The organism is Bacillaceae bacterium S4-13-56 (genome assembly GCA_040191315.1).
Lineage (GTDB): Bacteria > Bacillota > Bacilli > Bacillales > JAWJLM01 > JAWJLM01.
Genome location: JAWJLM010000020.1, coordinates 1 through 57,671, shown reverse-complemented (window position 1 = coordinate 57,671; position 57,671 = coordinate 1). Strand labels below are relative to the sequence as shown.

Annotated in this window: 58 protein-coding genes and 1 pseudogene (1 of these 59 running past the window's edge); 13 read left to right on the top strand and 46 right to left on the bottom strand. The window is 38.1% G+C overall.

Annotated elements, in window-relative coordinates:
- From RZN25_07725 to acpS, 15 genes are all read right to left on the bottom strand, one after another.
- Positions 1 to 1,449 carry the 5' portion of a Tex family protein gene (locus tag RZN25_07725; GenBank protein MEQ6376716.1) on the bottom strand. 717 nt of this gene lie to the left of the window's left edge, so 1,449 of the gene's 2,166 nt are visible here — the first part of the coding sequence; it begins with the start codon at positions 1,447 to 1,449; its stop codon lies off the left edge, out of view.
- Between the two features lie 542 nt (positions 1,450 to 1,991).
- Positions 1,992 to 2,597, bottom strand: a complete 606-nt coding sequence (locus RZN25_07720) for a PP2C family serine/threonine-protein phosphatase (GenBank protein ID MEQ6376715.1) — start codon at positions 2,595 to 2,597, stop codon at positions 1,992 to 1,994.
- Positions 2,594 to 3,385, bottom strand: a complete 792-nt coding sequence (gene sigB / locus RZN25_07715) for an RNA polymerase sigma factor SigB (protein ID MEQ6376714.1) — start codon at positions 3,383 to 3,385, stop codon at positions 2,594 to 2,596. Before sigB ends, RZN25_07720 begins: the two co-directional genes overlap by 4 nt.
- On the bottom strand, positions 3,357 to 3,836 hold the full coding sequence (gene rsbW, locus RZN25_07710) for an anti-sigma B factor RsbW (GenBank protein MEQ6376713.1): 480 nt from the start codon (positions 3,834 to 3,836) through the stop codon (positions 3,357 to 3,359). Before rsbW ends, sigB begins: the two co-directional genes overlap by 29 nt.
- Positions 3,836 to 4,165 (bottom strand): STAS domain-containing protein, encoded by a 330-nt coding sequence (locus RZN25_07705; GenBank protein ID MEQ6376712.1) that lies wholly within the window; start codon positions 4,163 to 4,165, stop codon positions 3,836 to 3,838. The genes rsbW and RZN25_07705 overlap by 1 nt, the downstream gene beginning before the upstream one ends.
- A gap of 70 nt (positions 4,166 to 4,235) precedes the next feature.
- Entirely contained in the window at positions 4,236 to 5,246 is a 1,011-nt protein-coding gene (locus RZN25_07700) for a PP2C family protein-serine/threonine phosphatase (GenBank protein MEQ6376711.1), read from the bottom strand.
- 13 nt (positions 5,247 to 5,259) lie between these two features.
- On the bottom strand, positions 5,260 to 5,661 hold the full coding sequence (locus RZN25_07695) for an anti-sigma regulatory factor (GenBank protein ID MEQ6376710.1): 402 nt from the start codon (positions 5,659 to 5,661) through the stop codon (positions 5,260 to 5,262).
- 4 nt (positions 5,662 to 5,665) lie between these two features.
- On the bottom strand, positions 5,666 to 6,022 hold the full coding sequence (locus tag RZN25_07690) for an STAS domain-containing protein (protein MEQ6376709.1): 357 nt from the start codon (positions 6,020 to 6,022) through the stop codon (positions 5,666 to 5,668).
- A 4-nt stretch (positions 6,023 to 6,026) separates the two neighbouring features.
- The gene (locus RZN25_07685) at positions 6,027 to 6,893 is read right to left on the bottom strand and encodes an RsbT co-antagonist protein RsbRA (GenBank protein ID MEQ6376708.1); all 867 of its coding nucleotides are present in this window, start codon (positions 6,891 to 6,893) and stop codon (positions 6,027 to 6,029) included.
- A 567-nt stretch (positions 6,894 to 7,460) separates the two neighbouring features.
- Positions 7,461 to 7,811, bottom strand: a complete 351-nt coding sequence (locus RZN25_07680) for a type II toxin-antitoxin system PemK/MazF family toxin (GenBank protein MEQ6376707.1) — start codon at positions 7,809 to 7,811, stop codon at positions 7,461 to 7,463.
- A 4-nt stretch (positions 7,812 to 7,815) separates the two neighbouring features.
- Positions 7,816 to 8,097: an antitoxin endoai gene (locus RZN25_07675; protein ID MEQ6376706.1), complete on the bottom strand. Its 282-nt coding sequence runs from the start codon at positions 8,095 to 8,097 to the stop codon at positions 7,816 to 7,818.
- A gap of 159 nt (positions 8,098 to 8,256) precedes the next feature.
- The gene (alr, locus tag RZN25_07670) at positions 8,257 to 9,420 is read right to left on the bottom strand and encodes an alanine racemase (protein ID MEQ6376705.1); all 1,164 of its coding nucleotides are present in this window, start codon (positions 9,418 to 9,420) and stop codon (positions 8,257 to 8,259) included.
- Positions 9,421 to 9,543: 123 nt separating this feature from the next.
- On the bottom strand, positions 9,544 to 10,572 hold the full coding sequence (locus tag RZN25_07665) for an outer membrane lipoprotein carrier protein LolA (GenBank protein MEQ6376704.1): 1,029 nt from the start codon (positions 10,570 to 10,572) through the stop codon (positions 9,544 to 9,546).
- A 50-nt stretch (positions 10,573 to 10,622) separates the two neighbouring features.
- The gene (locus tag RZN25_07660) at positions 10,623 to 12,131 is read right to left on the bottom strand and encodes an NAD(P)H-hydrate dehydratase (protein ID MEQ6376703.1); all 1,509 of its coding nucleotides are present in this window, start codon (positions 12,129 to 12,131) and stop codon (positions 10,623 to 10,625) included.
- 71 nt (positions 12,132 to 12,202) lie between these two features.
- On the bottom strand, positions 12,203 to 12,556 hold the full coding sequence (acpS, locus tag RZN25_07655; GenBank protein ID MEQ6376702.1) for a holo-ACP synthase: 354 nt from the start codon (positions 12,554 to 12,556) through the stop codon (positions 12,203 to 12,205).
- Between the two features lie 95 nt (positions 12,557 to 12,651).
- On the opposite strand from acpS, the gene RZN25_07650 reads away from it, so the two are divergent.
- The gene (locus tag RZN25_07650) at positions 12,652 to 13,404 is read left to right on the top strand and encodes a rhomboid family intramembrane serine protease (GenBank protein ID MEQ6376701.1); all 753 of its coding nucleotides are present in this window, start codon (positions 12,652 to 12,654) and stop codon (positions 13,402 to 13,404) included.
- A gap of 43 nt (positions 13,405 to 13,447) precedes the next feature.
- Here the strand turns inward: RZN25_07650 and RZN25_07645 are convergent, their stop codons facing one another.
- The 3 genes from RZN25_07645 to RZN25_07635 all read right to left on the bottom strand — a co-directional run bounded on the left by RZN25_07645 (position 13,448) and on the right by RZN25_07635 (position 17,405).
- The gene (locus RZN25_07645; protein MEQ6376700.1) at positions 13,448 to 14,896 is read right to left on the bottom strand and encodes a PH domain-containing protein; all 1,449 of its coding nucleotides are present in this window, start codon (positions 14,894 to 14,896) and stop codon (positions 13,448 to 13,450) included.
- A complete protein-coding gene (locus tag RZN25_07640) occupies positions 14,886 to 15,368 on the bottom strand; it encodes a PH domain-containing protein (GenBank protein ID MEQ6376699.1) in 483 nt (160 codons plus the stop codon). The genes RZN25_07645 and RZN25_07640 overlap by 11 nt, the downstream gene beginning before the upstream one ends.
- Positions 15,369 to 15,920: 552 nt before the next feature.
- The gene (locus RZN25_07635) at positions 15,921 to 17,405 is read right to left on the bottom strand and encodes a DEAD/DEAH box helicase (protein ID MEQ6376698.1); all 1,485 of its coding nucleotides are present in this window, start codon (positions 17,403 to 17,405) and stop codon (positions 15,921 to 15,923) included.
- Positions 17,406 to 17,753: 348 nt separating this feature from the next.
- On the opposite strand from RZN25_07635, the gene RZN25_07630 reads away from it, so the two are divergent.
- Positions 17,754 to 18,665 (top strand): DMT family transporter, encoded by a 912-nt coding sequence (locus RZN25_07630; protein MEQ6376697.1) that lies wholly within the window; start codon positions 17,754 to 17,756, stop codon positions 18,663 to 18,665.
- Positions 18,666 to 18,725: 60 nt separating this feature from the next.
- Positions 18,726 to 19,592, top strand: a complete 867-nt coding sequence (locus RZN25_07625) for a DegV family protein (GenBank protein ID MEQ6376696.1) — start codon at positions 18,726 to 18,728, stop codon at positions 19,590 to 19,592.
- A 48-nt stretch (positions 19,593 to 19,640) separates the two neighbouring features.
- Here the strand turns inward: RZN25_07625 and RZN25_07620 are convergent, their stop codons facing one another.
- From RZN25_07620 to RZN25_07600, 5 genes are all read right to left on the bottom strand, one after another.
- Positions 19,641 to 20,054, bottom strand: a complete 414-nt coding sequence (locus RZN25_07620; GenBank protein ID MEQ6376695.1) for a YppG family protein — start codon at positions 20,052 to 20,054, stop codon at positions 19,641 to 19,643.
- Positions 20,055 to 20,204: 150 nt separating this feature from the next.
- Positions 20,205 to 20,447, bottom strand: coding sequence for a glutaredoxin family protein (locus RZN25_07615; GenBank protein MEQ6376694.1), 243 nt, complete (start codon positions 20,445 to 20,447; stop codon positions 20,205 to 20,207).
- A 131-nt stretch (positions 20,448 to 20,578) separates the two neighbouring features.
- Complete coding sequence (locus RZN25_07610; GenBank protein MEQ6376693.1) at positions 20,579 to 21,046, bottom strand: respiratory nitrate reductase subunit gamma; 468 nt, start codon at positions 21,044 to 21,046, stop codon at positions 20,579 to 20,581.
- Positions 21,047 to 21,168: 122 nt separating this feature from the next.
- Positions 21,169 to 23,037 carry an ABC-F family ATP-binding cassette domain-containing protein gene (locus RZN25_07605; protein ID MEQ6376692.1) on the bottom strand — a complete coding sequence of 623 codons (1,869 nt, stop codon included), beginning with the start codon at positions 23,035 to 23,037 and terminating at the stop codon, positions 21,169 to 21,171.
- A gap of 176 nt (positions 23,038 to 23,213) precedes the next feature.
- Entirely contained in the window at positions 23,214 to 23,363 is a 150-nt protein-coding gene (locus RZN25_07600; GenBank protein ID MEQ6376691.1) for an RAxF-45 family protein, read from the bottom strand.
- A 161-nt stretch (positions 23,364 to 23,524) separates the two neighbouring features.
- Between RZN25_07600 and RZN25_07595 the strand changes: the two genes are divergently transcribed.
- Positions 23,525 to 24,133, top strand: coding sequence for a class I SAM-dependent methyltransferase (locus tag RZN25_07595; GenBank protein MEQ6376690.1), 609 nt, complete (start codon positions 23,525 to 23,527; stop codon positions 24,131 to 24,133).
- A gap of 190 nt (positions 24,134 to 24,323) precedes the next feature.
- On the opposite strand, the gene RZN25_07590 is transcribed toward RZN25_07595, so the two are convergent.
- From RZN25_07590 to RZN25_07560, 7 genes and pseudogenes are all read right to left on the bottom strand, one after another.
- Entirely contained in the window at positions 24,324 to 24,704 is a 381-nt protein-coding gene (locus RZN25_07590; GenBank protein MEQ6376689.1) for a VOC family protein, read from the bottom strand.
- A 237-nt stretch (positions 24,705 to 24,941) separates the two neighbouring features.
- The gene (gene ptsG / locus RZN25_07585; protein MEQ6376688.1) at positions 24,942 to 26,897 is read right to left on the bottom strand and encodes a glucose-specific PTS transporter subunit IIBC; all 1,956 of its coding nucleotides are present in this window, start codon (positions 26,895 to 26,897) and stop codon (positions 24,942 to 24,944) included.
- A 236-nt stretch (positions 26,898 to 27,133) separates the two neighbouring features.
- Entirely contained in the window at positions 27,134 to 27,628 is a 495-nt protein-coding gene (locus RZN25_07580; GenBank protein ID MEQ6376687.1) for a GNAT family N-acetyltransferase, read from the bottom strand.
- 95 nt (positions 27,629 to 27,723) lie between these two features.
- Positions 27,724 to 27,864, bottom strand: coding sequence for an aspartyl-phosphate phosphatase Spo0E family protein (locus RZN25_07575; GenBank protein MEQ6376686.1), 141 nt, complete (start codon positions 27,862 to 27,864; stop codon positions 27,724 to 27,726).
- Between the two features lie 78 nt (positions 27,865 to 27,942).
- Positions 27,943 to 29,325 carry an MEDS domain-containing protein gene (locus RZN25_07570; protein MEQ6376685.1) on the bottom strand — a complete coding sequence of 461 codons (1,383 nt, stop codon included), beginning with the start codon at positions 29,323 to 29,325 and terminating at the stop codon, positions 27,943 to 27,945.
- A 491-nt stretch (positions 29,326 to 29,816) separates the two neighbouring features.
- Positions 29,817 to 30,374, bottom strand: coding sequence for a short-chain dehydrogenase (locus RZN25_07565; protein MEQ6376684.1), 558 nt, complete (start codon positions 30,372 to 30,374; stop codon positions 29,817 to 29,819).
- A gap of 257 nt (positions 30,375 to 30,631) precedes the next feature.
- Positions 30,632 to 30,865 (bottom strand): annotated as a pseudogene (locus RZN25_07560) (aldo/keto reductase).
- A 97-nt stretch (positions 30,866 to 30,962) separates the two neighbouring features.
- Between RZN25_07560 and RZN25_07555 the strand changes: the two are divergent.
- Complete coding sequence (locus RZN25_07555) at positions 30,963 to 31,733, top strand: hypothetical protein (GenBank protein MEQ6376683.1); 771 nt, start codon at positions 30,963 to 30,965, stop codon at positions 31,731 to 31,733.
- A 68-nt stretch (positions 31,734 to 31,801) separates the two neighbouring features.
- On the top strand, positions 31,802 to 32,104 hold the full coding sequence (locus RZN25_07550) for a hypothetical protein (protein ID MEQ6376682.1): 303 nt from the start codon (positions 31,802 to 31,804) through the stop codon (positions 32,102 to 32,104).
- A gap of 45 nt (positions 32,105 to 32,149) precedes the next feature.
- On the opposite strand, the gene RZN25_07545 is transcribed toward RZN25_07550, so the two are convergent.
- Positions 32,150 to 32,578 (bottom strand): BrxA/BrxB family bacilliredoxin, encoded by a 429-nt coding sequence (locus tag RZN25_07545; GenBank protein MEQ6376681.1) that lies wholly within the window; start codon positions 32,576 to 32,578, stop codon positions 32,150 to 32,152.
- Between the two features lie 19 nt (positions 32,579 to 32,597).
- On the bottom strand, positions 32,598 to 33,737 hold the full coding sequence (locus RZN25_07540; protein ID MEQ6376680.1) for a conserved virulence factor C family protein: 1,140 nt from the start codon (positions 33,735 to 33,737) through the stop codon (positions 32,598 to 32,600).
- Positions 33,738 to 33,879: 142 nt separating this feature from the next.
- Between RZN25_07540 and RZN25_07535 the strand changes: the two genes are divergently transcribed.
- Positions 33,880 to 34,443, top strand: a complete 564-nt coding sequence (locus RZN25_07535; protein ID MEQ6376679.1) for a GNAT family protein — start codon at positions 33,880 to 33,882, stop codon at positions 34,441 to 34,443.
- Between the two features lie 836 nt (positions 34,444 to 35,279).
- Here the strand turns inward: RZN25_07535 and leuD are convergent.
- The 9 genes from leuD to ilvE form a co-directional block, all read right to left on the bottom strand.
- Entirely contained in the window at positions 35,280 to 35,864 is a 585-nt protein-coding gene (gene leuD, locus RZN25_07530; GenBank protein ID MEQ6376678.1) for a 3-isopropylmalate dehydratase small subunit, read from the bottom strand.
- A 15-nt stretch (positions 35,865 to 35,879) separates the two neighbouring features.
- Entirely contained in the window at positions 35,880 to 37,298 is a 1,419-nt protein-coding gene (gene leuC, locus RZN25_07525) for a 3-isopropylmalate dehydratase large subunit (protein MEQ6376677.1), read from the bottom strand.
- Between the two features lie 25 nt (positions 37,299 to 37,323).
- Entirely contained in the window at positions 37,324 to 38,430 is a 1,107-nt protein-coding gene (gene leuB / locus RZN25_07520; GenBank protein MEQ6376676.1) for a 3-isopropylmalate dehydrogenase, read from the bottom strand.
- A gap of 23 nt (positions 38,431 to 38,453) precedes the next feature.
- Positions 38,454 to 39,998 (bottom strand): 2-isopropylmalate synthase, encoded by a 1,545-nt coding sequence (locus RZN25_07515; GenBank protein MEQ6376675.1) that lies wholly within the window; start codon positions 39,996 to 39,998, stop codon positions 38,454 to 38,456.
- The gene (gene ilvC, locus RZN25_07510; protein ID MEQ6376674.1) at positions 39,985 to 41,016 is read right to left on the bottom strand and encodes a ketol-acid reductoisomerase; all 1,032 of its coding nucleotides are present in this window, start codon (positions 41,014 to 41,016) and stop codon (positions 39,985 to 39,987) included. Before ilvC ends, RZN25_07515 begins: the two co-directional genes overlap by 14 nt.
- A 26-nt stretch (positions 41,017 to 41,042) precedes the next feature.
- Positions 41,043 to 41,564 carry an acetolactate synthase small subunit gene (ilvN, locus tag RZN25_07505; protein MEQ6376673.1) on the bottom strand — a complete coding sequence of 174 codons (522 nt, stop codon included), beginning with the start codon at positions 41,562 to 41,564 and terminating at the stop codon, positions 41,043 to 41,045.
- Positions 41,561 to 43,282, bottom strand: a complete 1,722-nt coding sequence (gene ilvB / locus RZN25_07500; protein MEQ6376672.1) for an acetolactate synthase large subunit — start codon at positions 43,280 to 43,282, stop codon at positions 41,561 to 41,563. Before ilvB ends, ilvN begins: the two co-directional genes overlap by 4 nt.
- A 538-nt stretch (positions 43,283 to 43,820) precedes the next feature.
- Entirely contained in the window at positions 43,821 to 45,488 is a 1,668-nt protein-coding gene (gene ilvD / locus RZN25_07495) for a dihydroxy-acid dehydratase (protein MEQ6376671.1), read from the bottom strand.
- An 11-nt stretch (positions 45,489 to 45,499) separates the two neighbouring features.
- Positions 45,500 to 46,408, bottom strand: coding sequence for a branched-chain-amino-acid transaminase (ilvE, locus tag RZN25_07490; GenBank protein ID MEQ6376670.1), 909 nt, complete (start codon positions 46,406 to 46,408; stop codon positions 45,500 to 45,502).
- Between the two features lie 501 nt (positions 46,409 to 46,909).
- Here ilvE and RZN25_07485 point away from each other — a divergent pair.
- On the top strand, positions 46,910 to 47,293 hold the full coding sequence (locus RZN25_07485) for a metalloregulator ArsR/SmtB family transcription factor (GenBank protein MEQ6376669.1): 384 nt from the start codon (positions 46,910 to 46,912) through the stop codon (positions 47,291 to 47,293).
- Positions 47,277 to 49,397 carry a heavy metal translocating P-type ATPase gene (locus RZN25_07480; GenBank protein MEQ6376668.1) on the top strand — a complete coding sequence of 707 codons (2,121 nt, stop codon included), beginning with the start codon at positions 47,277 to 47,279 and terminating at the stop codon, positions 49,395 to 49,397. The genes RZN25_07485 and RZN25_07480 overlap by 17 nt, the downstream gene beginning before the upstream one ends.
- 941 nt (positions 49,398 to 50,338) lie before the next feature.
- On the opposite strand, the gene RZN25_07475 is transcribed toward RZN25_07480, so the two are convergent.
- Positions 50,339 to 50,593, bottom strand: coding sequence for a DUF2164 domain-containing protein (locus RZN25_07475; protein ID MEQ6376667.1), 255 nt, complete (start codon positions 50,591 to 50,593; stop codon positions 50,339 to 50,341).
- 174 nt (positions 50,594 to 50,767) lie between these two features.
- Here RZN25_07475 and RZN25_07470 point away from each other — a divergent pair, with 174 nt between their 5' ends.
- The 3 genes from RZN25_07470 to RZN25_07460 all read left to right on the top strand — a co-directional run bounded on the left by RZN25_07470 (position 50,768) and on the right by RZN25_07460 (position 52,800).
- Positions 50,768 to 51,346 (top strand): DUF2935 domain-containing protein, encoded by a 579-nt coding sequence (locus tag RZN25_07470; protein ID MEQ6376666.1) that lies wholly within the window; start codon positions 50,768 to 50,770, stop codon positions 51,344 to 51,346.
- A gap of 203 nt (positions 51,347 to 51,549) precedes the next feature.
- A complete protein-coding gene (locus RZN25_07465) occupies positions 51,550 to 52,359 on the top strand; it encodes a hypothetical protein (GenBank protein MEQ6376665.1) in 810 nt (269 codons plus the stop codon).
- An 84-nt stretch (positions 52,360 to 52,443) separates the two neighbouring features.
- Positions 52,444 to 52,800 carry a YolD-like family protein gene (locus RZN25_07460; GenBank protein ID MEQ6376664.1) on the top strand — a complete coding sequence of 119 codons (357 nt, stop codon included), beginning with the start codon at positions 52,444 to 52,446 and terminating at the stop codon, positions 52,798 to 52,800.
- Between the two features lie 110 nt (positions 52,801 to 52,910).
- On the opposite strand, the gene RZN25_07455 is transcribed toward RZN25_07460, so the two are convergent.
- From RZN25_07455 to istA, 3 genes are read right to left on the bottom strand one after another with little or no spacing between them, the layout of a single operon-like run.
- Positions 52,911 to 53,234: a hypothetical protein gene (locus RZN25_07455; protein MEQ6376663.1), complete on the bottom strand. Its 324-nt coding sequence runs from the start codon at positions 53,232 to 53,234 to the stop codon at positions 52,911 to 52,913.
- Complete coding sequence (gene istB, locus RZN25_07450; GenBank protein ID MEQ6376662.1) at positions 53,231 to 54,001, bottom strand: IS21-like element helper ATPase IstB; 771 nt, start codon at positions 53,999 to 54,001, stop codon at positions 53,231 to 53,233. Before istB ends, RZN25_07455 begins: the two co-directional genes overlap by 4 nt.
- Positions 53,998 to 55,554, bottom strand: coding sequence for an IS21 family transposase (istA, locus tag RZN25_07445; GenBank protein MEQ6376661.1), 1,557 nt, complete (start codon positions 55,552 to 55,554; stop codon positions 53,998 to 54,000). The genes istB and istA overlap by 4 nt, the downstream gene beginning before the upstream one ends.
- Positions 55,555 to 55,675: 121 nt before the next feature.
- Between istA and RZN25_07440 the strand changes: the two genes are divergently transcribed.
- The gene (locus RZN25_07440) at positions 55,676 to 55,870 is read left to right on the top strand and encodes a hypothetical protein (GenBank protein MEQ6376660.1); all 195 of its coding nucleotides are present in this window, start codon (positions 55,676 to 55,678) and stop codon (positions 55,868 to 55,870) included.
- Positions 55,871 to 56,630: 760 nt separating this feature from the next.
- Here RZN25_07440 and RZN25_07435 read toward each other — a convergent pair.
- Positions 56,631 to 57,116: a hypothetical protein gene (locus RZN25_07435; GenBank protein MEQ6376659.1), complete on the bottom strand. Its 486-nt coding sequence runs from the start codon at positions 57,114 to 57,116 to the stop codon at positions 56,631 to 56,633.
- Positions 57,117 to 57,671: the final 555 nt, after the last annotated feature.

Here is a 57,671-nt window from a genome sequence, read left to right as displayed (position 1 = left end):
AACAAACTGCAAGGATTCAGAAAGCTGCTTTTGACTAACATCATGCTGGTATTGCCCGACACCAATAGACTTTGGATCAATTTTCACCAATTCAGCTAAAGGATCTTGAACACGTCGTGCAATGGACACCGCACTTCTTTCTTCCACATGAAGGTCTGGAAATTCTTCGCGAGCAAGAGCAGAGGCAGAATAGACACTTGCTCCTGCTTCGTTCACGATCATATACGGTATATCTAGTTTATGTTTTTTAATAACATCCGAAATAAACTGTTCCGTCTCACGAGAAGCTGTCCCATTTCCGATTGCAATCAACTCAATTTGATGTGTTTTAAAAATTTCTAATAAAAGCTTTTCAGAAGCTTCTTTCTCATTTTTTGGAGGAGTTGGATACATTACTTTTATTAGATTTACTTTCCCTGTTTCATCTATAACTGAAAGTTTACAACCTGTTCGATAGGCTGGGTCAACACCCAGAACCACTTTTCCTTTCAATGGTGGTTGCAATAGCAGGTTCCGTAGGTTCTTTGAGAAAACATCAATGGCTTGTATTTCCGCTTTTTCCGACAATGTATTTCTGATTTCCCTTTCGATAGAGGGCTGGATCAAGCGTTTGTATGCATCCTCCACAGTCACCTTTAAAAGCTTGCTGATGGAAGCGTCCGAAGTTTTAATAATTTGTCGATCTAAGTATTCAAGAATGTGATCAATAGGTGGGACTATAGAGACTTTAAGTATGTCTTCTTTTTCTCCTCGATTTAAGGCTAGAATCCGGTGTGAGGCCGCCTTACTAATCCCCTCTTCATATTCATAGTACATCTCAAATACGCCTTTTTCGTCTTTTTCTTGTTTTTTAACTTGGGAGGATATAGTTCCTTTTCGGAAAGTATCTTCTCTTATATAATCGCGAAATTTAGGATCATCTGAAATCCACTCTGCCATGATGTCCTGTACTCCTGCTAAAACATCCTCGATTGTATGTAACTCATGTTCTTCTGAAAGGTACTTTTCAGCTTCCTTCTCTAACTCAAAAGTTTCTTGTTTCCATACCATTTCAGCAAAAGGTTCTAACCCCTTTTCTTTAGCGATGGTAGCTCTTGTTCTGCGTTTTTGTTTATATGGACGATATAAATCCTCTACTTTTTGAAGTTGTTTGGATTCTAGAATTTCTTTTTGAAGCTCCGGTGTGAGTTTGCCCTGTTCATCAATCAAACGAATAACTTCTTCTTTCCTCTTTTCAAGATTTTGTCCATATTCCCACTTGTCCTGAATCGTTTTGATTTGAACTTCATCTAATGCACCTGTCAATTCTTTGCGGTAGCGCGCAATAAATGGAACCGTATTTCCTTCTGATAACAATCCAATAACTTTCTCAATGCTCACCTTTTTTATTTTTGTATCTTCTGCAATCCATTGAATAATTAATTGTTCTTGGTTACGTGTTTCACTCATATATGTATCCTCCTTTATCACAGCTTCTATTGTACCAAACTCTACTTAAAGCGCATAATGGCGTTTCTCTAAAAAGTCAAAAAGGGACAGCGACAAACCTAAGACAAGCAGCTCTGGAAACCGATCCTTTCCGTCAATGCCCTCATGTTTAGTCACATTCGCAATCTTTGAATCATTTAGGTGCTACTAAAAATCATTGGGTGCTGATTTTATACGTTAAGTGATGGTTTGAAAATTTTGAGTGCTAAAGAGTCTGTTTTAAGTGACGGTATTTTAAATCGCAGTGACGGTCTTGTGATTTGCGAGCTGGACACTTCACTTGAGTGCTAATAACTTTGTTTGAGAGCCGTCCACTCCATTTCTATATGCCATTTTCGAAAATTTATGTGACGATTTTCTTCAGTTCAATAAGGTTAGGTGGTTAAGTGCCGGGGTGTTGATTTAGGTGCAAGGAAATTACATAAATAATTTTGCAAATGAAAAAGATGATTCCTCTAATGATTATATGAGGAATCATCTTTATAAACAAAAAAACTTCTGTCTCATCCATCTCCATGATATTGAAAGGCAATTAAGGTTGTATCATCATCTATTTGATCTCCGTAAACCCCCTTAAAATAATCGATAATTTCTTTGCAACTTCTAGAATTTATGGAACGGTCATGGAAAAAGCGTTCATTTACCCCATCAGAATACATTAAAAATAAAGCATCTTTTGGTAAAGTTTCATGTTTAATCTTATATGGACGTGCGTACCCTGATAGATATCCAGCATTGGGTATGTTTCTAACTTTTTTTCCGGAATGATCAACAACAATGATACCGATATTGCCAACGGTAGTGTATGAAAAACGTTGTTTATCAAAATCAATTTTGATAATCCCTAGGACAACCCCACGTTTGGAGAGGAGTACCTCATTACATTTAATAATGAGCTCTTCTATGGAATGATGCGCGTTTGATCTAATTACATCAACCACAATTTCTGAAGATTCCTTAGCAAACCTTCCACTCCCTAAGCCGTCAGCTAATGCGCAAATGAATTGGTTATCCGATTCATAATATACATAACTATCTCCGCATTCGTGGTTTCCTGACTTTGGCCTTTGATACACATCAACTTGTACTTTTGCTTCTTCAAAACTCAATAATAGACCTCCGATGTTTCCGTTTGAAGAGCTGCTCGAAGTTTACGAAGGGCTCTTCGTTGTAATCGGGATACATGCATTTGAGAAATTCCTAATAATTCTCCGGTTTCTTTTTGACTTAAATTTTCAAAATAGGTATATCGTAATATTTCCTGTTCTCTTTCCGATAAAATAGGAAGGATTTTTTCTAGAAGTAGCTGTTGATTAACATGTTCAAACCCGTTCTCCTGCTTCCCAATTAGATCAAGGATGGTCACGGTACTTCCATCGAAATCCGCTTCAATTTTTCGATCAACAGAAAGGGCTTTGTAACTTTTTCCCATTTCCATTGTCTCTAGTATTTCTTCTTCAGAAGCTCCGATATGCTTTGCAATTTCTGGCACTGTAGGTGAACGTTGAAGATCAGTGGTCAGCTCCTCCACAGCATTCCGAATTTTCGGACCTAATTCCTTTATTCTTCTTGGAACATGGACACTCCATGTCTTATCGCGAATAAATCTTTTGATTTCACCAATAATGGTAGGGATGGCAAATGATTCAAATGATTTACCTAAAGATGGGTCATACCTACGGATGGCTGCTAGTAACCCTAACATTCCTACTTGAACTAAGTCTTCATGAATGGGACTACTTTTTGAATATTTCCTTGCGATTGATTCCACAAGATGCTTATAGGACACTACGATTTTCTCTTGAGTTTCCTCATCCTGTGGATTTTTTTGTAGCACAGAAATCCATTGGTAAACCTCATCCTCACGGTTATTGTGTGGTTGAGATTTGGTCGCCATTAAACCCCACCTCATTCTCTGTAAGGTATTTGGTCATAAGGACGATCACTCCTGAATTATTATTAATTTCAACCTTATCCATCAATGTATGAATCAAGTAAAGACCAAAGCCCCCCTCACGTAATCCTCTTACATCCTCCGTTTCTTTATAGGGGCCTATTTCTTTTTTAACCTCTTCTAATTTAAAACTTTCCCCTCGGTCAGAGACCATGATCTCTAAACGATTCATGTATATTCCAAAGCCAATGGTGACTTCTCCCTCACCAGTTTCATTATAAGCGTGCTTTACTGCATTTGTGATCGCTTCTGAAATAGCGACCTTCATATCTTCAATATCATCATAGGAAAAACCTAGGCGGTTCGCAATCCCAGAAACACTTAATCTTACCACTCCCACATACTCTGGTTTAGCAGGAACCTTCAGTTCAATGAAATCAAATTGTTCCTCCATTAATCGACACCCCGCAGCGTGGAATCAATATCCATAATCTCAATAAGTCCCGTGATTTTAAATAATCGATATACCCTTTCTTGTAAATTCACAAGTTTCATGGAACTATTATGTTCTTTGGTTGACTTTAATGCGCTGATAAATACACCTAAGCCCGTACTATCCATATATTGAATATCTGTTAAGTCAATTTTCACAACCGCGCCCTCTTCTTGAGTAAGAGGCAAAAGCTTTTCTTTTAATTGCGGCGCAGTGTATGCATCTATTTCTCCAGCTAAAACTAACACCATCTCTTGGTCTTTATTTTCTACCGTGACGCTTAAATCCATGACTCACCCTCCTGCAATTTCCTTATTATAGACATGACAAGAATGTACCCGTTTTTTGACGAAGCTAAACTTAGTTGGTTCCTCTTCTCAAGACAATCATAGTGAAATCATCACGCAATTCGAAATCCTGGATTCGCTCAAAATGTCGAAAAACTTCCTCCACCATCTCCTGAGCAGGTAAGGATTTATATTGTTCAAGAACCTGTATAATTTCATCTCGTTCGATAAATTGATCACCCTTTCGACATTCTGTTACACCGTCTGTCAAAAGAATGAGCATATCCCCTTTTTCGACTTTTTGAGTAAAAGATGCATAGCTCACCTTTGAATCCACGCCTAAAACTAATCCATTACCATCCATCGTATGAAAGGTTTGTGTATTTGATTCATAATAAAATCCAGGCTCATGTCCTGCTGAGGCATACGTAAATACGTGTTCATTGAGATTGTATAGACCAAACAACATAGTAATAAACATGCTGGGATCCACATCTTTTTCAACAACCCGATTTAAATTTTTTAATATTAGAGTTGGTTCTATGCGGTCGTGCGGAAAACTATCTAAAGAATATTTGATCATGGACATACATAACGCTGCTGGGACTCCTTTTCCCACCACATCAGCAATGGCCACACCCAAATGATCTTGTTGGTCATCAATGAAATGATAATAGTCCCCATTCATTTGCTTAGCAGGTACACTAATTACTCCAATATCCACACCTTTGATAGTGGGTTTTTTCGTAGACAATAAAGTCTGTTGCATATTTGCTGCTACTTCAATTTCAGATTTAATTTCCACCTGCTTTTCGCGTAAGACTTGATACTCTTGATATGCGAGCCCATAAGATATCATAGCCTCAAGGAGAAAATTAAATGAGTTTTTTATTTCATTTGTTAAATTTGGATATAACTGTTCCATAGCTTGTATATGAATATTAATAATTTCCTCAGGCGAGGTATTATGTTGGATTAGTTGTTTAATGATTTGCTCAGCCTGATATAACGCTTGTTCATCTTGACTATGAATATATTGACGAAGAAATTCTTTATAAGTCTTTAACTCTTGTTCAAGAGTCATCCAAAAATCCTCCCTATCGCAACCACTTCATAACTTTTACTTGCACACCCTCACCAGGTCTTGAGATAATATCGAACTCATCCATTAATCTTTTCACTCCAGGTAAACCAGCACCAAGACCACCAGAAGTGGTATACCCATCCTCCATGGCCTGACTGATCTCTTGGATTCCCGGCCCTTTATCTGATGCGATAATACATAATCCTTTGTGGGTCATATCTTCAATCACTTCAAAATTGATTTGGCCTGTACCAGCATATAAATAGATATTTCTTGCTAGTTCAGAAATTGCGGTAGCAATTCTAGCTTGGTCAACCGTACCAAACCCAAGTGTCTTTGCAATGTCTCGGCCAAGCTGTCGAGCCCCTACAATATCCCATTCTTGTTTTATTGGTACACAGGATTGGAAGTCCATCTGATCATTCCTCCAATTCCTGGCGAAGTTTAATCAACCCTTGTTCTAGATCTAGCGCAGTTGGAACATCTTGCAAATGGATTCCAAGATCAATTAACGTCATAGCTACAGCAGGTTGAATGCCAGTTAAAACCACTTTCGCCCCCATTAGATCTGACATGCTAACTACATCACCTAAAACCTTTGCAATAAATGAATCAATAATATCAACTGAAGTTAAATCTATGACCACACCCGTTGCACCTGAGCTATGAATTTTGTTCAGCAAATCCTCTTGAAACTGGATAGCCGTTTGATCATCTAAATCTATTTGGATAGATATCAATAAGAAATTGTGGAGCTTTAATATGGGTATTCTCATAGGATCACTCCTTATTTAGTGAATACAATATTGACTCAATATCTTTTTCATCGTTTCCTACATCCACTATTTTGCGGTCAGTAAGTTCTAAAGCAGAAGCAAATCCTTTCTTCAATGTGCTCTTTGTCGGGAATCGTGAAAGGTCAATTCCTAAATTTACAATAGTTTGAGCAATTTCCGGACGAATTCCCACTAAGATACAAGTGGATCCAATAAGCCGAACCGCCTCGGCAGCCTGTATAATATGATGAGCTACCATAGTATCGACTACAGGTACACCGGTAATATCTATTAAAACAACCTCAGAATGATGTTTAATTACACCTTCTAAAAGGTTCTCCATAATTTGTTTGGCACGTTCAGTATCAATAGTTCCAATAAGCGGCATAATCGTAATATTGTCCATAACAGGAATTAATGGAGCAGATAACTCCTGTAAAGCCATCTTTTGAATAGAAACAATGTTTTCCCAGCTTCCAGAATACTCATTCACAAGCTTAGTGATGATAGGGTCCACCCATGCATCGACACTATCCATCACTTTGCCAATATAATCTGTATGTATTTCGTTAGATTGAGATAAAATAAAATTAATGGTTACACGACGAAAGGTATGCATCCCTTCTGTTAAATAGCTTAATGGCCAGCCAAGATTAATTAAGCGTTCTGAAAATTTATCAATTTCTTGAGTTAAACCTTGTTTCTCTATACTTGAGAATATAACATTTACAAATTCTCGATTGGTAGACTCCATCATTTCCACAGAAATGGACTCTGTATGTTCGTTTTTCTGATTCTTAATTTCCTCAAGCCACATTCTTATAATCTCATCACTATGCTCCATCACTATTGCCTTCAAGGTTTGGTCCATATCCTTCCCTCCATCTATTCCATCATCATACAATATTATTATTGTGCCATTTCTCTAAAGGTTCTGCAAATAATCAGGACAGCCATTTGACCTTTTAAGCTAAACGTTAGAAAAACTTAAGTATAAAACGTATATAATTTCCGTTTATACATAATAAGAAAAGTGCAAGAGCGCCTCGAAACAAGAAAAACACTTGTTTCTGCGAAGAAGCTTTAAGTAGCTTTCCTTCCTGCGATTACTCGGGGCAAAAACTTCGAAGATTACTCGATGATGCTTTTTCGCTGGAGATAGACAAATTTTATACTTTTGTATGAAAACAGACCCTGTAAAACTTTTGTTTACGTGATCTAGTCACAATAGATGGTACTTCTATACCGTCACAACCCGTTTCTTATGCAGGGTATCCTTTTTCAGGATCCACCAATGTATATTTCGACCTGGTCATATTGTTATTAAAGGTATTCCCAAAGGTTAGGAATCCATTTTCATGGTAGATGGTGGCTCCGCGAAGCGAGCCATAATGATTTCTTATCTTGTAAAAAAGCTGCCCTCATTGGGCAGCTTTGTTTAAAAATCAATAAGACCTAAGCTAATTTGTAAAGATTCATCTACACGACTCATCATCGTTTCATCTAATTGAGTAATTTTGTCTGTTAGTCTTTGCTTATCTATAGTACGTATTTGTTCCAGCAATATTACCGAGTCACGTTCAAAACGATATTTTTTGGCATCAATTTCTACATGTGTAGGAAGCTTTGCTTTTTGTATTTGCGCAGTAATGGCCGCTACGATCACCGTTGGACTAAAGCGATTCCCAATGTCATTCTGGAGAATTAGGACTGGGCGCACGCCACCTTGCTCCGAACCAACTACTGGTGAAAGATCAGCAAAATAAACGTCGCCACGTTTAACGATCAAATCATTACACCCCACTCACTAGGCGCTCTGAGGTGTTTTCAGCCTCCTCTTCAGCTAGAAAGGATTCTGAAGCGATGTTTAAATTGATTTTTGCCATTTCCATGTAGCCCCGTCGCATTTTTTCACGAATTTGCGTTTTCTTTCGCTCACGCAAATACATTTTTGTAGCATTGTAAATGAATTCATCACGATCTCCATTTTCCATTTGAAGCACCACGTCCAACTCAGTTAAAAGATTTTCAGGTAATTTGATCACAATTTCTTGGGATCCTTTGGACACTACCATGCACCTCCACCATCAACTCTATTCGAACGATTTACATCCTCTTTTATGATACCACCGACTAATAGTCAATGCAAAGTCATTTTCAAGTATTTCAGTAAAAAACGGTATTTAAAACTGCATTATCACTCCATAATTCCATAATAACCCAATGGATGCAAATTATACTTTTTCGGGCAAAATCCCATTAACCACCTCGAGCACATTTCCTTTACGGAAGTAAACTCTCGGAACACGATTACTAATCATACACGAAATTTCATAATTAATTGTATCCAAATACTGGGCAATCTCATCCATGGATATGCTTTGATTTTGTTGTTGACCAATCATCGTTACTTGGGTGCCGACTGGAATCGGCCCCTGAAGACGAATCATCATTTGGTCCATGCAAATCCTTCCAACCACTTGCGCTCTTTCCCCAGCAACCAACACCTCAGAGCCCTGTAACTTTCGAATCCATCCATCCGCATATCCAATAGGAACTGTACCAATCCACTCTTCCGTTTCTGTAGTGTAGGTTGCCCCATAGCTAATAGATTCACCTGGTGGAAGTTTTTTTACATGAATAAGCTTACTCTGTAAAGAAAGTGCTGGGGTCAGCTGGAAGGGAGGATGTTGTTTCACCCAATCACTAGGATAAAGTCCATACATACTAATTCCATAACGCACCGAGTCATACATTTCCTCTGGAAATCTTAGCGCAGCTGCGCTGTTTCCTGTATGAACCTCAAATGGTTTTGGATATAGAAATTTAAGTCTTTCTAGAAGAATTGAGAATCGTCGATTTTGTTCATTATAATAATCTAAATCAGGCTCATCCGCCGTCGCAAAATGGGTGAAAACACCAGTCAGCCGCACATTCTTTGTTTTGACTAAAGAAATAATCTCGTCCATTTCCTCTTCAGTCCGTAAGCCCACCCTACCCATTCCTGTATCTATTTTCAAATGAATGTTTAGAGGATTTTCTAGATGAGGCATTTCCTCCATCCATTCCTTTTGAAATACGGCAAGTGTAATATCATACTTGGCGGCTAAGACAGCATCTTCTGGTCTAACTCTCCCCATAACTAAAATGGGGGCTTGGATTTCAGCCAAGCGAAGGCTTATTGCTTCATCTAAAAGGGAAACGGCAAGTCCATAGGCACCAGCCTCTAACGCTACTTTAGCAACTTGCACATCTCCATGGCCATACCCATTCGCTTTTACAACCGCATAAATCTTTTTTCCTTTTGGCAAACGTGTCTTTAGTTCCATGATATTATTTTCAATTGCATCTAAATTAATCTCAACCCAAGTATCTCGAAAATAAGAGTGGCTTGACAAGGTGAAGACTCCTTTCAAGTGCGCCTTTTTCTCTCATTATTTATCGTCTGATACCTAAGTGTCAAACCTAATTTTCTAAAAAATAAAGCAGACCGGGGAAATCCCTGAGCCTGCTGTGAATTATTATTTTACTCCTTGTCCTGTCACAGATTGGGCAATCTCAATCATTTCCTCTTGAGTTAGGTCTTCACTTGCCAGCACGAAATCCATTCCTTTATAGCTCCACTCTAGAGATTTTTCCTTCAAAGCTCCCATCGTGAATCCTAAATTTACAGGATCACCTTCGACATTTACTGTCTGAGAGGCACTCGTCGGCTGAACCTCTTTATATTCCTCTATAAGAGTAAAGTTTTTATCACCTTTAAAGGTCAAAATCACACGCTCTCCATTTTCTAACTGAACTTGCTTTTCTTCTTCTAGTTCAGTGCCCTCAGGAGTAACTAATGGATAAAGTACAGTTAATTCCTGAGCCAATTGCTCTCCATCCCCATTAGCCATTACAGGAACACCATCAACACCACTAGTCATGTTCGTTTCCATATCAAAGGCATTGTCCTCAAATGACTTATCGAACTCAAAACCTGCATAAGTCACCTCAACCAAGGTATTATTGTCTTTATCTAACACTCTCACCTTCGCCGGTGCATAGGACTTTTTGTCAAAGTAAATCTCTTGTTTCGGAAGACTCTTATTATCTTGATAGTTCGTTTTAGTAGTAAAGACGTAGTGGTCTTCGGTAGCTTCAAATGTTGCTTCAGGATCTTTTAAAATATCATCCACTAAAGAGGCATAGAGATAAGGTTGGCTGCTATTAAATGGCCAGTCACTTTGGAATTTAAAACTCTTATTTAACGCAGGAGTTAATACGAATACCCCATCATCATTTCGAAGAATGATTTGGCTTCCTTTCTCATCTCTATTGTTTTTAAGCATTACTCTGTAATACTCTGGCTTTTTATGCCATACTTCAATATTATATTGTTGCTCTTCTTCTCCTGTTTTCAGTGTCATTTTCGCCTCGGTTTTATAACTATTAAGGTTTTCTAGTTTGTTTTCCAAACCTTCTATGACATCTTCCTTAGATTGATCCCCACATGCACTTAGAATCAACATAAGAGAGGCAAAAATTAAAAAGAGGAATCTCTTTTTCACACCCTCATCTCCTTTGTCTCAAACATTACGCCAGGACAAAGGGAACCAAACTACCGCTTTTCCACGTACGAAATTGTGTGACCAAGTCTTTGAATCAGATCCGTTGCCGTAAATGCAAAGGAGGTATGTCCATCTTCAAGCCACAGATCGGCTGTTTTGCCATGGATCCAACAGCTATTTACAATAGCATCTATCAAAGTAGATGATTGTAAAATCATAGATAAGATAATGCCTGAGAGCACATCTCCGCTTCCACCCTTTGCTAAACCCGGATTTCCTGTAGAGCTTACCCATTGACTCCCAGACAGATCAGTGATAATTGTAAAAGGGCCTTTTAATACTAAATACACTTTATACTTTTCAGCAAACTCCTTACTTAACTCAAAAGGCCGCTCTTCAATTTCACTCACAGTCTTTCCTGTCAGTCTAGCAAACTCCCCAAAATGTGGAGTTAATATGGTAGGTGAAGATCGTTTCGTTAATAGATCGAGATGGTTTGCGATGGCAAACAAGGCGTCTGCATCTACGACAAGAGGTTGCTGAAAGTTCTTTAAAAAATTAATAATAAACTTTTGAACTTCTTCCTCTCTGCCCATTCCCATCCCAATAGCAGCTGCTCCGTATCTCTCAAAATCCGCCCACGAAGGTTCCTGAAAAGGATCCACTTGTTGGTAAGTAGCTTCTGGAATCGATACGCGTATTTGTTGATAAGTTTCCCATGTACAACCTATGGTCACCAACCCTATTCCACTTTTTAAGGCTGATGCTACACTAAAAGCAGGTGCGTTCGGCATCTCCCGACTTCCTCCAATAACGATTCCTTTTCCATGAGAACCCTTATGAGAAAATTGATGCCTAATTGGTAATGAAGATTGGACATCTTTCTTCGTTCGTATCCTTCTACCGGATAGTTGGTCCTCTAGAAGGAGTATAGGAAGACCAATGTCTACTAATCTCCACTTTCCATAAAATTCAGCCGTTGACTGCAGAAACAGGGAAACCTTTGGACACTGAATAACGATCGTATGATCAGCCTGGACCGCAACATCCACCTTGTATCCCTCATCAGCTGGGACTCCTGTCGGAAGATCAATTGAGATCTTTTGAATAGAGGTTTTGTTTATTACCTCCACCCACTCCCGAATCATTCCTCGAAGTGGACCCTTTACGCCAATTCCCAGCATAGCATCGATGATGGTCTCAAAGGGAGATAAGTCTAACCCATTAGGGGAATTGACCACTTTTACGAATCCACCACACCGTTCAAACAAAGACTTATGGTACTTTGCTTCTGCTGTTAGCTTATCATTAGAAACAACCTGCCAGACTTCTACATGATAACTCTTTAACAACAAAGTTCTTGCGACAACGAATCCATCGCCTCCATTGTTACCTCCGCCACACAGGATCAAAACTTTTTCATCTTCTTTCACCAACGTGCGAATTTCCTCTGCCACTGCTCTTCCCGCATTCTCCATTAACAAACGACTATCTACCCCAACCTTTTGCATCGCGTATTGGTCAATTTCGTACATTTCTTTTGCGGTAACAATATACACTTTGTTCCCTCCTACCCGCATTAAACTATATGAGATAAACTATACAAATATGCAGACGAGCCTCATGAATCCTATTTTTCTAAAATCACTTGCGCCACGGCATACCTTTCACTATGAGAGATCGAAACAAAAATTTTTGCATCAAGACCTTCAACCCTCACAAAAGGTCGTCCGTTTACTTCATTTAGTACTTCAATATCGGTAAATTGATAGGGAGCACCTATTCCGGTTCCAAAAGCCTTACTAAATGCTTCCTTAGCTGCGAATCTTCCAGCTAAATACTCCATTTTTCTCTTTTCCAAGAGTTCAGAAAACTGTTCTGATTCATTTTTTGATAAAATACGTTGATAGAAGGATGGTTTTCTTTCCATTATGTCTTTGATTCTTGATAACTCTACAATATCTATTCCAATACCAATAATCATAAAATCAATCCTTGTTTTAATTTTTTATGTCAGAGGTTTATAAATGAGCTGTAAGGTCTATACCTTATTAGAGACAATATGAAAGGGGAAAAGTCATGTTCATTCGGACGGAAAGCTTTTATCAATTCCGAAAATCCTATCCAATAGTCACCTGGTTAGTTGGGATAAATCTTGGAATCTGGCTATTGACAGAATTTGTTCCTGATTTATTTTACTTGGGAGCTGGTTCTAATCACTTGATTGCATTGGGTGAATACTGGCGTATCTTGACACCTATATTTCTTCATGCCGGATTAACTCACGTAGTATTTAATATGTTTTCGCTTGTGTTATTCGGTCCTGGTCTTGAGATTATGCTGGGTAAGGCAAAATTTATTCTTATGTACCTCTTTGCGGGTATCGTCGGAAACATTGGGACTCTCTTCATTGGCCCAAGTTATTACAACCACGTTGGAGCTTCTGGCGCCATCTTTGGAATATTCGGCGTCTATATTTTTATTGTTCTTTTCCGTAAAAATTTAATGGACCAGACGAATTCCCAAATCGTAACTACTATTTTTGTAATCAGTTTAGTTATGACGTTTTTCGGTGGCAATATTAATATCTTGGGTCATCTGTTTGGATTTATTGGTGGATTTATCATTGCTCCTTTTGTTCTAACTGGCGCTAAGCCCTTTTATCTCCATTCTGTTTACCGTGGTGGAAGTGGGTCTCATGACACACAGATTCGCTTTGATCCAAATCGTTGGAACAAAAGACGTTTTTGGAAAAGACAATGGACCAAAAATATCATCTGGGGAATTTTAATTTTATTGGTTTTGTTTGGATTAGCTGGCACATTGTTATAAATAGATAGAAAGGGCTCATGTCTATCTGACAAAAGCCCTTTTTTTACTCTGTCAGTTTCTCGTCTCTATTCCTTGAATACCAACTCCATATCCTATCTCCCTGTTCTTTGGATAAATCCTTCAGCAAAAAATCCTTCCCTGATTGCTTAGAAATCACAGAAAACTCAAAGGAAAATAAATGAGCTCGCTTTTGAAAAGGTTGTTGTTTTAGCGAAATGGACTGTACTCTTTTTAATGGTGTAATAACTACTTCTCGACTAATCATTCTAAACCGAGTCGAGAAAAAGTCATTCATGATGAAATATCCTCCATCTTTAAACCGAAGATAGCCAAAAAACACGGAAATTCCAGCTGCAAGCAGAACAATCCATAAATAAGCAGGAATCAACCAAGCTACTGCAACTATTATGGGTACAAAAAGAATTAAAGCTCTAAATAAATATCGTTTCCTAGACCTTACAGGTAAGGGCTCCCATGAAGTATTCAACTCCCATTCCGGCAAAAGATTTTCTAAAAAAGTCAGTAACTCTACCTCCTTCATAATAGGAAAAAGGATGGTTGAAAAGTCTGTTTCTTTATTGCTTCCTCCTCCCGCGACTTCCGCTAAAATGGAGACATATCCAAGTGGTTGTCTACCAATATTTTGATGATAACGAAGCGCTTGAATCTTTTTAACAGGAACTGTTAAATGAACTTTTTCTAAAAGCCCTCTTGTTATAACCAAGTCATCTCCTTTTCTTGTGATGGTAAATTCAAATTGCTTTTGTATTCCCCACAGGGAAGCAAGTGCCCATAAAAATACAAATAAAATCAAGCTTGCTATACTTAGAAACAATATGCTTTGAGAAATTACTTGTTCATAGATGCTTTCATACATCTGATCTGGAATAAATTCCTCTAACTGAAACACAAAGGCAAATAAGGCCGATAGGATAACTCCTACTCCTCCTGAGGTAGCAGCCGCTATTACTAATTCAAGAAAAGTAACTTTTCTTGAGAAAATCTTTTGATCAGTCTCCCATCCTTCATATAAATTGGGCTCTTGGACTTCTTTTCTCTCCATTAATAAAGACCGTAATAATTCCGCTTCTTCTTTAGTCACTGTAGATAGGGAAGCCTCTGCATCTCCCCCACCACCTGCGGTTTCAATATCCAGTTTGACAACTTTAAATAGTTGATGAAAGATTCCAGCCTTATTATCAATCGACTGAATTCTTTCGATAGGGATAAATCTCTTATTTTTCACAAACAAACCAAACTCAATTCTTAACTCACGATCCTCCACCCAATAGGTAAATCTCCACCATTTCAAGAAACCAATGATACCATTCACAACAATAAACAGCAGAACAACTCCGACTATAATCCAAACTGAATCCATTCCTGGACCTAATATAAGGAAAAAGATTAGTGGTAAAAACAAACTCTTGGCTGCTTCTATAAAATTAAATAGAATTCCAATGGGATGAAGTCTTCTTTTATCAAACATCATCATCATCCACCCTAGCTAGTCGTGAAATTTGGTCTCGGAGCTGATCAGCCTCTTTCTCGTCCAAAGCAGGGATGGAATGTTTGGTTGCAGCCGTTGAAATCACTACTGTTGCTAACTTTTTCATACGAAGAAGAGGACCCTGAATCGTATCTACATGTTGGACACGGACCATTGGTATTAAGGTTCGTGATACCACCCAGACTCCACGTTGCAAGTCGATTTCCTGATCAAGCACCTCATACCTCCACCTTTTCCAACGGATGTATGGAATAAGCATTGATACTACAACGGTGAGAAGAAGTAGTGAAATCCAAATGAGTAACAAATATCGAAAAGAGATCAAATCAAATCTTCGAGAGAAATATGTAAAAATAATAAGTCCAACCCATAAGAAACTCACAGAAAGTAAGGAGGAGACTCTCCATACAAACACGGCATCTTTAGATATGTAATGTTGCGGTGGTTTCCTCATCAAAATTCCCCTTTTTAGCTTTTTCTTTATTATGTACTGAGTAGTTAAAACAATCAATGCTGACAAGATGCCGTTAATTTTCAAAAAAGACTTGGAGCTTGCAAGGCAGGTCAGGGATGGTTCTGTGCTAGAGCTAAGGTTTGTGGTACTTGGACTACGTTATTAAGTTCATAGTGCTTAATATGGAATTTAAGTGCAACTTTTAATGGTTCTGTGCTAATAAATTAGTTTAAGTGATGATTTTCAAATTCTAAGTGCCAAAACAGCTGTTTTACGTGACGGTTTCCTTTGGTATAGTGCCAATCTCCTCCATTGGGTGATATGATTTTTATTTAAGTGAAAATATGAATGTTTAAGTGCTGGCTCACTCTTTTTTATGTGCCAGTTTTCCCGTTTTAAGTGCTACTTTTTTAGACCTTTTAGGTAATAGAGATGTTTTCTTTATTTCAGTGCTATTAACAACGTTTGCGTGCCAGCAGCTCAAACAAAAGAACGGCAATAAAACAAAAAGCATCTATCCTTTCTCCAGGACAAATGCTTTTAAATGTTATGTTATCCCCTTTTTTGACCTCTTTGGTCACTACCTCGTTTGTTAAATCGTCGGTTTCCTCCACCTTTTCCAGCTTGCTTACCTTTATATCCGCCTCCGCGACCACCAGCACGGTATTCTTTATTTGATCTTTTGGATTTATCCTTATCACGGACTGCGTTTTTCACACTTATTGGCTGAACAGAAGATAGTTGAACAGGTGCTTCATTACGATCATTTGTTAAAACCTTGATCGCAGCTGAAATAACCGTTAATGAATCATGTTCATTTAACATATCATTAGCTGCATCTCGATAAGCCTCTAGTTCCCCATCTTTTATTGTTTCTAACAATTTATCAATGGATGCCTGTTGCTGTCCACGTTTTGCCTCACTTTGAGAAGGAACAGGCAGACGTTCTACTTTGCGTTTTGTCATCTTTTCAATTAAGTGAAGCTGTGCAATCTCCCGAGGCGTGACAAAAGAGATAGCTTTTCCTTTATTCCCAGCTCGACCCGTACGTCCAATTCTGTGTACATAGCTTTCTGGATCCTGTGGTATATCAAAGTTATATACATGAGTAACTCCAGAAATATCTAATCCACGGGCAGCAACATCAGTTGCCACTAACACTTCTAAGCGTCCGCTCTTAAACTTATTTAAAACAGAAAGACGTTTAGACTGACTCAAATCACCGTGTATTCCTTCAGCATTATACCCTCTTGTATTTAAAGCATTAGCTAGCTCATCTACACGACGCTTCGTCCGTCCGAAAATGATGGATAGCTCCGGAGCATCAATATCAAGTAAGCGTGTTAGTGAATCAAATTTCTGCTTTTCATTCACTTCTACGTAGTATTGATCAATATTTTCAACAGTTAGTTGCTTTGCCTGGATACGAACAGTTTCTGGGTCACGCATCATTTTAGTTGCAATTTCTTTAATTTCATTAGGCATGGTGGCTGAGAATAACAATGTTTGTCTCTCTGGTGGGATTGCCTCAAGAATCGCGTGAATATCTTCAATGAATCCCATATTTAGCATTTCATCTGCTTCATCTAAAATGACGGTATGAACAGTTTCTAATCGAATGGTTTTTCTTCGAATATGATCCAAAAGACGACCAGGAGTTGCGACTACAATTGGCGGTTTTCCCTTTAAGGCACGAATTTGACGTCCCATTTCTTGTCCACCATAAATCGGCAAAGCCTTGGCTCCTATATATTTACCAATTCGATTTAACTCTTCTCCAACTTGAATGGCTAACTCACGTGTAGGGGCGACTATTATTCCCTGAAGAGTTTTCTGATTCTTATCGATTTTTTCTAACAACGGGATCCCAAAGGCAGCTGTTTTTCCTGTTCCTGTTTGCGCTTGACCAATTACATCTATGCCTTTTAATCCTCTAGGAATCGTTTGTTCTTGAATAGGTGTTGCTTCCTCAAAACCCATTTCTTCCACGGCTTTTAATATTTGTTTGTTAATTCCTAATTCTTTAAATGTTGTCACTTTCTAATTCTCCTTTATATACACCTTTTATTGCTTCATTTTTACGTTTAGAAAAGTTCGCCGAATGGCGAGCCTTTCGGCAAAGCCAGAGTCGTTAGCTTTTCTTATACTTCATCCTTTAAAATTTCCCTACGTCGATGAAGCTTCTTCACTAGAATTTAATTTCTTAATCTTAAGTGCAAAAAAGCCTCCCTCCGCATCTGGAAGAGGCGTAAAAACTCACGTTGGTTATATTATCAGTAGTTTATCATAATTTTTCCTACTATAGCAAATTATTCGGTTGACAAGTGCTAAAGTAGAACAACCATGATAGAATGAAGAAAATACCGATAATATGAGGTGAGCTCTTTGAATAAACCTCCACTAAAAGCGTATCTTGCCATCTTAATTGGGGTTGTTTCTGTATCTACAGCAGCTGTTTTAGTAAAGCTTACGGAACAGGCTCCTGCCTCCATTATTGCCAATTATCGCTTGCTTTTTGCAGTACTCATCATGGCACCTTATGTAATTTTAAAGAGCCGCCATGAATTTAAGCTTATTTCTAAAAGAGATTGGAAACTATCCATTTTTGCTGGAATATTTCTAGCTTTTCATTTTATTTTGTGGTTTGAATCCTTAAATTATACATCTGTTGCAAGTTCAGTAGTACTCGTAACTCTTCAACCAATATTTGCATTTCTAGGGACTTTTCTCTTTTTTCAAGAAAAATTTACACCTGCCGCCATCATCAGTATGATCATCGCCATTATAGGTAGTATCCTTATAAGCTGGGGAGACTTTCAACTAAATGGTATGGCATTGTTTGGCGACATTCTAGCCCTATTAGGAGCCGTAATGGTCACAGGATATTTTTTACTTGGGCAAACTGTTCGTAAAAGACTCTCACTCATGACTTATACCTTTGTAGTCTATGGAATTAGTTCTCTAACACTCATCCTATATAATCTTTTGCTCCAAAAATCATTTGTAGGATATCCGATGAATGATTGGTTGATCTTTCTAGCCCTTGCGATTATCCCAACCTTCTTTGGACATACCCTTTTTAATTGGGCCATTAAGTGGGTGAGCACCTCCACTATTTCTATGAGTATTTTGTTTGAACCTGTAGGGGCTTCTATCCTAGCATTTTTTATACTTGGCGAACGCATTAGTTGGTCTCAATGGCTTGGAGGAACCATCATCATATTTGGCTTGAGTTTGTTTATTGTAGGAACAACAAGGAAAAGAAAAACTACTCTTTCAAAACTTTCATCTAAATAGTTCTTTTATTAGTAACTAGTTTTTCATATAATAAAACTATTCTATGTTAGGAGTGATTCGATGGATATTCAACTAATAACAGATGGATCAGCAGATTTTATTTCTTCCATCCGAGAAAAACACCAGATTAAAGTAGTTCCCCTTCACATCATTTTTGGGGATGAAAGCTTTAAAACAGAGGAAGAAATCAGTTTGTCCATGTTCTACGATAAAATGAAGCAATCGACCAAACTCCCACGATCAGCTGCTTCCAACCCTAAAGAGTTTTATGATGTATTTAAAGAGGTGGACCCGTCTAAGCCTATATTGGTTTTCCCTGTTTCTAAAATGATCAGTAGTACATATGACAACGCCATATTAGCCAAGGAAATGCTCAAGCAAGAGGAACCGGAACGTAAAATTGAAGTTTTTCATACAAGGACAGCTTCCGCTGGACTATCCATTTTACTGGAAGAAGCCGGGAGAAAAATCAAAGCTGGAATGGATTTTGAGACGCTTGTTCCTCATATAAAGGACCGAATTGAGCACACGACCACTCTGATAATGTTAAAGACACTAGACAACTTGATCAAAGGAGGTCGGCTAGATCCAATAAAGGGAACTTTCGCAAAATCTCTAAACATCAAACTACTCATGCGCGCCAGTCAAGAAGGAACTATTGAAGTAGCAGAAAAAGTTCGTGGAAGCAAAAAAACGATTCGACGTTTTATAGAGCAAATTGGAGAATACTCGAAAAACTTTGAAGGTAAAATCCTGGCCATGTCCCACTTCAGTGCAGAAGAAAAAGCAAAAGAAATTTTAGCTGAGATGAAAGAAAAATACCCATTTAAGGAAGTTCATTTAACGGAAATGGGACCATTGATTTCCACCTATGCGGGTGAAGGTGGTATTGTCATTTCCTTTTTCAGTGATAAAAAAATTGAGTAAAGAAAGGAGCCAGGAGGTGGTTGCCAGTTGAGAGCCACCTCCTTTCCTTTATTTTAGGCCCTTAAACATAGATCCAAGCCCTTTAACGAGCGGGGAAATTTGCTGTGCCGTACTGGCCATTTGACCGACTGTTGAAAACATTTTATCAAAATCTATTTGACCATTTTCATCTTGAAAGTAAGTCATTATGGACTTCTTATTCATACCATTCATTCCATTCATTGGTCCAGGTCCAAAGTTACCGTTCCACATTTGTGGGTGTGGAGGCTTGGCGAATTGCTGATACGGATTTTGGAACTGTTGTTGCGGCCCTTGATTTCCTTGATGAGTTTGTTGATAATTTTGTATTGGCGGCTGCTGAAATTGTTGACCACCATAAAAATTAGGATGCTGGTATGGAGAGAAACCATCTGTAAAATACGGATTTTGATCATATGGAAATTGAGGCATTCTCCTGTTCATCAACTTCCCCTCCTATCGATGTAATCTGCTTTAGTATATGAGCAAGCAACCCAATATGTTATTTTGTTTGAAATGAACTAAGGCTACCGATAAGGTGTTGCTAAAAAGAAAAAAAGCAAGTAACACATAACGGTCACTTGCCTGGAAGACTCAATTATATAGTTGAAGAACTCTTCGGATTTTATTCGGTTGAAACCCAAGAATGATTTCACTTCCAACAAAAATAGCTGGAGTTCCATATATATGTTCTTCCCTAAGTTCCTTCTTATAAGAAGGCTCGATTGTTATATTTTTTTCTTTAAATTCAATACCAATGTTTTCCAAAAACGTAATTACCCTTTTACAATCCTGGCATCCATCACTTATATAGACGGTTACCTGGTGCTGAGTCATTGATGAACCCCCTACTATTCCAAAATACTTCTAGATTTTTTATTCCCTACTTTTTATAAATTAAACTAACTTTTTTGTAATAAAGAAAAGATATCCCCTATTCAAACAAGAGATACTTTCCCTGTTATGCATTATGAATGAAAAAAAACTTCTTTGACTAGTACTTTTACATGATCAGCCTTCTGCCTTTTAGATTGTTGAACTAGAAGGTGAAAGAGCTGTTGAACTTCCCTTTTTGGTACACGAACAAAAACTATAAATCTCGTGAATGGTAATATGAATAAGATTAGAAATGAAATCACTACCTGAACTTGAAGCATATATGACGCCTGTACAAGTAATTCCGTCTCTGGCTGGAACAAACCAAAGGATACGTACCATTTCAGCCAAGAGAACCCTTCACTTACAATAAGGCTGGCCGTAAGTATTGATTGTATAATCAAGGAAGAATATACGGCTACAGAACATAGGGGATGCAATGCTTTCTTTGTATCTTCAGTTCCTCGATCATACTTCCAAATTAAACCCATTAAAAAAACCATCAATGCCGAATAAGGAAAAACCACCCAAATTATTAACTGCCCCATGCTCAAATTCATCATTGCGTCCCCCTTTTTACTATTTCCACTATACATATAGTAAAAAATCAAAGGGAATCTGACTATGACAAAAATCACATTTGTGAACTTTTTTTGACATTTGGGTGATTTTTCTTTCAAACTTACCGTTCCATCTTGAAAAGATGCTGATATTTCTGATCCCGCTCCTTTTCTAATGCTGTCATTTTTAATTGAATATCCATTCGTTCATTGGGATCCTGGGAATTATTCATTTTCCACTCCCATTTCTCCATTTTCATTTCAATTCTTTCAATCTCCTCTTCCACCTCTTCGATGGAAAATTGTTTTCGTTCGCTTTGCATCTTTACTGGCTTTTCTTTTTCTTTCTTAGGTATAGCTTGTTTATCTTCCATCTGAAGGTGTAGGGCCTTTGCCTTCGTCTCTTCATAGTTCCCCGGAAACCTTATTAATTTCCCGCGAACCATGTAAGCTGTGTCTTGGAAACATTTATTTAAAAAGTAGCGATCATGGGAGATACAAAGTACAGTTCCCTTAAACTGTTTTACGGCCTCTTCTAAAACTTCCTGAGAATCTACATCTAAATGGTTTGTGGGTTCATCTAAAATAAGGACATTTACACCTTGATACATAAAAATCGCGAGCTGAACTCTCATTTGCTCTCCACCGCTAAGTTGCCCAATTTTTTGGAAGACTGCATGCCCATAGAAAAGAAAGCGAGATAATATTTGCCTTGCCTCTCCTTCATGAACCCGAATATATTCTCTAAAAAAATCAATCATACGGATCGATGGGTCAACATGCTGTAATGGGTGTTGAGACAAGTAGCCTATTTTCAACTGAGTACCTCTCTTAACAGAACCGGAGTCTGGCTCCAACTCACCCATAATCATCTTAATTAGAGTTGTTTTTCCACTTCCATTTGGTCCAACAACGGCTAATTTATCTTTAAATTGTAGATGAAGATTCACCCCGTCTAATATCACCTTATTATCAAAAGATTTGACAAGGTCCTCTCCAATAAATACATCCTTTCCTGTTCGTTGATCCATTTCAAATGCTAGTCCCATGGTCTTAGGATCAAGTAAAGGACGATCAATTTTCTCCAATCGATCCAAGGCACGCTCCATATTTCTTGCTCTTCTATGCAAACCCGCATTGGGTGGATTCGCCTGATTCGCCCAGAGTTTTAAACGTTTAATAGCTTCTTTCATTTTTTTGATTTTTCTTTGTTGTTCTTGATACTGCTGAAATTCCTCCAGCAGCTTTGCTTCCTTTTCTTGGACAAAAGAAGAATAGTTTCCTGTATAAATAGTTAATTCCCCATTATCTAAGTCAGCAATTTTGGTTACTGTTTGATCTAGAAATGTTCGATCATGAGAAATGATACAAACTGTTCCCTTATATTCCGTTATATATTTTTCTAACCATTCAATAGCCTGCAAATCGAGATGGTTTGTAGGCTCATCAAGCAGTAATACATCAGGTTCTTCTAAAAGGATTTTAGCAAGCCCCGCTTTCGTTCGCTCTCCCCCACTTAAACTAGAATACTTTTCATCCAGTAGATGGATCAGCCCTAAACCACTTGAAACCCGCTCGAGGTTGGCCTCCATTTCGTAGCCACCCTTTTGACTAAATTGTTCTTGTACCTCTCCATAGATTAAAAGAGTCTTTTCAAGCTTATTCGGATCCTTCATTTCTTCCTCTAATTCACTCATTTTCTTGCGAAGTTCAAGTAAATCTTGAAACGCTTCCCTCAAGAATTCTCTCACGGTACCTGTAAAAACTTCAGGGATTTGATCCAAATAACCAACCTTTGTTCCCTTTTTTAAAAAGAGTTGCCCCTCGTCAAGAGGCTCCTTCTGCATGAATAGCTTAAAAATGGTTGTCTTCCCCGTTCCATTTCGTCCTACAAGGCCTACGCGATCTCCATCATTCATTTCAAAAGTTATATTTTCAAAAATAACGTTCCCGCCAAAAATTTTCTTTGCTTCTTTTAACATAATTTCCATAAATAATTCCTCCAAATTGATCGTTTTTAGATTGACTGTTTCGATCCATTTGGAAAAGTCTGAGTGTTCTATAGCCAAATTAAAAACGCCTAGTCTCCACCATTGGAGCCTAGACGTTCGAACTTTTACATTGGGAATTCTATACCCTTGATATCATTCGATTCCGTTCTTAAAGGTTACAATGAGGATGTCATAATTGACACAGACTTATTCACAAATGGGCTAAAAAAGGACACACGTATCCCGTTGGCTCCATTTTCATGAGTAATCGCACGGAAAATATACAAATTATGGTATTCATTCCCTTGCCTTACTGTGTCGATCATTCTATCCCCACCTCCATTTCCTTCGTTATTGTCCATATTTTAGCATAGAATTAAAAGCATTGCATCTTTTGATTGAAGCCAATGAATTCAAAACTCCCTTTTCCCGCCTGTTTGTGGCATAATGATGTGGTATTGAACTTGATGAAAGCGGTGAAGGTTGTTTGATAAGAGATACAGGAGAACGGGTTATTCCTGAATTGATGAAACCGATGAATAAACTTCTTTTGGAGCATATTGCTCGTTATCAATTTGCCCTTCCTTATACAGCAGGTCGGGTGCTAGATTTATCCTGTGGTTCCGGTTATGGAACTCATATGGTGGCAAAAGAAAGAAAGAATGAGATTGATGAGATCATTGGTGTTGATATTGACGAAGAAATCATAGAATATGCTAGAGGGGCCTATTATCATCCTAAATCTAGTTTCCGCGTAGCAGATGCTACAGATTTGACCTTAATTGATCAGCTTGGAACTTTTGATGTTATTTTAAGTTTTGAAACCCTTGAACATATAGAAGATGAAAGTGCTATTCTAGAAAATTACTATCGATTATTAAAACCGGGAGGGATGCTTATTGTCTCCACTCCTTTTGGCGAAGGTAGGGGAATTTCTTGTGGGTCCCCTTTCCATGTTCACCAACTAAAACCCGAGGAGTTTAGAAAACTTTTCCAAAACTATGACGCCACTTTTTATTATCAAAAAGGTGTTCTAGTGGAACCTGCAAGAGAAAATCTTGAATATCCTCTAGGAATAGCTGTTTGTAGGAAATAAAGGCAAAGGTCAATAGGGCCTTTGCCTTTTAATCAAAATCTCGAAGAATGGGAATTTTGGTTAAGATTACAACTACGAACATAAGGATGGTTCCGATGATTACTGGGATTATTACACCTTTGGAGAAAGAACTCAAACCCCCATCCATTAGGAACCAAAAAAACGAGCAACTAAATGCTCGTTTATCCATCTACATTAATTTTCCACAAATCATGATGACATTTCGATCTGGGTCAGTTATATTAAACCAGCCAAAATCACCTTCTACCTCAATATCACTAACAATCTCATACCCTTCTGAACGGATCCAATTATATGTTTTCTTTAAATCCTCTGAACAAATACTGAAGGCAGGATTTTTATAGGGTTGCGGTTCATAGAAAGGGTCATATTTGTGATCGTCTAATGTTAAAAATGTTTCACCTTCTATAGAAAGATTATAAACTGGAGATTGAACTTCTGATTTATTAACAGGTACACCCAGTAGTTGGCTATACCAAATCGCAGAACGGCGTAAGTGACTTACATGTATAAAAACGGCATGTACCTTAGGTAATAATGGCCTTTCCAAAAAAACTCCTCCTCCCATTGATGTTACCCCACTATATTCTATATGTTTATTCTGTTTCCTTCTTTTCGAAATTAATTTTTATTCTTTTTCAGTAATTAGAGATTTCTGACTGCTCCCACAGCTAAAACAGTAGGTTCTAGGATACTAACAAGCTTTCTCTGTAAAAAAGATTTAATCATAATTATCATACTAGGAGAGATTTGAAAAGGCGCTCCAATCAGAGCACCTTTCAAAAATCTATGCGCGTTTTATTGAAACGATATTTCCCTCTCCTTGGGAAACGGCACCTCTTTTTAGGATCTCTACAGAATCCCCTTCTTGAAGGTTTGTGAATATAATTGGTGTAACAATAGATGGCGCATTCGCCTGGACATAATCTAAATCCACCTGAAGTAACTTTTGTCCTGCCTTCACCTCATCTCCTTCTTTTACAAAAGAATCAAAACCTTCTCCTTGAAGCTTCACTGTATCAATTCCCACATGGATAAGAATCTCACGTCCAGAAGCAGACTTTAATCCGATTGCATGCTTAGTTGGGAATACAGTAACCACTATCCCATCTATCGGAGAAACCACGGTTCCATCAGTTGGTTGAATAGCAAATCCATCCCCCATCATTTTTCCTGAGAAAACCTGATCAGGAACTTCACTTAATGGGAGAATGTCTCCTTTCATTGGACTAGTTAAATTAAACTCTGCATTTTTATCAATTGTAGTAGGGGTTGCTTCCACTTTTTCTACCCGTTGTCTTGGTTTCTTGCCCTTAATAATGTCCTGAATTTGCCCTTTGATAGAATCCGATGCAGGACCAAAAATAGCTTGAATATTGTTTCCTACTTCCATAACACCAGCAGCACCCAGCTTTTTTAACCGGTTTTTATCTACTTGATTTCTATCCCTTACAGAAACACGTAAACGAGTGATACAAGCGTCCAAATGAGTAATGTTACCTTCTCCCCCAAGACTCTCAAGAATATTATAAGGAAGATCATCAGAAGTTTCTGTATCTATTCCTTCATTAGTTTCTTCTATTCCGTCAACATCTTGTTCACGACCCGGTGTAGCTAAATTCCATTTACGTATTGCAAAACGAAATCCAATGTAATATAACACTGCAAAAACTATACCAACTGGTATGATCATCCATGCATTTGTAGACAATGGCCAGTATAATACGTAATCAATAAAACCACCTGAGAAGGTAAAGCCGGCCTTTACATTCAATAAATCCATAGTAACAAATGAAAGTCCAGCAAATACACAGTGGATTAGGAATAAAACTGGAGCAACAAATAAGAAGGCAAATTCAATTGGCTCTGTAATCCCTGTTAAGAAAGAAGTTAAAGCTGCAGATGCCATGATTCCTCCAACTTGTGCCTTCTTTTCAGGACGAGCTTCGTGATAAATTGCTAACGCTGCAGCTGGTAGTCCAAATAGCATAAATGGGAATAGACCAGCCATGAATGTTCCTGCTGTTGGATCCCCTGCAAAATAACGAGTCATATCACCACGAACAATTTCACCTGATTCAGTGGTAAATCGACCAAACTCGTACCAGAATGGTTGATAAAAGATATGATGTAGTCCAAACGGAATCAACGCACGCTGACCAAATCCAAAAATAAAGGTGGCAACCGTTGAACCAGTTTCAGTTGCCAACACTGAGAACCAATCAATCACGTTTTGAATTGGTGGCCAAACAAAGAAGAAGACAAGTCCTAATACCAGTCCACTCGCAGCTGTAATAATCGGAACAAAACGTTTACCGGCAAAAAAACCCAGAAATTGAGGGAGCTGAATATTAAAGAACCGATTATACATATAAGCTGCTACAACACCCATGATTATACCGCCGAAAACCCCCATTTGAAGGGTAGTAATTCCTAACATTTGAATGGTTTCTACACCATTTGCTTCAGCGATAATACCAAGAGTTACGTTCATTACCAAAAAACCAATGACTGCAGCTAATCCCGCCACACCATCGCCATCAGCAAGGCCAATGGCTACACCAATAGCAAATAAAATAGGTAGGTTATCAAAAATTACACCACCTGCTTGAGCCATGACTGGAATGTTTAATACATTCTCATGTCCTAAACCAAGCAAAAGCCCAGCAGCTGGAAGTACTGAAACTGGAAGCATAAGAGCCCGACCAATACGTTGCAGTAGTCCAAATGCTTTTTTAAGCATTATTTTTCCTCCTTAGCTTTGAAAAGTTAATAAGTAAAGTTGTTAAAGGAATTCTTTTTTAAAGTGCCCACATTCTATTGAAAAAATTAAGATAAGGGCAAATAAAAAAGCATGAGGCAAAAGAAATCTAACTGCATCAAAGGATAAATTCACCCTAAGACGAGCATAGAAACCTTCTTCACTCATGCCTGATCGAATCAGTAACACTTTTGTTACTGAAAAAATTTACTGATCAACTATTCATCAAGCCAGCAGAACATAAGAATGTCATCCACATATTGTCCATTTATGAGAAACTCATTCTTTAAACGGCCTTGCTCTTCAAAACCATTTGACTTATAAAAGTGGATAGCCGTTCCATTCGTGGACAAAACTCGTAGACAAATCTTTCTTTTCCCGTTTTCTTGTGCCCACCGCTTTAAAAATTGAACTAAAGCCCTTCCAACACCCATACCCTGATAGTCTGGATGAATACCGATCATCAACTCAATCACATGGTTATTAGAAGGGAGCGGCGTTGGATAACGAAACATGATATACCCAATAACTCTATTATTAAGCTTAGCCACAAATTGACTCCCTGGCGGCCACACTTTTTCGTACTCTTCTATCGATTCCCACTTTGAAACTTGTGGTGTATTCTTATCATTCCAGATTAAATGATCGATGTGTATTAACTGTTCTATATCTTCCGAAGAAGAAGGGACGATCTTTAACATTTCCTTAATCATATTTGCTCTCCTATACTTTTTCTCATTAGAACATGATAGCATTAGAAAACTTGACCTCCGAACCGTATGCATCAAAGGTCAAGTTTCTAATGCTATCATTTTTTCATTATTGTTATGATCAATTTGTCTAATTCTTGACTACATTCTAGGACTTCTTTATGGGATATCCCTTTTTTATCCGCAAGCTCTAACATTTGTTGTCGCTTGTTTTCGATTTCCTCTAAAGAAAGTGCCATCGAATCCTCCTTCATATTGGGGAATACATGTCCCTTTACTCTTACATTCCCCTACCATGAAAGAATTAAACTTCTAAACTAGTTTCTATTACTAGAGAGTGGAATTTTGAAGGCAAATGTAGTACCAACACCCTCTTTGCTTTCTACTGCTATACTTCCACCATGATTCTCTATTATATTGAAACAGGTAGATAGACCAAGCCCATTCCCTTCGTCTTTTGTCGTGAAGAACGGATTTCCTACTTGTTTTAGAACATGAGGCGGCATGCCACAGCCTTCATCCTGTACACTAACAATTACAAATCGATCATCTAATGAAGTATGACAAGTGATTTTTCCCTCTTCCATTGCCTCTATGGAGTTTTTAATCAAGTTTATTAAAACCTGTTTTATTTTCATTTCATCAAAAACCAAGACAATTTCATCCTGCTCATAGTTATGTACAATTTCAATTCCTTTCTGAGAAGCATGAAATTGCAATAGAGTGACAACATCATTTATTACTTTAATAATATTATTCTCTTGGTAGTTTTCAACAGGAGGCTTCGACAAATTGAGTAAATCATTGGTGATTTGCTCTATCTTTTTTATTTCATCACTCATAACCTGGAAATAGCTCTGACGTTTTTCCTGGTCAATCTTATTCTGGCTGATTAAATTGAGGAACCCTTTAATAGCTGTTAGTGGATTCTTAATTTCATGGGCAAAACTGCCAGCTAACTTACCGGTTTCCGACAATTTGCTAGATTGAATTGCTAACATTTGAAAGTCCTGCTTCATCCGCTCAGAATCCTCTTGAAGCTCCTTATGTTTAAATTTTAAATGCTTATACTCTCTTTCTTTTTCCAGCTGCTCATGAAGAGTAGGAAACTGTACCTGTTCCTGTGAATTTATAGGCAACAGTTTTGAATCAGTCATAATATACTGATGAGCGGAAAGTAACTCACAAATAATATAGGATGGGATTTTTTGACCATCATAAGCACAAACTGTAATCATTTTGAAGTGGTCAATTAGTTCCGAACATCGACATTCATAATCTAATAATTTCTCTAAAAGTTGGTCCTGCATCTGGATATCCGCATGACCCCATGCTCTTATGGTTTTTCCAGAGGCTAAATAGGGATTAATAATTTCACCAAAATGTTCATGAATAGTAGATGCATTAAAAACTCCATTAAGCTCATAAAATTCAACATTATCGATAAATATAATTTTATTCAAATCTTCTTTGGTATATCGCTCTTTTAACTGATTAATAACCTCGCCATGAATATGAGTATAATCAATTAAAATAATGACATCTCCCTCATCAAGACCTTGACTAACAAACGCACAAATATTGTTGATATATTTCACTTGATCATTATATGTATATAAAATATGTGACCCATTAGATATGTTTATTTGATCCGTTAGCTTTACGACTGGTGGTTTTTTATCGTTTTCCTCCATCTTCATTATAACCACCTACCTTTCTCTCTATATTAATTTAACGTCTTTTTATGAATTTAATTTTACCACGATATGACAACTATAAGTGAATTTTAACATTTTCTCTACAAAATTGTAGATAAATAAGAACATAAAAATTTTAATTAGATCGTTAAAGAATTCTTGAAAAGCATATTTTGCCATCTTAGAAGCCCTTATACTCTGGAGTGCAAGTCTGAATGGCGAAAGCCACAGTTTTACTTATACTATCACCGCGACTAAAGTTATAAAGTTGATAGTATAAGAAAAGCGTAAGTGCCCTTCGAAACAAGAAAATCACTTGTTTTCTGCGAAGTAGCTCTATGTAGCTTTCCTTACTCAGGGCAAAAACTTCGACGATTACTCGATGATGCTTTTTCGCTGGAGCTAGACAAATTTTATACTTTTGTATTTTGTAAAAAAGACATATGTTTGACGCTAACATATGTCTCACAACTAATCAAACGTTTGATTAATAGTTAATTCGGCCTTAATTCCCATGGCTCCATTTGACCAACAATGGTCAGTTGTCGATGATGCTGAATAGAGTCAATCACTCCATCCGAAATTTCTTTATTGGTCAACCACCTGGAATGGGTTTCCGTCAACTTAAACCCCAGTATAATTTCATGATAATTACAGTTAGATGGAGGAGTTACAGTAAAAGGCTCGATATATGCTCGGCTTCCATTTAGATGATAAAAGTCGTATTCCCCATCATTTTCCTGCATCATTTGAAAAATTTTTGGTATTAATTCATCTGCTGTTGAATGAACCCATGAAACAATAACCTCAAAACTGCCTAAGTCATTCTGAGCTTTTTTTAATCGCTCTATAAATTTTTCCGTTTCATGATAGTCCATATTCACAGCTGAAAAATTTTCTTTTTTATAGGCTTGGTCAAGCATACGATGGAATTTACTTTTTTGCCTTCCTACTACAGTGACATGGTAACCCTTTTTATTAAGCCAAAGAGAGACATCTTTAAGCATACCTGTTCCCCCAATGACTAAGGCATGGGAGCCCTTTGTTTTCATAGTTTCCCTCCTCCCATCTTTTGAAAAAGAAAGATACGTAAGGTCAAGTAAAACTTCCATCAGTGGCCGTCCCCCACTGATTGTTAGTACCTAGGGTATGACCTAAAGGCCCTTGAATCAATCGAACATTTGTAGGCAGTCAACCATGAAACGAGCTCCATAGTTGACTGCCCTCTCAAGCAGGATAAAAGTTCCAATTAAAAATCAAAATTATCCGGATTTGGACCCACCCCTTCATTTTTGTTTTTGAAGGTTTTTTCAAATGCTTGAAGAGTCGAATCGTAGCCTTGTTCAGCATTCCATACTTTTGAGGTTGCAAAAATATCTTCTCGATTTACTCCTGAATCTCGGATTTCCTGCCTACTCCTTCTTCGTTTTTGTAAACAGCGGCAATATCAATGCTAATGTATCCATTTTGCAGAGCAGTTCTAACAGAATAAATGACCTCAGCCCTTTTTTACCCTAAAGACCCCTAGGCCAAACCACGCCATTATGTAAAAAAATAAGTTTTTAAAAAACGAACCTTTTGTGACGAAGCACAACTTCAGGTTGACTGAATAGCCTAATGATAGAAAGGGAGTGAGTCCTATGTACAGGCATTTTGACATTTCTTGTACAGATCATCATATCGTTGTCAGGAAGATTGTTAGAAATCCCATTTTTAATATAAGAATTTATGCTGGTCATCAGCTTATTGCCCATCTTATATCTTTTGAACAGATTGTTTTTTATAAAGAATTATTTAGAATGAATCAAATCTTTATACAGGGTGATGTCTACACTTCGCAAGGGATTTTTCCTATTAAAGAATCCTTTATCCTGGATGACTTCATGCGTTTTCCAGCTAAGGATGTCTCATATAAGCCTGGAGATCTATTGATAGCAAGCGACAATCAAAATGGGTTGCCTGCAGGGTACATGGGACATTCTGCGATGGTAGTAGATGAGGAACATGCTATTGATTCTGTTGCCTCGTCGCCAATCGTACGTAAAATCCCCATTTCTCATTTTTTAGAAAGTCATCCTCAACATGCTCACTATCGGCCAAAGTCGGAAGAGATGGGACAAAAAGCAGTGAATTATGCCCTAAACTATTTAAAAAAGTTTAAAGAAAATAAAGAAAATGGAATTGATAAACCTAAATTTTACTTTTCCTTACAAACGCCACTAAAAGATGAATGGACGTATATCTATTGTTCTAAGCTTATTTGGCTTAGTTACTACTATGGCGCTGATTATGAGTTTCCTAATGATCACCTTTGGTTTGCTCCGGAGGATATTTATAATGCGGTTAAAGAAAATCCCAACTTTGAAAAGGTCTCTATCCACCCTGAGTTTGGATTTAATATTGATATTTAAGAAGATATTCTATCTAAAAATCATGGATTTTAAATGTTTGAACATACTAAATCCAAAGGAGGGATTGTATGTCGACAGGAAACAATGGGAATATTTATGGCGCTCCTTTCATCAATGATGCATTGGACGACAATCGAACAAAAAATGCCCACGATCGGTACGATGTTTATGTCAACAAAAGTCATGTTGGACAAAAGGTTTTGCTGACGCAAACTGAGGACGTTACGGACATTAAAGATTATTTAGAAGCCAAAGGATTTAATGGAGTGGAAGGTTACTTAGACGGTGACCATTACGTCATTCAGACAGACGATCCAGCAGAAGCAGAAAGAATCAAGGATATTTTATCCGTTTACTTAGGAATTCGATGATGAAAAAAGCCCCACTTTTACTTTGTGGGGCTTTTGAAATGTCATTTATAAATGTTCATCGTACGATTTTGTTAGATTAGCAACTATGTCATCAACCTCATGGTATTCTATATCATCACGTGGGATAAAATGAATAACCTGACCATCCTTCAATAAAGCCATGGAAGGAGAGGAAGGTTCGATCCCTTCAAAATAATCACGCATTCTTGCTGTAGCTTCTCGGTCTTGTCCAGCAAACACCGTAACAAGTTGTTCTGGTTTCTTATCATGTTTCAGAGATTCACGGACAGCTGGGCGAGCTAATCCCGCAGCACAACCACATACGGAATTGATTACTACTAGTGCTGACCCTTTCACTCCACTGATAAACTCATCGACTTCCTCTGGAGTTGTCAGTTCCTCAAATCCTGCATTCGTTAATTCATCCCTCATGGGCTGTGCCATTTGTTTCATATATTCTTCATAAGCATTCATTATAAAAACCTCCTTAAAATTAATTAGTTTGCTTTCTCGCTTGAGTCATTTGGTGCCAGACAGAACCTTTGGCTTCTTCGCCGCCTTCAATACGACTTAATGCCATCTTCACTTGCATGCGCACCTCAAATTCAGAATCATTTAAGGCCTTTCTCAAAGCAGGAATGGCACCCTCGTCTCCTACTTCATATAAATACATCGCTGCTCTCCAGCGAACTAACTTACTTGAATCATTTAACGATTCAATCATTTCTGGCATTGCCTCTTTAAATCCTAAATCAGAAATACAATCTCCCGCTGTCCTTCTCACAGCAACAGAGGAATCTTTTAAAGCTTTATATAGATAGGGAAGGACCTCTGGCTCCTCAATCATTCCTAAGTATGCCGTTGCCAGTCTTCTGATGGAAGCCTTTGAGTCCTCCAAAGCTTTATTTAGTATATCTATGTTAGCAAAGGTTGGCTGGATTCGATCCAATGCTGCATATCGCACCTTCCAATCAGGATCATTAAACATTTCTATGGTAACTTCTTGTCGAGATTCTTCTTTTATGTTCTCTTCTTGAAAAGCAATTTTTACTAAGTGTTCTAATCTTTCCCGATCAAAACTAGCTTGGATTTCCTCTACTACCTCATTCCCAATTTCATCAACAGATCCATATCGAGGGGTCTGCTCAACCCATTGGCGTTCCATCACCAAATTAGATGAAGCTGGAGAAGCCTTCATGGCCGCTTCTTTAAACATGTCCGGTAATCCAAAACGAAACTCCTCTTCCCCATCCTGGAGTTTAACCTGCATAGGGATTCCTCTAAACATTTGGATCCATACCTTTACTTCTCCAAAAGCATCCTCGGTGGGGACTGAGTGATCAAGATTTTCAGATTGATTTTCTAATTCCTCCTTGAAACCTAAGACTTCATGAACAAGTGGTAAAATATTTTCCCATGCCACCTTAGGGTTCCTTTCTAAGGCAATAAAATCTAAGACATGATAGATTCCTTTTACCCCTTTAATGGCAAAAAGCTGAGAAACGTATTCAGGGGCATCAACTAACGAATCAGTACTTTTATAGTTAACATTGTGTCCTTGAGGTAATTCTGTATCCAAGTTGATTTTCATCGAATTTGGACTAGGTGTAGGTTCTATTGAAACAATTTTCATTCCTTTTCCCCCTTCCTTAAAGTGATTTTAGCATAGTGCTAACGTGGATTCCATTTTCCCGTTTCTTGACCCGTGCAGGATATGTGAAACTTGTGGTAATCTATAAAGGTATATTTATCGTGCCGACAGTTGGAGGTTTCTCATGAATTCAAATGATATTCCTATAATAGAAACAAAAAATTATATCCTTAGAGGACTAAGAATGAAGGACGCTCCTGTTCTGTTTTCATTTATGAGTGACCTGGAGATAATGCAATACATTACCTCAACTCCAGTAAAGACGGTTACAGAAATGAATGAACAAATTCATAAGAGTTTATTGCTGTTTGAAAGAAAAAAAGAAATCCCCTGGGTCATTATGGATAAAAATAATGAGAAAATTATTGGGGTATTTCGCTTTCACAAACTTAACTTCTGGCATCTAAAGACAGAGATGGGAGTCGTTCTTGCCAAAACATTTCAGAAAAAAGGGGTTATGACCGAACTACTTCCTCATATTCTTTCTTTTGGTTTTACTGAATTAGGACTCAATCGCATTGTCGGAGACATTTTTGCCGAAAATGAAGGGTCTCGAAAATTGCTCGAAAGACAAGGGTTTCAAAAGGAAGGGGTTTTAAGACAAACTGATTTTGATGGAAATAGATACCACGATACCATTGTTTATTCGATGTTACGTGCGGAATACGAAGCTATACTTGGAGGATAATTGAAGCTGAGCATAGGACCTTCATTCTAAGCTATACCTGAAAAAAACCGAGCATAAAACTTTGAATGTTGAGCATTGACCCTCCTATTTGTGCGCATAAAGGATAATTAATGCGCATTAGTAGTGATTGCTGAGCATAGGACCTTCATTCTAAGCTATACCTGAAAAAAACCGAGCATAAAACTTTGAATGTTGAGCATTGACCCTCCTATTTGTGCGCATAAAGGATAATTAATGCGCATTAGTAGTGATTGCTGAGCATAGGACCTTCATTCTGAGCTATACCTGAAAAAACCCGAGCATAAAACTTTGAATGTTGAGCATTGACCCTCCTATTTGTGCGCATAAAGGATAATTAATGCGCATTAGTAGTGATTGCTGAGCATAGGACCTTCATTCTGAGCTATACCTGAAAAAACCCGAGCATAAAACTTTGAATGTTGAGCATTGACCCTCCTATTTGTGCGCATAAAGGATAATTAATGCGCATTAGTAGTGATTGCTGAGCATAGGACCTTCATTCTGAGCTATACCTGAAAAAACCCGAGCATAAAACTTTGAATGTTGAGCATTGACCCTCCTATTTGTGCGCATAAAGGATAATTAATGCGCATTAGTAGTGATTGCTGAGCATAGGACCTTCATTCTGAGCTATACCTGAAAAAACCCGAGCATAAAACTTTGAATGTTGAGCATTGACCCTCTCCTATCTGAGCATAACGAATAATAAGCGCGCACTACTAACAAGTGCTGAGCATATAAGCTTAAAACTAAGCATTCAAAATAAGACTAACCAACTAAAGCCTCCCACCTATCGCAGGGGGAGGCTTATCCGTTTATCCTCTAGCAGCTTCAAACATATCAATTTTATCCGAAAGTTGAAGAGTTACCCCTATTTCATCCAGTCCATTTAATAGCATCTCACGATAATAGGGTGCTACTACAAAATCAGCTTCAAATCCATAGGTGTCATAAACTTTTTGTTCTTCCAAATCAACAGTGAGAGAATATCCCTCTGACTTCGAACGTTCTATAAGAAGATCGACTTCATTTTCATTCAAATAGACAGGCAAAATTCCATTTTTAAAACAATTGTTGTAAAAAATATCTGCAAAGCTTGGAGCAATTACGACTTTAAATCCAAAATCCTCTAAAGCCCAAGGAGCATGTTCTCGAGAGGAGCCACATCCGAAGTTTTCTCCTGCAACCAGTATGGAAGCTCCTTGATATTTTAGATCATTTAAAGGAAAATCTTTGCGTGGAGTCCCATTATCATGGAAGCGCCAGTGATAGAATAAAAATTGTCCGAAACCCGAGCGTTCAATTCGTTTCAAAAATTGCTTAGGAATAATCTGGTCGGTATCGATATTGGTTCGATTTAGTGGACATACAAGTCCTTCATGTTTACGTAAAGGTTCCATTCTAGCACCTCCTATTTAAGAAACCGGGGATTCCGTAAAAGTTCTGACATCTACGAAATGACCAGCAATCGCTGCTGCTGCTGCCATCTCTGGACTGACAAGATGAGTTCTAGCACCATTCCCTTGGCGACCTTCAAAGTTTCGATTGGACGTAGAAGCACAGCGTTTTCCTGGAGGTACAATATCATCGTTCATGGCAAGGCACATGCTACATCCAGCTTCACGCCATTGAAATCCAGCATCCTGGAACACCTGATCAAGTCCCTCTTTTTCCGCTTCTAATTTCACTTTAAACGATCCTGGCACAACGATCGCCTCTACCCCCGGCTTCACTTTTTTACCACGTACAATTTCGGCAGCACGTCTTAAGTCACTTAAACGGGAATTTGTACAAGATCCAATAAAGACATAATCAATATTCACACTTGAAATTGGTTGACCAGCTTCTAGTCCCATATATTCAATCGCTCGCTTCGTTTCTTCCTTTGCATTTGTAGAGATCTGCTCTGCTGGAACTGGAACAGATGCACTTACAGGGATACACATTCCAGGGTTGGTTCCCCATGTTACCTGTGGTTCTATTTCAGAAGCATTGATTTCTATAATCGCATCGTACACCGCGCCTTCATCTGTAGCTAGTGACTTCCAATCTGCAGCGATTTTTTCGAACTCTTCCCCTTTTGAAACGTAACGGCGTCCACGGAGATATTCAACAGTCGTATCGTCTGGACTGATCAAACCTGCCCTCGCTCCCGCTTCAATCGACATATTACATACTGTCATTCTTTCTTCCATGCTCAAGTTACGAACGGCTTCTCCTGTATACTCAATAACATATCCCGTTCCAAAACGGACACCAAATTTCCTAATGATCGCTAAAATGAGATCTTTAGCAGTCACCCCTACCCCAAGCTCACCGTTCACTTTGACATTCAGTGTTTTTGGAGGTGCTTGCCAAAGAGTCTGTGTAGCAAGAACGTGTTCTACTTCACTAGTTCCTATTCCAAAAGCTAAAGCCCCAAAAGCACCATGTGTTGAGGTGTGGCTGTCCCCACACACGATCGTTTTCCCAGGTTGAGTTAATCCTAATTCTGGTCCAATAACGTGAACGATTCCTTGATCGGGGTGATTGATATCGGCAAGGGTTACTCCAAATTCTTCACAATTTTCCTTTAAGGTTTCCATTTGTTTCTTTGAAATAGGGTCCTTTATAACACTACGATTTATAGTAGGAACATTATGATCCATCGTCGCAAAGGTTTGCTCAGGTCTTCTTACCTTTCTCCCCTTTATACGCAAACCTTCAAAAGCCTGAGGCGAGGTTACTTCATGAACAAGATGTAAATCGATATATAATAAGTCCGGTTTTCCTTCTTCCTGATGAACGACATGGCGATCCCAGATTTTTTCTACAATTGTCTTTGGTTTCTGCATAATTTCACTCCCAACTATCTAGAAATCAAACATAACATCGCATGATGCTATCGGTTGTACTTTCCTCTTTAATCCCCTCGACTACAAGTTCAATCATTTCAGCAGTATTGACTTGCTTTCCACCTTGAACCTTTAAATCTGCTGTATGATAGCCTGCATTTAGAACATCCTCTACTACATTTTCAATTAATCTGGCCTCATCCTCCATACCAAATGAAAAACGAAGCATTAGTGCTGTTGATAATATCATGGCGAGTGGATTAGCTATCCCTTTCCCAGCAATATCTGGTGCTGATCCATGAGCGGGTTCATAAAGTCCTACGGAATCTTCACGGAGGCTAGCGGAAGGAAGCATTCCTAAAGATCCGGTTAAGACAGAAGCTTCATCACTCAAAATATCTCCAAACATATTTTCCGTGACAATGACATCAAATTGTGTTGGATTTGTAATCAACTTCATGGCAGCAGCATCAACTAATAGATGCTCAACAGTAACTTCCGGATACTTAGCCTTTTTCTCCTCGACCACTTCTCGCCATAGTTTGCTAGATTCTAAGACGTTTGCCTTATCTACTGATGTGAGATGCTTGCGACGAAGCATAGCACTTTCAAACCCTTTTTCAACTATTCTTTCGATTTCACTTCTGGTGTAAGCAAGAGTGTCTACAACAGAATCTCCTTGATTTCTTCGCTCACTAGGAGTCCCAAAATAAAGTCCCCCCGTTAGCTCTCTTATAATTAAAAGGTCGCTACCGTTTACGATCTCTTCTTTTAATGGAGAGGCGTGCAAAAGCTTTGCAAAACCAGTAATAGGACGCAAGTTAGCAAAAAGACCTAATGCCTTACGAATACCGAGCAGTCCTTTTTCCGGTCTCAAATGGGAGGGTAGTTGATCCCATCGTGGCCCACCTACTGCACCCAAAAGTATGGCATCTGCCTTTTGACAAGCTTCTACTGTTTGATCTGGTAGAGGAGTCCCATGGAGATCCACAGCTACTCCTCCAATATCATGAGTTTCATAGGTGAAAATGTGATTGAACTCACCTGCGATTGCTTCAAGCACCTCTTTCGATGCCTTTAAAACTTCAGGTCCTATACCATCACCTGGGAGTAACACAATATGTTTTTCCATGGCATTTTTCCTCCTTTTTAAATTTAAAGCTGTGCCGTTTGCCTTTCATACCGCTTTTGATTTGTAAACACACGATTCACAGCATTTAAGAATGCTTTTGCCGATGCTTCTAATACATCCTGCGCTGATCCTCTTCCACTAACTGCATGACCGTTGACTGTCATACTTAGGTGAACCTCAGCTAAGGCATCTCTTCCTCTTCCGACTGAACTTAAGTTGAAATCCGTCAAATGAATTTCTTCTTTAATAAGTGATTCTATCGTATTATAAAGAGCTTCTACACTTCCTTGACCCGTACACGCCGTTTCTACTCTCTTCCCATCTGGAGTAGATAAGGCAACTGTAGCCGTTGGTAGATTAGAAGAACCATACTGAACTTGAAAAGCTAGTAATTCATATTTTTTGACATTCGATACATCGGTTTTAATATCCGTAAGAATAGTAAACAAATCTTCGTCTGTTACAGTTTTCTTTCGATCACTTAGCCGCTTAAAAGTTTGAAACGCTTCTGTAATTTTTTCTTCCGATAACTGAAACCCCAACTGTTCGATTTTATTTTTGAAGGCATGACGTCCGGAATGCTTTCCAAGGAAAAGATTATTCGAATGAATTCCTACCATTTCTGGCGTGATAATTTCATAGGTAGAAGTATTCTTTAAAACCCCATCCTGATGAATGCCAGATTCATGTAAGAAGGCATTACGGCCAACTACTGCCTTGTTTCCTGGGACCGCCATTCCTGTAAGCTTGCTAACTAGATCACTTGTATATTTAATTTCTTTTAATACTAGATTGGTTGTATAAGGATATTTATCATTTCGTATAGTTAGAGCCAAGGCTACTTCTTCTATTGCCGCATTTCCTGCACGCTCCCCAATTCCGTTAATAGTACCCTCCACTTGAGTAGCACCATTTTCAATCGCAGCCAGAGTATTAGCTACGGCCATTCCTAAATCATTATGACAATGAGCAGACAATGCGACCTTATCAATATTAGGTACATTTTCTCGGATATAACGGAACATATAACCGAAATCTTCTGGTGTTGTGTAACCGACAGTGTCAGGAAGATTAATGACTGTAGCTCCCGCATCGATCACTTTTTCTATAATAGTTGCTAAAAAGTCTAAGTCAGATCGCGAAGCATCCTCTGCTGACCACTCTACATGAGGAAACTTTTGTTTAGCGTAAGAAACCATTTCAACGGCTGTTTGAATCACTTCTTCTGGTGTCTTTTTCAGCTTATAGGTCATATGAATTGGAGAAGTAGCTAAAAAAATATGGAGTCTTGGCTCGGCAGCATCTTTTAAGGCTTCCCATGCAATGTCAATATCTGATTTTGTAGCTCGTGCTAATCCGGTAACCGAAGATTTTTTAATGGTTCTCGCAATAGCTCGAACGGATTCAAAATCTCCTTCAGAGGCTGCAGGGAAGCCAGCCTCCATAATATCCACACCAAATTTCTCAAGTTGTTTAGCAATTTCAAGTTTCTCTAATTGGTTAAGATTGACACCGGGAGATTGCTCTCCGTCTCTCAAAGTTGTATCAAAAATACTAACGTGGGGCATTCGTGACCACTTCCTTCTTAGAATTTAGAGGCTGTTTCACAAATGGCATTAACTCTCGCAACTCACGACCTACCTTCTCAATCTGATGATTATTTTCCTTTGCATTGATCGCATTGAATTGTGGACGATTGGCTTGGTTTTCCAAAATCCAGCCTTTTGCAAATTGACCAGTTTGAATGTCATGAAGGACTTCTTTCATACGGGCTTTCGTATCCTCATTGATCACTCTTGGTCCTGATACGAAGTCTCCCCATTGAGCAGTATCAGAAATGGAGTAGCGCATATTTTCGAGTCCACCCTCATACATCAAATCAACAATTAATTTCATTTCATGTAAACATTCAAAATAGGCAACTTCTGGCTGGTAACCAGCTTCAGTCAAGGTTTCAAAACCCGCTTTCACAAGACTAGTCAATCCTCCACAAAGGACAGCTTGCTCTCCGAATAAATCTGTTTCTGTTTCCTCTTGGAAAGTTGTTTCAAGAACCCCCGCACGAGCAGATCCAATACCTTTTGAATAAGCAAGAGCTAATTCTGTAGTTTGACCTGTATAATCTTGATACACTCCATAAAGTGCTGGAACACCAGCGCCTTCTGTATACGTTCTACGTACTAGATGCCCTGGTCCCTTTGGAGCAACTAGGAATACATCTACATTTTCTGGAGGAACAACTTGTGAAAAATGAATATTAAAACCATGAGCAAAAGCTAATGCATTTCCTGGCTGAAGGTTTGGCTTAATGCTTTCTTCATACACCTTTGGCTGCATTTCATCTGGTAGAAGAATCATAACTACATCGGCTTCAGAAGTAGCTTCAGCAACTGATTTAACGTCAACTCCATCTTCTACTGCTTTATCCCATGATCCCCCTTTTCTAAGTCCTACGACTACATCAAATCCACTTTCTTTTAGGTTTAATGCATGGGCGTGACCTTGAGAACCGTATCCGATGATGGCAATCTTTCTATTTTTAAGTACCTCTTCTTGAATATTGTTATGATATTTTACTTTTGACATTTAAATCTTCCTCTCCGTAAGTTTTTTTAATTTAATAATGAATAGGATGGTAATTCAGTTACTTGGGGTTGGTGACCTCTTAAGAAGGCTGTAACCCCTGTTCTAGCAATCTCTTTAATTCCATATGGACGAAGTAGCTCAATAAGAGCTTCGATTTTTTCAGGTTTCCCCGTCACTTGAATGGACATGCTATCTTTACTTACATCAATAATGGATGCACGGAAAGGATCAATGATCCCTTGAAGTTCACTTCTTAACTGGCCACTACTCCCCACCTTGATAAGAGCTAGCTCACGTGCCACGATGGCTTTATCCGTAATATCAGATACTTTTAAAACATCAATTTGTTTATTCAGTTGTTTAGTTAGTTGCTCTAACTTTTGGCTATCCTCCACATCGACAACGAGGGTCATTTTCGAAATACCCTCACTTTCTGTCCGCCCAACTGAGATGCTTTCAATATTAAATTGACGCTTTTGTAATAAACCTGTAACTCGATTAAGAACACCGCTACGATTTTGAACAGTTGCTGTTATAATTCGTTTCATGGTTTTACCCCTATCATTTCGTGTAATCCTTTTCCTGGAGCAATCATTGGAAATACACACTCTTGTTGAAGAACTCGTGCATCCACAACAACTGGCCCGTCATAATCAAATATATCCGCTAAGCTATTTTTAAAATCCTCTTGCGTTTCAATTCTTATCCCTCTAATTTGATAGCTTTCGACTAATTTTACAAAATCCGGTTGAACAGGAAGGAGTGATTCTGAGTATCGTTCTTCATAGAACTTTTCCTGCCACTGTCTTACCATACCAAGTGCTCCATTATTCACGATGATGACCTTAACTGGTAGATTCCTTTCTTGCATCATAGATAACTCTTGAAGGGTCATTTGGAATCCGCCATCTCCAACAATGGCCACCACTGTATCTTCAGGTGCAGCAATTTGAGCGCCAATAGCTGCTGGTAACCCATAACCCATGGTTCCTAAACCTCCGGAAGTGATCCACCGACTTGGTTTAGAAAAGGTATAATACTGAGCTGCCCACATTTGATGCTGACCAACGTCAGTTGCTACTATTGCATTCCCTTCTGTTTTTCTATAAACCTCTTGGATCAACCATTGCGGAATCATGTCTGATTTAGGGTTGTTATACCAAAGCGGATACTCTGCTTTGTAATTGTCCAATGCCTTTAACCAATCCCCATGGGCAGGTGATTCCTCTGCTTGCTTGATGAGCTCTACTAATGCTGCTTTTGCGTCAGATACAATCGGAATTTGAGTAGGAACATTTTTTCCGATTTCCGCAGGGTCAATGTCAATATGCGCCACAGTTGCTTTCGGAGCAAAGTGAGTCAAATTCCCTGTCAATCTGTCATCAAATCGAGCACCTACATTTATGAGCAAATCACATTCATATAGCGCACGGTTTGCAGCGTATGTTCCATGCATTCCACCCATTCCAAGGAAGAGAGGATCTGTTCCAGGAAAACTTCCCAAACCCAAAAGTGTATTAACAACAGGCAGGGAATGATGTTCAGCAAATTCTCTTAATTCATTAGATGCTTTACTAATGACAACTCCTGCCCCTGCTAATATGACTGGCTTCTTTGCCCTCTTTAATGTCTCTGCAAGTTTTTTAATTTGCAATGGATTTGGATTGATGGTTGGCTGATATCCCGGCAAATGAAAGCTAGTGTCATAATGTTCTCCGCATGCATTGGCTGAAATATCCTTTGGTATATCAACTACTACAGGACCTGGGCGACCGGTAGAAGCTATATGGAAAGCTTCCTTTACGATGCGTGGCAAATCTTTAATATCCTGAACTTGATAATTCTGTTTGGTAATAGGAGTGGTAAGACCCATGACATCGGATTCCTGAAAAGCATCTGTACCGATGACTCCCCTCGCCACCTGACCTGTAAACACGACAAGTGGAATCGAATCCATCATGGCATCCGCAATACCTGTAATTAAGTTAGTAGCTCCTGGACCAGAAGTAGCTATGACTACACCAGGCCTACCTAAAATTCGAGCATATCCTTCTGCGGCATGAATTGCCCCTTGCTCATGACGGGGAAGAATATGTTTAAAATTCGCATTTGAACGATAGATGGCATCATAAATAGGCAACACAGAACCTCCCGGATACCCAAATAAAGTATCAACCCCCTCCCGAACTAATGCTTCCACAAGAAGGTCTGCTCCTGTTTTTGCCTTCGCTTCAATTTTAGGTGCTGATTTAGCTTCTACCTTCACTTTGTAATCCCTCCTAACAAAATGTATAAATACTTTTTAAACTTCCATTTGATTCATCAGGCTAGAAAACTTAGCATTCGTTAAAGGGATTCATGAATACGTATTTTGCTTTCTTAGAAGCCCTTATACTATGGAGTGCAAGCCTATATGATGAATGCCTTATAGACAGATAGGAAAATTTTATACTTTCCTATCTAAAAAAATAAAAAGGCCTTTTTCTTCCCAAATAAACTGCATGCATCATGCAGAATAACGGGGAGAAAAGACCTTTGCTTTTCACGGTACCACCCGAATTCACAGCATTCTTTAGAATACTGCCTCGTGAAGCTTCTTTTGTTTATCAGAAGCTTTCCTTTGATAACAGGTGTTGCGCAAACACCCGATTAAACCTACTTGGATAATCCTTTCAGTTTAATACTCAGGGACGATGTCAGAATAAGGTGTATTTCCGGGCTTCCAGCAACCCCGGCTCTCTGTGAATACATGAATCTTATTCCTTTATTCCCGTCTACGATTTTACATTATCGAATTGTTAGTTTTATATTTTCATAACTCCACCAGTATTGGCAGAAGTTACAAGTTTAGCATATTTCGCTAAATATCCTGATTTAATCTTTGCTTCTGGTTTTACCCAATTTTGCTTGCGCTTTTCTAACACCTCATCGTCCACAAGGAGTTCAATGGATCGGGTGTCTAGGTCTATTAAAATCGGATCCCCATTTTCTACAAATGCAATTGGTCCGCCTTCCGCGGCCTCTGGTGAGATATGCCCCACCGATATTCCTCTAGTAGCACCTGAGAAACGACCATCTGTTATAAGCGCTACTTCCTTTCCAAGACCTCTACCTGAGATGGAAGCTGTCGGCGCCAACATCTCTGGCATTCCTGGGCCACCTTTTGGTCCTTCATAACGAATGACCACTACATGCCCGGCTTCTACAGTTCCATCATCAATTCCTTTTTGAGCTTCATCCTGTGATTCAAAAACGATCGCTTCTCCCAAGAACTTCTTAATGGATGGATCTACGGCTCCTACCTTAATTACTCCACCATCCGGAGCTATATTTCCATGTAGTATAGATAATCCACCAACTTGGCTATACGGGTTTTCTATTGGACGAATCACATTTTCATTTAAAATCTTGGCATGCTGCACATTTTCGTAGAGCGATCTGCCTGTGACAGTAATCCGATCCTTTTGAAGCAATCCATCGATTCTGCATAATTGATTAATTATGGCACTGACTCCTCCAGCTAGATGAACGTCATGCATGGTGTAATCAGAAGCTGGGCTAATCTTTGCTAGATAAGGAGTCTTCTCAGCAATTTCATTTACACGACTTAAGTCGTATTCAATTCCGGCTTCATGAGCAATAGCAAGAGTATGGAGTACGGTATTGGTTGAACCTCCCATTGCCATGTCTAAAGCAAATGCATCATCAATTGTTTCCTTGGTTACAATATCTCTCGGTTTAATATCTTTTTTAATTAAATCCATTAAATGATGGGCTGCTTGGTAAATTAATTCGTGTCTCTCATCAGATGTAGCTAAAATAGTACCATTTCCAGGGACCGTTACTCCAAGCATCTCCATGAGAGAATTCATAGAGTTTGCGGTAAACATTCCTGAGCAGGATCCACAAGTTGGGCAAGCAAGAGTTTCTAACTGTGTCAGTTCAGCTTCTGTCATTTTTCCTGAATTTACTGCCCCTACTCCTTCAAACATGGAAACGAGAGATAAGTGGTCTCCTGTTGGAGAAACTCCACCTTCCATCGGTCCTCCTGAAACGAAAACCGCGGGAACATTGGTTCTCATCGCTGCCATCAACATCCCAGGTGTGATTTTGTCACAGTTAGGGATATAAAAAACTCCGTCAAACCAATGAGCGTTTATAACTGTTTCTGCACTATCTGCAATAATTTCTCTACTTGGAAGGGAATAGCGCATTCCAATATGCCCCATCGCAATCCCGTCATCTACGCCTATGGTATTAAATTCAAAGGGGATTCCTCCTGCTTCACGTATGGCATCTTTTACGACCTCCGCGAATTTGTTCAAATGCTTGTGACCTGGAATAATATCTATATAGGAATTACAAACACCAATGAAAGGCTTTTCTAGGTCACTCGTTTTGACCCCTGTTGCATGTAATAGACTTCGATGGGGGGCTCGATCCATCCCTTTTTTGATCATATCGCTTCGCATCGTGTACCTCCTTAACTTACTTCAGCACGTCTCTCTGATGTTGAATAACATTGAACTCCGTCCGTTGTTACAATTCTTCTGAATTCCTTAAGTAGGTGATTCGTAATGTCACCAGGCTTCCCATCTCCTATTTTTCTTCCATCCACCTCGACAACTGCAATGACTTCCGCTGCTGTTCCTGTTAAGAAAACCTCATCAGCTATATACACATCATGTCTTGTAAATGGAGTTTCTTTCATTTCATAGCCATGCTCTTTTGCTAAATCAATGATCGCGTTTCTCGTTATACCCTCTAATGCTCCGAGATAGACAGGTGGTGTGAGGATAGCTCCGTTTTTTACAATGAAAATATTATCAGCCGATCCTTCCGTCACATATCCTTGATCGTTGAGCATTAAGGCTTCATCCACTCCCGCTTGGTTAGCTTCGAGTTTTACTAGAATATTATTTAGATAGTTTAGGGATTTTACTTGGGGGCTTAATACATCGGGACGATTTCTCCGACTGGCAACAGAGCCAACCTTTAAGCCGCGTTCATATAGTTCTTTAGGGAAAAGAGCGAGAGCTTCCGCAATAACAATAACCTGCGCTCTAGCACAGCTAGATGGATCCAGCCCCAAATTGCCAATACCCCTTGAAACAACCACTCGAATATATGCTGTTTCCAGCTGGTTTTTCCGGATCGTTTCAACAATAACCTCTTCCATTTCCTTTTTCGTGTATGGAATCTGAAGCATAATTGACTGGGCTGACTGATATAACCGTTTTAGATGATCATCAAGTTTGAATATGTTACCGCTGTATGCACGAATACCTTCGAACACCCCATCCCCATATAAAAATCCATGATCATAAACGGATATGACAGCCTCTTCCTTTTTTACAAATTCGCCGCCTAAAAAGATCCACTGACTGCTCACTCTTATCCACTCCTCTCTATAAAAAATTAAGTTAGCAGTTTGACGCTGTGAAGCATTGAAGTTTTGGATTTAAAGAATGGACCTTGCTCATTTATCTTATTGACTAAATGGAGGCCTTTGACTGCCTTTCATCCAAACGAACTCTGAACAACAATTCAGTTTCTTCCTTATTTCCAATGCGTTTTTGCTAAACTTTTTAAATGTTTGATTGCGGATAATAATACATAGTTTTTTAAGCAAGGTCAATAGGTAAAATTAAAATTTTCTGATAGTTTACGCAAGTCAGATAAAAAGCGCTGAATCAACAGTTGTCGCACCAAGGTTTGTCAGATTTTATCACAGAAATGTAAATTTTTATAAAGCGCTTACATAAATCACACTTTTTGTCAACAAAAAAATGTTTGCCTTTTTTTTCTAATCCTCAAAAGATTGACATTCAAACAGTGATTTGAATATAATATAATCAAATGAACATTTGAATGATAGAAAGGAGCTTTCTTTATGCCATCCACTCCAAAGGATGTTTGCGAAGTTACTTGTATTCACGAAGATATTGTAGATCGAGTGAAGAAAGAATTGGAAACTAAAAAGCCAATATCGGTGACTAGTTTATTTAAAGCATTAGCAGATGAAAATCGACTCAGCATTGCCTATGCCTTGTCTATAGAAGATGAACTATGTGTATGTGATGTAGCCAATATTATTGGCGCGAGCACTGCCACAGCTTCTCACCATTTACGACATTTAAGAAAATTGGGTATAGCTAAATATCGTAAGGTTGGAAAACTTGTATACTACTCTTTAGATGATCAACATGTTCGAGATTTGATCCAATTAGCAATCACTCACCTTGAGGAGGTGACAAACCGTGAGCCAACCAACTAAAACGATTTATCGAGTGGAAGGTTTTACCTGAGCAAGCTGTGCTCAAAAGTTCGAAAAGAACGTCCAACACCTGGATGGTGTGGAAGATGCAGTTGTTAATTTTGGTGCAGCAAAGCTCACTGTATACGGAAAAACTTCCATTAAGGCCCTTGAAGAAGCTGGTTCTTTTGAAAATTTGAAACTTCGACCTGAAGGAGAACACCAAACCACTGTAGAAAAAAAAATTCCATTTTGGAAGAGATACCAAACTGTCATACTTTCCCTTTTGCTCATTGCTTTAGGTTATGGATTTTATTTTTCCCAAGGCGAGGAGTATCCCTTAACCAACGGGTTCTTTTTACTTGCTATCTTAATAGGGGGATATCGATTATTTAAAAAAGGATTTAAAAACCTGCTTAGGTTTGAATTCGATATGAACACTCTTATGACAATTGCCATAATTGGAGCCGCTCTGATTGGAGAATGGGCCGAGGGTGCCGTTGTAGTTGTTTTATTCGCCATCAGTGAAGCCCTAGAATCTTATTCCATGGATAAGGCTAGAGCCTCGATTCGTGATTTGATGGATATTGCCCCCAAAGAGGCTGTGGTGAAAAGAAACGGCAGAGAATTCTCAATTTCCGTTGAAGATATCTTAGTTGGTGACATCATGATTGTTAAACCAGGCCAAAAGCTACCCATGGATGGAGTTATCCAGTTAGGAGAATCCTCCCTAAATCAGGCTGCCATAACTGGTGAATCCATTCCTGTTACTAAAGGGGCTGGTGATGAAGTATTTGCAGGAACTTTAAACGAAGAAGGTTATCTCGAGATAGAAGTGACTAAAAAGGTGGAAGATACGACTCTTTCAAAAATTATTCATTTGGTAGAAGAAGCACAAGCAGAACGTGCCCCGTCTCAAGCCTTTGTGGATCGCTTCGCCAAATACTATACACCAGTCATTATTATAATTGCCTTTTTGGTAGGCATTGTTCCTCCATTATTTGGAGGGGATTGGAGTACTTGGATTTATCAAGGTCTGGCTGTCCTTGTTGTTGGCTGTCCTTGTGCCCTTGTTGTTTCGACACCCGTATCGATCGTGACTGCTATTGGAAACGCAGCGAAAAACGGGGTATTAATCAAAGGTGGAATTTATCTAGAAGAAGCTGGACGTCTGCAGTCTATTGCCTTTGATAAAACAGGTACTTTAACCAAAGGAATTCCTTCTGTTACGGATTATAAATTTTTGTCTAATAATAGTTCAGATGAAAGGCAGTATTGGCCTATTATCCATGCCTTAGAAGAAAAATCGCAGCATCCTTTAGCAAAGTCCTTTATAAGAAAAGCCAATGAATTATCGTCTGTCAAAGAGCAAGTAGACATTGAAAATTTCTCCTCTCTTACTGGAAAAGGGATTAAAGGAACTTTTAATGGTACCTCATATAGAATTGGTAATCCCGCTTTATTTGAACAGGAACTTCTATCAGAAGATATACAGAAACAAGTCCTCTTCTGGCAAAAAGAAGGGAAAACGGTCATGTTATTTGGTACAGAAACTGATATATTGGGACTTTTTGCCGTAAGAGATGAATTGCGCGAAGAAAGTCAAAAAGTGTTGAAGAGAATCCATGAATTAGGAATTAAGGAAACAATTATGCTAACCGGGGATAATCGTCTAACCGGAGAAGCTATTGGGAAAGCGGCAGGGGTTACGTCTGTAGAGGCTGATCTTCTCCCTCAGGATAAACTATCTTTTATTAAAAAATACAGAAAGCAATATGGTAGTGTTGCCATGGTAGGTGATGGAGTTAATGATGCTCCAGCTCTCGCCGCATCAACGGTTGGTATCGCAATGGGAGGTGCTGGTACAGATACGGCACTTGAAACAGCTGACATTGCGTTAATGGGAGATGATTTACAAAAACTACCATTTATGATCCAATTAAGCCGGAAAGCATTGCAAACTATCAAACAAAATATTACTTTTTCAATCGTCGTAAAAATCATTGCCTTATTACTAGTTATTCCTAATTGGTTGACCTTATGGATTGCGATATTTGCAGATATGGGTGCCACCTTACTCGTAACTTTGAATAGCTTACGATTGTTAAGAGTGAAGGATGAATAAGTGTGATTCGTCCCCTATGAAGGATAAATCTTCTGCCACTTTGGTAGGATTTATCCTTCATCTGCCTTATGAAGCATATATATCGCTCTGTTCTCAGGCGTTTTGGGCTTCATCTGCCTTATGAAGCACATATATCGCTCTGTTCTCAGGCGTTTTGGGCTTCATCCGCTTTATGAAGCATATATATCGCTCTGTTCTCAGGCGTTTTGGGCTTCATCTGCTTTATGAAGCATATATCTGCTTCTATTTTTGGGCGTTTTGGGCTTCATCCGCTTTATGAAGCATATATCTCACTCTGTTCTTAGGCGTTTTGGGCTTCATTCGCTTTATGAAGCATATATCTCGCTCTATTCTTGGGCGTTTTGGGCTTCATCCGCTTTATGAAGCATATATCTCGCTCTGTTCTCAGGCGTTTTGGGCTTCATCTGCCTTATGAAGCATATATCTCGCTCTATTCTTGGGCGTTTTGGGCTTCATCCGCTTTATGAAGCATATATCTCGCTCTGTTCTCAGGCGTTTTGGGCTTCATCTGCCTTATGAAGCATATATCTCGCTCTATTCTTGGGCGTTTTGGGCTTCATCCGCTTTATGAAGCATATATCTCGCTCTGTTCTCAGGCGTTTTGGGCTTCATCTGCCTTATGAAGCATATATCTCGCTCTATTCTTAGGCGTTTTGGGCTTCATCCGCTTTATGAAGCATATATATCGCTCTGTTCTCAGGCGTTTTGGGCTTCATCTGCTTTATGAAGCATATATCTGCTTCTATTTTTGGGCGTTTTGGGCTTCATCCGCTTTATGAAGCATATATCTCACTCTGTTCTTAGGCGTTTTGGGCTTCATCTGCCTTATGAAGCATATATCTCGCTCTATTCTTGGGCGTTTTGGGCTTCATCCGCCTTATGAAGCACATTTCTAAGTCTGCACACAACCGTTTTTGCATTTACCTCCTATACCCCAAGCTCGTCTGCTTCTCCAAACTCAAAATATCCTCATCCATATTCATTAGTTTTTGTTCGACCATTTCCTTAGCATCGCAGACTCCCTGGTTATAAAAATAGGGACCGATGATTTCAGAAAGATCTATATAGATTTGCTCCGCTCCGATCATACCTAACTCCTCACCTCGCTCCACTTCAAAATACTGTTGGATGGCAGAGACCATAGCCTCTTTTTGCTCCTTATTTACTCGTATCATGGAAAACATCCTCTCTTGACACTATTTTCTCTAGTATAATGGATGTGTGATAAAAGAAAAGCAAGATCAAAAAGGCACTAGTATGAAAAGAAAAATAAGGTAATGCCACTTCTCCCTCATATCCCATTAACACTGTGAATACAACGAAAATAGAAACCATAGGGAGGAATTGGATTGGCTAATTATTATGCGGAAGCAGCATTTGAGCATCGTTTTTGGCTTCAAATATTAGGAGATCATGCAAGGTTTATTAGGGATTCCCTTTACCCATCAGAATCAGCGGACATCAAAATTACTAAAAGCTACATAACCTTATTTGATTCCTTGCTTGAACAAGCCCGACAGCCAGAAGGTGAGCACATTATTCAACTAACCCATCAAGCCCAAAACCACGCCCTCACTTTTCGCAAATATAAACTTTCCATTATCGAAAGACATCTCCAAGGAAATATTAAGATTCACCTTACTCCATCTTTTTTAAATCATATGGTCAATGAATTAGAGGAATATTTGCTTGTTCTCGGATATTTATCCAATCAACAAATCCCACCTATATTTCATGAATTACATCACCATATGCTGTGGCTTATGGATGCATCAGGCCATGCCGGGGCTATCCATGATGAGATGGATGTTACGGAAAGAGGGATAAGAGATAAAAGTAAAACATTTGTGAAACATTTTGACGACCTTTATTTAAAAGCAGTCGAATTAACAGGTTTTTTGCGATCAAATGTAAGCAAATTATGGTGATTCAAACAGATAGTAAAGGAGGTATATTTAGAATATCTCGTTCTAAGTTACGAAAAGCCTTAACTTACGTGTATTTTAAACGTACTGTTATTAGGAAAGACTTAGAGCCTTATTCTTCTTTTACCTCAGCATTACTAGGGATATGTCAAAACATATTCCAAAAAATTTCAAAGGTATTCCATCTTAAGAATGGTCTGTTTCGATTGAGTTTAAAAGGCATTCGATTTTTTGCTTCAGGCCTTGAACGAGATCCGGCATTATTGAAGTGTTTACACCAGCTAAATGGTCACTTTGTTTTGTTTAATTACTTTCAATTACATTCTTCTAAATGGCTAGAATATCTAGAAGAATATGATATGTATGCGATCATTGATAGTGGAGCATTTAGTATGTATCAAAGAAAGCAGAAATCCAATAAACAACCATATCAACAAATGAATTTGTTGCCAAATGATGAGATGGAACAATTAACGCTAGAGGGTTATGCTGCTTTCATTAATCAACATAAGCATAATAAACGAATACTTGGCTTTTTCCCTTTAGATGTTATTGGTGAACCATTAAAAACAAAGGAAAATTATCTCAAGTTAAAACAGCTAACAAACGGTAAAATTTATCCAGTTTGGCAAGTAACGGATTCTTTAGAAAGTTTGGAGGAACTGATAAAAGAAGAATATGAGATGATTGGAGTGGGGGGGATTGTTCCTTTTTTGGCCAAAAGACAAGATAAGGTAGAGAAGATCTTAAAAAGATTGTTTTCAACGTTTCCTGATGTTAATTTTCACTTTTTAGGTGGAGCAAACGAATTACTAGTAAAATATAATTGGTTTTCTAGTGATTCAACAGCCTTTTTAAATGCAAGAAAATCCACGAAACAACGAAAAGTGTATTTAGAAAATGGCTATCGTGTAAAGGCACCTGAACATATGTCAACAGAGGAGATTATTAAAAACAATCTACAATTTCTGTTATCCTTAGAATGTTATAAACCGCTCCAATTATCACTGATTTAAGATACAAAAACCGTAATTCAAAATGTTACGGTTTTTGTATCTTGTTGCTCACGAACATACTTTCGAGATATACTGTAGGTAAATATAAGAGAGAGGTGTAAATGTTGCTTAACGATAGAGGAACTAAGAAGTGGAATATGGCTTATTTCATTCCAGAACATAAAGAAAGAGTTCGACAGATTTTTTAAAGAGGAAGAGGCAATCTCTAAACCCATATTAGACGAGCAAAAAGAAGAAGAACTGAATTTATTACTAGTAGAAGCCATGAAACATCATCGAACGATAGAACTTACTATCTATAAAAATGGAGAATTGAAGACTCTTGAAGGTAAAATTCTATATTATGAACCTACTACACAACAATTTAAGTTAAGTCTCGACCAGGAATACGACATTTATTATTTAGATCTAGGTATGGTTGTGGATGCTATTATTCTCTAACGGAGGAGAGCTGTAACCGTCAAGTAGTTTTGAACAGTTTTTGCTCATTAATTTTGAACACTTTCTGCTTTTTATTTCCCCCATCCAATGGATGGGGGAATGCCTACTTATTAAAATGGAAGTATACCTAATTGATCCTCAAGCTTTTCTTTGTCTCTAGTGAGCTTTGACACTTGAGCTTTGAGGTCCTCTATCTCTACTAAAAGCCTTTTAATTTTAGTCTTATCATCAATTCCTATTTCATAGGATGTGCCTTCCCATTGATAACTGTGGAGAAAGTCGTAGATTGCTTCATCTTCAATTTTGTAATCAGACTTCAATGCTTTCCCTTTAATTAACCCACTGTCTATCCATTGTTTAACTCTTTTCTGATCACATTTAATTCCATAAGAATGTAGAAGAGAAGTAGCCTCGATTAACGTTAATATAATCATATATTTGTTATCCTTTCTTGTTCAAAAATAGTAGTTCGGTGTTTCATGCGATAGCTAGGATCATCAAAGTTTATAACCTCTACCCGATGAAGCAGACGGTCTAAAATGGCCGTTGTAATACCTTGATCTCCAAGGAGATCACCCCATTCATCTGGTCCCTTATTTGATGTGAGAATGACAGAACTTTTATCATATAATTCATTAATTAAATGAAAGAAAAGGTTGGCTTCTTTCGAATCCATCGCCATATACATCATGTCATCAATAATGACTAAATCCGATTCTGTTAATCTCTTATACAATGTCTGAGATTTCCTTGAGAATTCTTTTGTTTTTAATAAATGAACAAGTTCTCCCATTGCTATAAACATGACTTGATAACCCTTTTGTATGGCTTCCATTCCAAGCCCTATGGCAATATGTGTTTTTCCTACTCCAGGTGGTCCCAATAGAATAATATTAAACTGCTGCTCTAACCAAAGGAGCTCTCTCAGTTGCTTGAATTGTTTCTGGCTTATAGAACGCTGTTCAGCCAAATTAAATTCGTCTAATGTTTTCTGAATCGGGAATCTTGCCCATTTTAATAACTTAGCCATCAGCTTTTCTTCTCGACATGCTTGTTCATACGAAAGAATTTCATATATTAGCTCATGATAGGTCCACTGATGAGACTCGGCTTTTCTTAGTAAGTCAGGTAATTCTTTGGCTGTTTCTGCTAACCGTAAGGATCGGCATTGGTCCTGTAATTGCGTCATTGGATGGGTCATGCTGATTTCCCTCCATTCATGATCGCAATATATGAACCTACATCTCTTGTAGTTGCTGTGATGTGAGAATAGTTAGTTTCTTGATGGTTAGTTAATTCTTTGCTCAGCTTCTCATGTTTTTCTGTTTGTTTTAATGCATACAATAAATCCCTTAGATCGTTTGCGCTTCTTAGCTGAAGTTTCATAGCCTCCCGTAAGGCCTGATTTATCCATTTAGGTTCGTTAAGGATTAAATTCGAAAGAATAGATAGTTGATCTCCTCTATGTCTTGGATATTTCTCTTTTAAAATAGTAAAAAACAAATCAATTTGATCTTTATCTTCAAAGGCTTTCCGGAGCTCTTGTTCCCAAGTATCTAGTTTCGTAGATTTCTTTCTTTTATGTGCTGGATCTTGGATCAGTGCACCTTTATCATTATGAATTTGATGATTAGCTATAACTTCTCCATCTGGAGATAGGCGAATCAATAACCGTTGTTCTTCTGTAACCTCTAGATAAGCTCGATTACTATATTTACGACGATACGTTCCCGTTGGGACCGTGTAGCGGTTTGACTGAAACTTCACCACATTGTCCTTTTGGATGTTTCTTGTTATACTGTTGCTATAGGAATTCTCGAAAGAGAATTGAGAAGAGACTGTTTTTAAGTGTTGCTTTTCCAGGGCGTGCACTTCAAATGGTCTCTTTTTTGTTGTAGGGTGAATTTTGAAATTTCCGGTCCTTTTTAACCAGGCAAGACACATATCATTCCATACATCAATGGACGAGAAAACACGATTCTTACTAAAGTTTGCTTTTACATATTTAACCACGTTTTCTATTTTTCCTTTTGTTTCTGGGTCACTCTTTCTACATAAATAGATTCCGAATTTTCTCATCTGTTGATAGGACTGAAACTCTTTTGTAAGTACGATATCACCTGCATTTTCACTTACTGCTATTAAATGATCTTGGTCGTATACAATCTCTTCCGGCATTCCACCAAAATATTCAAATGCAGCTTCGTGACACTGAATAACATCTCGAGTAGTAAATGGCCGATCTCTCCATTCAACATATTTATATCTAGAATGAGCTAATACAAATCCTATAAACCACAGCTTTTGTGATGTACCGTTCGCTGTTTTAACATTTGTTTCTCCAAAATCAACTTGTACTTGTTTACCCATCGGAAGTTCTTCTACAGCCTGGTATGACCGCATAGTAATTCTTTTTGGGATACAATATTGTTCTCTTAAATTCCTTACGTATCTTCTCACTGTACTCTCACCAATGTTTAAATCGTTATACCTCTCTTTTAGCCAATCATAGACTTGAGCACTAGATAAGTCTGGATGTTCATGAAGCCAGCTTAAAAGTAAATCCTGATAGGAATCTAATTTCTTCCCCCTATTCCCAAGTGTAAGAATCCACTCTTCAAATTCTTCTGGTGACTGTTCCAGCACATTGTATACCTTATTCCTACTGATACCTAACTTTTTAGCGATAGTAGCTACTTTAAATCCTTTCTGATTTAGTTGATGAATTTGTAAATACTGCATCCACTTGTTCACTCCTATGTCCTCCTCAACCTACAATGAATCTATTATACCGAAGGTATGAGGATTGATTAATAACTGTTCAATCTTATTGAGCAAAAAGTGTTCAATTTATTTTAGCGTTCACAAGAGCATTGTGAAAAAGCTAACAGATGCCCAAGAAAAGGCATTTCGACACGCTAAACATGAACTAGAGCTTGAGGGGTTTACTTTCAATAAAGAGGATGAAGAAATGATCAAAAAGGTCATGACTGGTGAAATGACGAGAGATGAAATGATTCAAAAAACTATTTCAAACAGCCAAAAAAAATCTCTGCCACCTAAGCAGTAGAGATTCCTCTTTCTTGTCGTGCGTGGGAAACGACACAAAAGAAAGAGATTCTAGCTATCACAGAGTAGGGGTTATTCCCTTCTCCTACCATCAAGGTTATTATAGAACATAAAGGGAAGGGGAGTAATCTAATCCAAATACTAATTAAAAAGGTGTGTTTAGAATGAGTAATTTGAATAATTTTGAAGTAAAACAGTTTGTATTATCAGAATTTGCCTAAAAGGAAAGACAGTTGTGTTAATAGATACTGAAAATGAATATAAACAATTATGCGAAAGCTTAAACGGAGTTTATATTATCGACAAGGGTGAATTACAAGATACAGAAAATAATTTGGTTGTAATAAATAAGGCATTATAAGAACTCCTTCAACCTTGATAAAATTATTAGAAGAAGGGTTTTAAATCCATTCTTCGACTGATAAATTAGGCAAAAAATAATCCACCCGCCTTTGTCAGTTCTGGACTAGCGGTGGATTATTTTCGATATGTCCCACAGCAACCGTTTAGCTGCGGATATACTATCAGAAAGTCGAAGCAAGCCCCACTTCGACTTTCTTAATATATGATTATTTACATATATTATAAGTCTTTCCAGTTTAATTTCAAACTCCTTGATAATGAAAACATCAAGGAATTGGAGTTTACGTATAGAAGGAATTAAATCTAGAATTGGGTAAAAAAGCGATAACCAAAATCTCAAAAACTATCAATACATGGTAGTAGTTCAAAAGAAGTGGAATATGTTAAAAATACTTATTTTATGGTGCTGATTGATAGACTAATCCTTCAGTATTTGAATAACCCTTTATATCAACAGGATTCTCAAAATAATCTTTAACGAAAAATAGTTTAATACCATTATTTTTCTCAATGTAATTAATTTTACTTTTTCGTTCTATTTTAATTTCATCGATTTTTTTTGAATTATAAACTCCCCAAAGAATTTTGTACCGTTCATGATAAATGAAAGATAATATCTCCGGTTTCTGTAAATTTCCTAATAATTGAAGGTCATCTTTGTTCAAAAAATATATATATGTGTTACTATTAACGTCATCAATAAAAAGGATTTCACTATTGGCTGAAATTTTTTTAACTATTAAGGACTCATCTTTAAATTCAGTTTCACCATATTTATCCTTAAGTTGAGATAAATAATCTGGTTTATTTACAAAGCTGTTATAAGCAACAAAAATGAACAAAACAATGAACAAGGATATTACAACATAATGTTTTATTAACATATAAAACCCTCCCTCTTATAGTTATTATGAAATAATAATTAGTTTTACTGCATCAATGGGGGAATTTGTAATTCCCCCATTTTATTTATATATTAGAATTGTAAGTTAGCATAGTCCTCAGACTTAATTTGATGTCCTTGGTTCTCCCAACCAAAACCAGCTGAGTTTTCACCTACTGAAATGGAATTAATATAAGTTTCATCCCATGTGTGAGTATATTCTGTTTCAAATGAAACTATTGTATTTGATGGCTCACCATATGTGAAACTAAAGTAGATATTTCCTGCTACAAAATCGGTATTAAATGCCCAATAACAGTCTAATGGCTGATCACCGCATCTTGTTCCTATTGTATCTTGAAATTCCCATGAATATCCATGATTATATCTATTACCTGAAGGGTCTAATGATGAAGTTGAAGAGTCACCATCACTCCATCTTGTGTAAAGTGCATCACTGTAAACCGCTATTCTCTCACTTACTTGTACAAGTATTCCATCATTTTGACCTACATCTCCACTGGATCTAGGTCAATATTTTGGACACAAAAAAGTT

What these genes read in the sequence shown, in the direction of transcription:
- sigB (MEQ6376714.1), bottom strand. Translation starts at nt 3,385, where the DNA reads ATGGCGACCAAATCTCAACCACACAATAACCGTGAGGATGAGGTTTAC.
- rsbW (MEQ6376713.1), bottom strand. Translation starts at nt 3,836, where the DNA reads ATGGAGGAACAATTTGATTTCATTGAACTGAAGGTTCCTGCTAAACCA.
- RZN25_07705 (MEQ6376712.1), bottom strand. Translation starts at nt 4,165, where the DNA reads ATGGATTTAAGCGTCACGGTAGAAAATAAAGACCAAGAGATGGTGTTA.
- RZN25_07700 (MEQ6376711.1), bottom strand. Translation starts at nt 5,246, where the DNA reads ATGACTCTTGAACAAGAGTTAAAGACTTATAAAGAATTTCTTCGTCAA.
- RZN25_07695 (MEQ6376710.1), bottom strand. Translation starts at nt 5,661, where the DNA reads ATGGACTTCCAATCCTGTGTACCAATAAAACAAGAATGGGATATTGTA.
- RZN25_07690 (MEQ6376709.1), bottom strand. Translation starts at nt 6,022, where the DNA reads ATGAGAATACCCATATTAAAGCTCCACAATTTCTTATTGATATCTATC.
- RZN25_07685 (MEQ6376708.1), bottom strand. Translation starts at nt 6,893, where the DNA reads ATGGACCAAACCTTGAAGGCAATAGTGATGGAGCATAGTGATGAGATT.
- RZN25_07675 (MEQ6376706.1), bottom strand. Translation starts at nt 8,097, where the DNA reads ATGGTAGTGTCCAAAGGATCCCAAGAAATTGTGATCAAATTACCTGAA.
- acpS (MEQ6376702.1), bottom strand. Translation starts at nt 12,556, where the DNA reads ATGATTATTGGTATTGGAATAGATATTGTAGAGTTATCAAGAATCAAA.
- RZN25_07650 (MEQ6376701.1), top strand. Translation starts at nt 12,652, where the DNA reads ATGTTCATTCGGACGGAAAGCTTTTATCAATTCCGAAAATCCTATCCA.
- RZN25_07645 (MEQ6376700.1), bottom strand. Translation starts at nt 14,896, where the DNA reads ATGATGTTTGATAAAAGAAGACTTCATCCCATTGGAATTCTATTTAAT.
- RZN25_07640 (MEQ6376699.1), bottom strand. Translation starts at nt 15,368, where the DNA reads ATGAGGAAACCACCGCAACATTACATATCTAAAGATGCCGTGTTTGTA.
- RZN25_07625 (MEQ6376696.1), top strand. Translation starts at nt 18,726, where the DNA reads ATGGATATTCAACTAATAACAGATGGATCAGCAGATTTTATTTCTTCC.
- RZN25_07620 (MEQ6376695.1), bottom strand. Translation starts at nt 20,054, where the DNA reads ATGAACAGGAGAATGCCTCAATTTCCATATGATCAAAATCCGTATTTT.
- RZN25_07615 (MEQ6376694.1), bottom strand. Translation starts at nt 20,447, where the DNA reads ATGACTCAGCACCAGGTAACCGTCTATATAAGTGATGGATGCCAGGAT.
- RZN25_07610 (MEQ6376693.1), bottom strand. Translation starts at nt 21,046, where the DNA reads ATGAATTTGAGCATGGGGCAGTTAATAATTTGGGTGGTTTTTCCTTAT.
- RZN25_07605 (MEQ6376692.1), bottom strand. Translation starts at nt 23,037, where the DNA reads ATGGAAATTATGTTAAAAGAAGCAAAGAAAATTTTTGGCGGGAACGTT.
- RZN25_07600 (MEQ6376691.1), bottom strand. Translation starts at nt 23,363, where the DNA reads ATGATCGACACAGTAAGGCAAGGGAATGAATACCATAATTTGTATATT.
- ptsG (MEQ6376688.1), bottom strand. Translation starts at nt 26,897, where the DNA reads ATGCTTAAAAAAGCATTTGGACTACTGCAACGTATTGGTCGGGCTCTT.
- RZN25_07580 (MEQ6376687.1), bottom strand. Translation starts at nt 27,628, where the DNA reads ATGATTAAGGAAATGTTAAAGATCGTCCCTTCTTCTTCGGAAGATATA.
- RZN25_07575 (MEQ6376686.1), bottom strand. Translation starts at nt 27,864, where the DNA reads ATGGCACTTTCTTTAGAGGAAATCGAAAACAAGCGACAACAAATGTTA.
- RZN25_07570 (MEQ6376685.1), bottom strand. Translation starts at nt 29,325, where the DNA reads ATGAAGATGGAGGAAAACGATAAAAAACCACCAGTCGTAAAGCTAACG.
- RZN25_07565 (MEQ6376684.1), bottom strand. Translation starts at nt 30,374, where the DNA reads ATGAAAACAAAGGGCTCCCATGCCTTAGTCATTGGGGGAACAGGTATG.
- RZN25_07555 (MEQ6376683.1), top strand. Translation starts at nt 30,963, where the DNA reads ATGTACAGGCATTTTGACATTTCTTGTACAGATCATCATATCGTTGTC.
- RZN25_07550 (MEQ6376682.1), top strand. Translation starts at nt 31,802, where the DNA reads ATGTCGACAGGAAACAATGGGAATATTTATGGCGCTCCTTTCATCAAT.
- RZN25_07545 (MEQ6376681.1), bottom strand. Translation starts at nt 32,578, where the DNA reads ATGAATGCTTATGAAGAATATATGAAACAAATGGCACAGCCCATGAGG.
- RZN25_07540 (MEQ6376680.1), bottom strand. Translation starts at nt 33,737, where the DNA reads ATGAAAATTGTTTCAATAGAACCTACACCTAGTCCAAATTCGATGAAA.
- RZN25_07535 (MEQ6376679.1), top strand. Translation starts at nt 33,880, where the DNA reads ATGAATTCAAATGATATTCCTATAATAGAAACAAAAAATTATATCCTT.
- leuD (MEQ6376678.1), bottom strand. Translation starts at nt 35,864, where the DNA reads ATGGAACCTTTACGTAAACATGAAGGACTTGTATGTCCACTAAATCGA.
- leuC (MEQ6376677.1), bottom strand. Translation starts at nt 37,298, where the DNA reads ATGCAGAAACCAAAGACAATTGTAGAAAAAATCTGGGATCGCCATGTC.
- leuB (MEQ6376676.1), bottom strand. Translation starts at nt 38,430, where the DNA reads ATGGAAAAACATATTGTGTTACTCCCAGGTGATGGTATAGGACCTGAA.
- RZN25_07515 (MEQ6376675.1), bottom strand. Translation starts at nt 39,998, where the DNA reads ATGCCCCACGTTAGTATTTTTGATACAACTTTGAGAGACGGAGAGCAA.
- ilvC (MEQ6376674.1), bottom strand. Translation starts at nt 41,016, where the DNA reads ATGTCAAAAGTAAAATATCATAACAATATTCAAGAAGAGGTACTTAAA.
- ilvN (MEQ6376673.1), bottom strand. Translation starts at nt 41,564, where the DNA reads ATGAAACGAATTATAACAGCAACTGTTCAAAATCGTAGCGGTGTTCTT.
- ilvD (MEQ6376671.1), bottom strand. Translation starts at nt 45,488, where the DNA reads ATGCGAAGCGATATGATCAAAAAAGGGATGGATCGAGCCCCCCATCGA.
- RZN25_07485 (MEQ6376669.1), top strand. Translation starts at nt 46,910, where the DNA reads ATGCCATCCACTCCAAAGGATGTTTGCGAAGTTACTTGTATTCACGAA.
- RZN25_07475 (MEQ6376667.1), bottom strand. Translation starts at nt 50,593, where the DNA reads ATGATACGAGTAAATAAGGAGCAAAAAGAGGCTATGGTCTCTGCCATC.
- RZN25_07455 (MEQ6376663.1), bottom strand. Translation starts at nt 53,234, where the DNA reads ATGATTATATTAACGTTAATCGAGGCTACTTCTCTTCTACATTCTTAT.
- istB (MEQ6376662.1), bottom strand. Translation starts at nt 54,001, where the DNA reads ATGACCCATCCAATGACGCAATTACAGGACCAATGCCGATCCTTACGG.
- RZN25_07435 (MEQ6376659.1), bottom strand. Translation starts at nt 57,116, where the DNA reads ATGTTAATAAAACATTATGTTGTAATATCCTTGTTCATTGTTTTGTTC.